At 62.7% G+C, this 57,355-nt stretch carries 50 protein-coding genes, 3 tRNA genes and 1 pseudogene (2 of these 54 running past the window's edge); 28 read left to right on the forward strand and 26 right to left on the reverse strand.

The genetic code is table 11. From position 1 onward, the window contains the following. From tolA to AACG97_RS21480, 12 genes are all read right to left on the reverse strand, one after another. Window positions 1-1,023, reverse strand: partial view of a cell envelope integrity protein TolA gene (tolA, locus tag AACG97_RS21425; RefSeq protein WP_047149754.1) — the 5' portion only. Its footprint begins 87 nt before the window's first position; 1,023 of the gene's 1,110 nt are visible here — the first part of the coding sequence; it begins with the start codon at window positions 1,021-1,023; the stop codon falls past the left edge of the window. Next, on the reverse strand, window positions 1,023-1,475 hold the full coding sequence (tolR, locus tag AACG97_RS21430) for a protein TolR (protein WP_003254760.1): 453 nt from the start codon (window positions 1,473-1,475) through the stop codon (window positions 1,023-1,025). The genes tolA and tolR overlap by 1 nt, the downstream gene beginning before the upstream one ends. A 14-nt stretch (window positions 1,476-1,489) precedes the next feature. After that, complete coding sequence (gene tolQ / locus AACG97_RS21435; RefSeq protein WP_009684054.1) at window positions 1,490-2,185, reverse strand: protein TolQ; 696 nt, start codon at window positions 2,183-2,185, stop codon at window positions 1,490-1,492. Between the two features lie 2 nt (window positions 2,186-2,187). Continuing rightward, entirely contained in the window at window positions 2,188-2,640 is a 453-nt protein-coding gene (gene ybgC, locus AACG97_RS21440) for a tol-pal system-associated acyl-CoA thioesterase (protein WP_009684053.1), read from the reverse strand. Window positions 2,641-2,765: 125 nt separating this feature from the next. Then, window positions 2,766-3,812: a Holliday junction branch migration DNA helicase RuvB gene (gene ruvB / locus AACG97_RS21445; protein ID WP_009684052.1), complete on the reverse strand. Its 1,047-nt coding sequence runs from the start codon at window positions 3,810-3,812 to the stop codon at window positions 2,766-2,768. Continuing rightward, window positions 3,809-4,426, reverse strand: coding sequence for a Holliday junction branch migration protein RuvA (gene ruvA / locus AACG97_RS21450; protein WP_009684051.1), 618 nt, complete (start codon window positions 4,424-4,426; stop codon window positions 3,809-3,811). The genes ruvB and ruvA overlap by 4 nt, the downstream gene beginning before the upstream one ends. Window positions 4,427-4,535: 109 nt before the next feature. After that, a complete protein-coding gene (gene ruvC / locus AACG97_RS21455; protein ID WP_009684050.1) occupies window positions 4,536-5,060 on the reverse strand; it encodes a crossover junction endodeoxyribonuclease RuvC in 525 nt (174 codons plus the stop codon). 188 nt (window positions 5,061-5,248) lie between these two features. After that, complete coding sequence (locus AACG97_RS21460) at window positions 5,249-5,995, reverse strand: YebC/PmpR family DNA-binding transcriptional regulator (protein ID WP_009684049.1); 747 nt, start codon at window positions 5,993-5,995, stop codon at window positions 5,249-5,251. Window positions 5,996-6,108: 113 nt separating this feature from the next. After that, entirely contained in the window at window positions 6,109-7,884 is a 1,776-nt protein-coding gene (aspS, locus tag AACG97_RS21465) for an aspartate--tRNA ligase (RefSeq protein WP_029888030.1), read from the reverse strand. A 93-nt stretch (window positions 7,885-7,977) separates the two neighbouring features. Further along, complete coding sequence (locus tag AACG97_RS21470) at window positions 7,978-8,199, reverse strand: FmdB family zinc ribbon protein (RefSeq protein WP_009684047.1); 222 nt, start codon at window positions 8,197-8,199, stop codon at window positions 7,978-7,980. 92 nt (window positions 8,200-8,291) lie between these two features. Beyond that, a complete protein-coding gene (locus tag AACG97_RS21475) occupies window positions 8,292-8,621 on the reverse strand; it encodes a ribbon-helix-helix domain-containing protein (RefSeq protein ID WP_009684046.1) in 330 nt (109 codons plus the stop codon). Window positions 8,622-8,918: 297 nt separating this feature from the next. Beyond that, a complete protein-coding gene (locus tag AACG97_RS21480; RefSeq protein WP_009684045.1) occupies window positions 8,919-9,392 on the reverse strand; it encodes a Dps family protein in 474 nt (157 codons plus the stop codon). A 281-nt stretch (window positions 9,393-9,673) separates the two neighbouring features. Between AACG97_RS21480 and AACG97_RS21485 the strand changes: the two genes are divergently transcribed. Next, window positions 9,674-10,267 carry a cold-shock protein gene (locus AACG97_RS21485; protein WP_009684044.1) on the forward strand — a complete coding sequence of 198 codons (594 nt, stop codon included), beginning with the start codon at window positions 9,674-9,676 and terminating at the stop codon, window positions 10,265-10,267. Between the two features lie 88 nt (window positions 10,268-10,355). Here AACG97_RS21485 and AACG97_RS21490 read toward each other — a convergent pair whose 3' ends face one another. Further along, entirely contained in the window at window positions 10,356-10,562 is a 207-nt protein-coding gene (locus tag AACG97_RS21490) for a SlyX family protein (protein ID WP_009684043.1), read from the reverse strand. 1 nt (window position 10,563) lies between these two features. After that, window positions 10,564-10,983, reverse strand: coding sequence for an HIT family protein (locus tag AACG97_RS21495; RefSeq protein ID WP_009684042.1), 420 nt, complete (start codon window positions 10,981-10,983; stop codon window positions 10,564-10,566). A gap of 690 nt (window positions 10,984-11,673) precedes the next feature. Here AACG97_RS21495 and AACG97_RS21500 point away from each other — a divergent pair. The 3 genes from AACG97_RS21500 to AACG97_RS21510 all read left to right on the forward strand — a co-directional run bounded on the left by AACG97_RS21500 (window position 11,674) and on the right by AACG97_RS21510 (window position 15,806). Continuing rightward, window positions 11,674-12,957 (forward strand): OprD family porin, encoded by a 1,284-nt coding sequence (locus tag AACG97_RS21500; RefSeq protein ID WP_009684041.1) that lies wholly within the window; start codon window positions 11,674-11,676, stop codon window positions 12,955-12,957. A gap of 159 nt (window positions 12,958-13,116) precedes the next feature. After that, window positions 13,117-14,832: a proline--tRNA ligase gene (locus tag AACG97_RS21505; RefSeq protein WP_009684040.1), complete on the forward strand. Its 1,716-nt coding sequence runs from the start codon at window positions 13,117-13,119 to the stop codon at window positions 14,830-14,832. A gap of 20 nt (window positions 14,833-14,852) precedes the next feature. Continuing rightward, entirely contained in the window at window positions 14,853-15,806 is a 954-nt protein-coding gene (locus AACG97_RS21510) for a hypothetical protein (protein ID WP_009684039.1), read from the forward strand. 135 nt (window positions 15,807-15,941) lie between these two features. Here AACG97_RS21510 and dinB read toward each other — a convergent pair whose 3' ends face one another. After that, the gene (gene dinB / locus AACG97_RS21515) at window positions 15,942-17,000 is read right to left on the reverse strand and encodes a DNA polymerase IV (RefSeq protein WP_161892868.1); all 1,059 of its coding nucleotides are present in this window, start codon (window positions 16,998-17,000) and stop codon (window positions 15,942-15,944) included. Window positions 17,001-17,221: 221 nt separating this feature from the next. Between dinB and AACG97_RS21520 the strand changes: the two genes are divergently transcribed. From AACG97_RS21520 to AACG97_RS21540, 5 genes are all read left to right on the forward strand, one after another. Next, window positions 17,222-17,298, forward strand: a tRNA-Met gene (locus AACG97_RS21520). 135 nt (window positions 17,299-17,433) lie between these two features. Further along, window positions 17,434-17,510, forward strand: a tRNA-Met gene (locus tag AACG97_RS21525). Between the two features lie 121 nt (window positions 17,511-17,631). Then, window positions 17,632-17,708 (forward strand) — tRNA-Met (locus tag AACG97_RS21530). A gap of 253 nt (window positions 17,709-17,961) precedes the next feature. Continuing rightward, window positions 17,962-20,604, forward strand: a complete 2,643-nt coding sequence (mprF, locus tag AACG97_RS21535; RefSeq protein WP_054881230.1) for a bifunctional lysylphosphatidylglycerol flippase/synthetase MprF — start codon at window positions 17,962-17,964, stop codon at window positions 20,602-20,604. Then, window positions 20,604-21,896: a virulence factor family protein gene (locus AACG97_RS21540; protein ID WP_009684693.1), complete on the forward strand. Its 1,293-nt coding sequence runs from the start codon at window positions 20,604-20,606 to the stop codon at window positions 21,894-21,896. Before mprF ends, AACG97_RS21540 begins: the two co-directional genes overlap by 1 nt. A 471-nt stretch (window positions 21,897-22,367) precedes the next feature. Here AACG97_RS21540 and AACG97_RS21545 read toward each other — a convergent pair whose 3' ends face one another. Next, a complete protein-coding gene (locus tag AACG97_RS21545) occupies window positions 22,368-24,278 on the reverse strand; it encodes a potassium transporter Kup (RefSeq protein WP_009682553.1) in 1,911 nt (636 codons plus the stop codon). Window positions 24,279-24,513: 235 nt separating this feature from the next. Here AACG97_RS21545 and rimO point away from each other — a divergent pair, with 235 nt between their 5' ends. From rimO to AACG97_RS21575, 6 genes and pseudogenes are all read left to right on the forward strand, one after another. Then, window positions 24,514-25,845 carry a 30S ribosomal protein S12 methylthiotransferase RimO gene (rimO, locus tag AACG97_RS21550; RefSeq protein ID WP_009682554.1) on the forward strand — a complete coding sequence of 444 codons (1,332 nt, stop codon included), beginning with the start codon at window positions 24,514-24,516 and terminating at the stop codon, window positions 25,843-25,845. 156 nt (window positions 25,846-26,001) lie between these two features. Next, the gene (locus AACG97_RS21555) at window positions 26,002-26,469 is read left to right on the forward strand and encodes a GNAT family N-acetyltransferase (protein WP_009682555.1); all 468 of its coding nucleotides are present in this window, start codon (window positions 26,002-26,004) and stop codon (window positions 26,467-26,469) included. A 108-nt stretch (window positions 26,470-26,577) separates the two neighbouring features. Continuing rightward, on the forward strand, window positions 26,578-27,288 hold the full coding sequence (locus AACG97_RS21560; RefSeq protein ID WP_009682556.1) for an rRNA pseudouridine synthase: 711 nt from the start codon (window positions 26,578-26,580) through the stop codon (window positions 27,286-27,288). 49 nt (window positions 27,289-27,337) lie between these two features. Further along, the gene (locus tag AACG97_RS21565) at window positions 27,338-27,799 is read left to right on the forward strand and encodes a YehS family protein (protein WP_009682557.1); all 462 of its coding nucleotides are present in this window, start codon (window positions 27,338-27,340) and stop codon (window positions 27,797-27,799) included. A 6-nt stretch (window positions 27,800-27,805) separates the two neighbouring features. Further along, window positions 27,806-28,498 (forward strand): tRNA (N6-threonylcarbamoyladenosine(37)-N6)-methyltransferase TrmO, encoded by a 693-nt coding sequence (gene tsaA, locus AACG97_RS21570; RefSeq protein WP_009682558.1) that lies wholly within the window; start codon window positions 27,806-27,808, stop codon window positions 28,496-28,498. 127 nt (window positions 28,499-28,625) lie between these two features. Further along, window positions 28,626-28,748 (forward strand): annotated as a pseudogene (locus AACG97_RS21575) (tRNA (N6-threonylcarbamoyladenosine(37)-N6)-methyltransferase TrmO); the annotation flags it as partial. 227 nt (window positions 28,749-28,975) lie between these two features. Here AACG97_RS21575 and AACG97_RS21580 read toward each other — a convergent pair. The 4 genes from AACG97_RS21580 to AACG97_RS21595 form a co-directional block, all read right to left on the reverse strand. Continuing rightward, entirely contained in the window at window positions 28,976-30,298 is a 1,323-nt protein-coding gene (locus AACG97_RS21580; RefSeq protein ID WP_009682559.1) for a dicarboxylate/amino acid:cation symporter, read from the reverse strand. 297 nt (window positions 30,299-30,595) lie between these two features. Then, a complete protein-coding gene (locus AACG97_RS21585; RefSeq protein WP_009682560.1) occupies window positions 30,596-31,942 on the reverse strand; it encodes an ATP-binding protein in 1,347 nt (448 codons plus the stop codon). Then, window positions 31,939-32,616 carry a response regulator gene (locus tag AACG97_RS21590; protein ID WP_009682561.1) on the reverse strand — a complete coding sequence of 226 codons (678 nt, stop codon included), beginning with the start codon at window positions 32,614-32,616 and terminating at the stop codon, window positions 31,939-31,941. The genes AACG97_RS21585 and AACG97_RS21590 overlap by 4 nt, the downstream gene beginning before the upstream one ends. 149 nt (window positions 32,617-32,765) lie before the next feature. Next, complete coding sequence (locus AACG97_RS21595) at window positions 32,766-33,371, reverse strand: outer membrane protein (protein WP_054881146.1); 606 nt, start codon at window positions 33,369-33,371, stop codon at window positions 32,766-32,768. A 129-nt stretch (window positions 33,372-33,500) separates the two neighbouring features. On the opposite strand from AACG97_RS21595, the gene AACG97_RS21600 reads away from it, so the two are divergent. Further along, window positions 33,501-34,292 carry a dienelactone hydrolase family protein gene (locus tag AACG97_RS21600; RefSeq protein ID WP_009682563.1) on the forward strand — a complete coding sequence of 264 codons (792 nt, stop codon included), beginning with the start codon at window positions 33,501-33,503 and terminating at the stop codon, window positions 34,290-34,292. A gap of 157 nt (window positions 34,293-34,449) precedes the next feature. After that, complete coding sequence (locus tag AACG97_RS21605; RefSeq protein WP_009682564.1) at window positions 34,450-35,151, forward strand: 4'-phosphopantetheinyl transferase family protein; 702 nt, start codon at window positions 34,450-34,452, stop codon at window positions 35,149-35,151. A gap of 3 nt (window positions 35,152-35,154) precedes the next feature. Here the strand turns inward: AACG97_RS21605 and AACG97_RS21610 are convergent, their stop codons facing one another. After that, a complete protein-coding gene (locus AACG97_RS21610) occupies window positions 35,155-36,762 on the reverse strand; it encodes an ATP-binding protein (RefSeq protein ID WP_047150011.1) in 1,608 nt (535 codons plus the stop codon). Further along, on the reverse strand, window positions 36,759-37,457 hold the full coding sequence (locus AACG97_RS21615) for a response regulator (RefSeq protein WP_009682568.1): 699 nt from the start codon (window positions 37,455-37,457) through the stop codon (window positions 36,759-36,761). Before AACG97_RS21615 ends, AACG97_RS21610 begins: the two co-directional genes overlap by 4 nt. A 747-nt stretch (window positions 37,458-38,204) precedes the next feature. Between AACG97_RS21615 and AACG97_RS21620 the strand changes: the two genes are divergently transcribed. The 3 genes from AACG97_RS21620 to AACG97_RS21630 all read left to right on the forward strand — a co-directional run bounded on the left by AACG97_RS21620 (window position 38,205) and on the right by AACG97_RS21630 (window position 43,605). Next, a complete protein-coding gene (locus tag AACG97_RS21620) occupies window positions 38,205-41,084 on the forward strand; it encodes a ribonucleoside-diphosphate reductase subunit alpha (RefSeq protein ID WP_009682569.1) in 2,880 nt (959 codons plus the stop codon). Between the two features lie 648 nt (window positions 41,085-41,732). After that, window positions 41,733-42,983 (forward strand): ribonucleotide-diphosphate reductase subunit beta, encoded by a 1,251-nt coding sequence (locus AACG97_RS21625; protein WP_009682570.1) that lies wholly within the window; start codon window positions 41,733-41,735, stop codon window positions 42,981-42,983. Between the two features lie 307 nt (window positions 42,984-43,290). Continuing rightward, on the forward strand, window positions 43,291-43,605 hold the full coding sequence (locus AACG97_RS21630) for a BRO-N domain-containing protein (RefSeq protein ID WP_232555047.1): 315 nt from the start codon (window positions 43,291-43,293) through the stop codon (window positions 43,603-43,605). A gap of 352 nt (window positions 43,606-43,957) precedes the next feature. Here the strand turns inward: AACG97_RS21630 and AACG97_RS21635 are convergent, their stop codons facing one another. Together AACG97_RS21635 and AACG97_RS21640 are read right to left on the reverse strand one after the other, a co-directional pair. After that, window positions 43,958-44,800, reverse strand: coding sequence for a hypothetical protein (locus AACG97_RS21635; RefSeq protein WP_009682572.1), 843 nt, complete (start codon window positions 44,798-44,800; stop codon window positions 43,958-43,960). A gap of 217 nt (window positions 44,801-45,017) precedes the next feature. Further along, the gene (locus tag AACG97_RS21640) at window positions 45,018-47,399 is read right to left on the reverse strand and encodes a glucose/quinate/shikimate family membrane-bound PQQ-dependent dehydrogenase (RefSeq protein WP_033690332.1); all 2,382 of its coding nucleotides are present in this window, start codon (window positions 47,397-47,399) and stop codon (window positions 45,018-45,020) included. A gap of 311 nt (window positions 47,400-47,710) precedes the next feature. Here AACG97_RS21640 and AACG97_RS21645 point away from each other — a divergent pair, with 311 nt between their 5' ends. The 8 genes from AACG97_RS21645 to AACG97_RS21680 all read left to right on the forward strand — a co-directional run bounded on the left by AACG97_RS21645 (window position 47,711) and on the right by AACG97_RS21680 (window position 55,823). Further along, on the forward strand, window positions 47,711-48,955 hold the full coding sequence (locus AACG97_RS21645) for an OprD family porin (protein WP_009682574.1): 1,245 nt from the start codon (window positions 47,711-47,713) through the stop codon (window positions 48,953-48,955). A 249-nt stretch (window positions 48,956-49,204) separates the two neighbouring features. Continuing rightward, window positions 49,205-50,011 carry an NAD-dependent epimerase/dehydratase family protein gene (locus tag AACG97_RS21650; protein WP_009682575.1) on the forward strand — a complete coding sequence of 269 codons (807 nt, stop codon included), beginning with the start codon at window positions 49,205-49,207 and terminating at the stop codon, window positions 50,009-50,011. 24 nt (window positions 50,012-50,035) lie between these two features. Next, window positions 50,036-50,917: a glucurono-1,5-lactonase gene (locus tag AACG97_RS21655; protein ID WP_047150012.1), complete on the forward strand. Its 882-nt coding sequence runs from the start codon at window positions 50,036-50,038 to the stop codon at window positions 50,915-50,917. A gap of 67 nt (window positions 50,918-50,984) precedes the next feature. Next, window positions 50,985-51,956: a TRAP transporter substrate-binding protein gene (locus AACG97_RS21660; protein ID WP_009682577.1), complete on the forward strand. Its 972-nt coding sequence runs from the start codon at window positions 50,985-50,987 to the stop codon at window positions 51,954-51,956. Between the two features lie 64 nt (window positions 51,957-52,020). Continuing rightward, a complete protein-coding gene (locus AACG97_RS21665) occupies window positions 52,021-52,548 on the forward strand; it encodes a TRAP transporter small permease (RefSeq protein WP_009682578.1) in 528 nt (175 codons plus the stop codon). Next, on the forward strand, window positions 52,549-53,829 hold the full coding sequence (locus tag AACG97_RS21670; RefSeq protein WP_009682579.1) for a TRAP transporter large permease: 1,281 nt from the start codon (window positions 52,549-52,551) through the stop codon (window positions 53,827-53,829). Between the two features lie 175 nt (window positions 53,830-54,004). Then, complete coding sequence (locus tag AACG97_RS21675) at window positions 54,005-54,928, forward strand: EamA family transporter (protein WP_047150013.1); 924 nt, start codon at window positions 54,005-54,007, stop codon at window positions 54,926-54,928. A gap of 25 nt (window positions 54,929-54,953) precedes the next feature. Beyond that, window positions 54,954-55,823: an aldose 1-epimerase gene (locus tag AACG97_RS21680; RefSeq protein ID WP_047150014.1), complete on the forward strand. Its 870-nt coding sequence runs from the start codon at window positions 54,954-54,956 to the stop codon at window positions 55,821-55,823. Window positions 55,824-55,844: 21 nt separating this feature from the next. On the opposite strand, the gene AACG97_RS21685 is transcribed toward AACG97_RS21680, so the two are convergent. Both AACG97_RS21685 and AACG97_RS21690 read right to left on the reverse strand, forming a co-directional pair. Further along, window positions 55,845-56,741, reverse strand: a complete 897-nt coding sequence (locus AACG97_RS21685; RefSeq protein WP_009682584.1) for a LysR family transcriptional regulator — start codon at window positions 56,739-56,741, stop codon at window positions 55,845-55,847. Window positions 56,742-56,824: 83 nt separating this feature from the next. Beyond that, window positions 56,825-57,355 carry the 3' portion of a pyridoxamine 5'-phosphate oxidase family protein gene (locus AACG97_RS21690; RefSeq protein ID WP_009682585.1) on the reverse strand. Its footprint extends 1,506 nt past the window's final position, so the window shows 531 of its 2,037 coding nt (coding positions 1,507-2,037); the start codon falls outside the window, past its right edge — the gene reads right to left on this strand; its stop codon occupies window positions 56,825-56,827.

Here is a 57,355-nt window from a genome sequence, read left to right on the forward strand (position 1 = left end):
CAAACGACCAATGTTCTTGACCGCAGCCACCGCCGAACTGTCGAACGGGCCGTCACCACTGGAACGGACCACGCTGACACTGGTAACGGTACCGTCCGGCAACATGCTTACCTGCAGGGTCACCGTCATGCCCTTGCGCGCGGAAGGCGGACGCGCCCAACCCTCGGCCGCGCGCATGCGGATCAGGTCGTCGAAATCGCCGGCCACCTGGTCACCTTGCTCGTCAGCCAGGGCCTGCTGCCGCTCGGTGGTATCGGACAACAGCTCGGCCAGGGCCTGGGCTTTCTTGTCTTCTGCCGCCTTGCGAGCCGCTTCCTGTGCCTTTTTCTTCTGGGCGTCTGCAGCGGCCTTCTTCTTGGCCTCTTCAGCTGCCTTTTTCTTCGCGTCCTCGGCCGCCGCTTTCTTCTTGGCGTCCTCGGCTGCTTTCTTCTTGGCCTCTTCGGCTGCCTTTTTCTTGGCGTCCTCGGCGGCTTGTTTCTTCGCCTCTTCAGCGGCCGCTTTCTTGGCCTCTTCTTCGGCTTTTTTCTTCGCTTCGTCCTCGGCCTTCTTCTTGGCGATGTCAGCCTGTTGCTTCTCGGCGGCTTTCTTCGCCTCCTCGGCCTTCTTGGCTTCGGCGGCTTGCTTGGCCTTGGCGGCTTCGGCGGCCTTGGCCGCGTCCTCGGCTTTTTTCGCTTCGGCGGCTTCGCGAGCCTCTTCGGCCTTTTGAGCGGCGTCGGCTTTCTTTTGTTCCGCAGCCTTGATGGCCTCCTGCTCGACCTTCTTCTGCTCCAGCTGCTCGACTTCAGTCTGACGCGACGCGGTTTTCTTCGCTTCCCCGGCAATCTTCTGGTTGGTCTGGGTGGTCGCCTGGCTCTTGGACTTGAGCTGGTACAGGGTAGCCTGGACGATTGGCTTGGAAGGCGGCAGCTCAGGCGTCATGGCAAAACTGACGAACAGCAAGCCGAACACCAGCACATGCAGACCGATGGCCCAGACACTGGGCCAGAAGTAGCTTTCCGAGGCGGATGGCTCTCGCTGTTGCATCAGGGCGCCTCGGTAATCAGGCCAACGTTACCGACACCGGCCTTCTGCAACCCGCCCATGGCACCCATGACCGCGCCATAGTCGACCGCCTTGTCACCCCGAATGAATACCTGGGTCTGCTTGCCCTGGTCACGGCCGGCGGCAATGATCTTGGTCACGGCATCGGTCATGGCCGGCAGGGTCATGGCCTTGTCCATCTGCTTGTCGGTATCGACTTCGCTGCCGAGGTTCCAGTAATAGGTCTTGTCGGCCTTGATGGAGATGGTGAGGATCTGGACGTTGTTGTCCTGCGGCAAGGCTTCGCTGGAAACCTTGGGCAGGTCTACCTTCACGCCCTGGTTGAGCATGGGCGCCGTCACCATGAAGATGACCAGCAGCACCAGCATCACATCGATGTAGGGCACCACGTTCATCTCGGCGACGGGCTTGCGTTTGTGGCGAACTCGGGCCATGGGCTTCTACCTGATTACTCTTCGCTGGTGTGCACTTTACGGTGCAGGATCGCCTGGAACTCGTCGGCGAAGGTGTAGTAACGGCCGATCAGCACTTCGCTGCGCGCGGCAAAACGGTTGTAGGCAATGACCGCCGGAATTGCCGCGAACAGGCCGATGGCCGTAGCCACCAGGGCTTCGGCGATACCCGGGGCAACGGTGGCCAGGGTCGCTTGCTGGGCGCTGGCCAGGCCGCGGAAGGAGTTCATGATGCCCCATACGGTACCGAACAGGCCGATGTACGGGCTGGTGGAACCGACGGTGGCCAGGAACGGCAGGCTCTGCTCGAGCTTTTCTTCTTCGCGCGAGATGGCCACGCGCATGGCACGGCCCACGCCTTCCATGACAGCATCCGGGTCTACACCCGGCTGCTGGCGCAGGCGCGAGAACTCTTTGAAGCCGGCACGGAATACTTGCTCCACGCCGGAATCCGGGTCTGGGTTGCTGCCTGCCTGACGGTACAGCTTGGACAGGTCGATGCCCGACCAGAAGCGCTCTTCGAAGGCATCCAGCGCACGACGACCGGCGCGCAGCATGGCGCTGCGCTGGAAGATCATGATCCATGAGGTGACCGAGGCGGCCACCAGGGTCAGCATTACCAGCTGAACCACCACGCTGGCATTGCTGACCAGACTCCACATGGAGGTATGGTCGACGACGTTAGCTTCCACGCTTATTCTCCTGCGTTCGATTGATTACCCGAGCCGTCCGCCGCAAAAGCGTCGCGCAGCTGGGGGGGTATGGCTCGGGGTTTGAAAGTGTCAGCACGCACTGCGGCCACCAGGAACTGCCCCTCGCAGAGCAGCGTTTCATCGTTTTCGCGCCAAACCTGCTGGACGAAACGCAGGCTGGCGCGATTGAGTTCAAGTACTTGCGCGGTGACCCGCAGTTGGTCGTCCAGCCGCGCCGGCGCGTGGTAGCGCGCTTCGCTGGAATGGACCACGAACAGCAGATTGTCTTCGGCCAGTTGCGACTGGGAGAACCCCAGGTGCCGCAGGCGTTCGGTGCGCGCGCGCTCCATGAATTTCAGGTAGTTGACGTAATACACCACGCCACCGGCATCGGTATCCTCGTAATAGACGCGACAACGGTGTACGAACGGTTCCAGGCCATTTTGCGCGCGCATACTCTAGTGCTTACTCCTCGGCTTGCCAATCCGCTGTGGCAACTGTTTTTTCGTCATTAATGTCTTATTGCCAGCAACCATTCGGCGTGCCTGCGGTAGGACCACGAAAAGTCGGTTTCGATCTGTCATTCATCGCCCGGCTCCGAATAATTTGCGCCCTCCCCCAGGCGCCCTGGAATATTCAGGCCGAAGTGCAGGTAGGCATGCCGTGTGACGACGCGGCCACGCGGCGTGCGCATGATGTAACCCTGCTGAATCAGGTAGGGCTCGAGTACGTCTTCGATGGTATGGCGCTCTTCGCTGATGGCCGCCGCCAGGTTGTCGACGCCCACCGGGCCACCATCGAACTTCTCGATCATGGTCAGCAACAGGCGACGGTCGGAATGATCAAAACCGCGCTCGTCGACGTCCAGCAGGTTCAACGCCATGTCAGCCACGGCCTTGGTGATCTGGCCCTTGCCGCGCACCTCGGCGTAGTCACGCACGCGGCGCAGCAGGCGGTTGGCGATTCGTGGCGTGCCACGGGCACGGCGGGCAATTTCGTAGGCACCCAGGTCCTCGATGGCCAGGCCAAGAATATTGGCCGAGCGGCTGACGATGGTGGCCAGGTCCTTGTCGCTATAGAACTCCAGGCGCTGGACGATGCCGAAGCGGTCACGTAGCGGGTTGGTGAGCATCCCGGCACGGGTAGTTGCACCGACGAGGGTGAACGGCGGCAGGTCGAGCTTGATCGAACGGGCCGCTGGCCCTTCGCCGATCATGATGTCGAGCTGGAAGTCTTCCATGGCCGGGTACAGCACCTCTTCGACAACCGGCGACAACCGGTGGATCTCGTCGATGAACAGCACGTCGTGCGGTTCGAGGTTGGTCAGCATGGCCGCCAGATCGCCCGGGCGCTCCAGAATCGGCCCAGAGGTGCTCTTCACCGAAACGCCCATTTCATGGGCGATGATGTTGGCCAGGGTGGTCTTGCCCAAGCCTGGGGGGCCGAAGATCAGCGTGTGGTCGAGCGACTCGCTGCGCCCGCGAGCAGCCTGGATGAACAACGACATCTGCTCGCGCACCACCGGCTGACCGATGTACTCGCTCAGGATCAGCGGCCGGATCGCACGGTCCTGGACTTCTTCACGGTCGCGGCCACTGGCGGCGATCAGGCGGTCGGCTTCGATCACTTGGCAATCATCCCTTTCAGGCTGCGGCGGATCAGTTCTTCACTGCTCAAGCCGGCCTTGTCCTTGATCGCGGCAATCGCCTTGCTGGCTTCCTGCGGCTTGTAGCCCAGCGAGACCAGGGCACTGATTGCATCGGCCTCGGCGCTTGATGCGCTGGCGGCCGGCAACGGCCCATCCGACACCAGGGTAAACATGGCCGGCGAGGTTTCCCAGGCCTTGAAGCGGTCCTTGAGTTCGACCAGCAGGCGTTCGGCGGTTTTCTTGCCGACCCCCGGCACGCGTACCAGGGCCGAAGTATCCTGGGCCTGCACGCAACGTACCAGCTCGTCGACCTCCAGCCCGGACATCAACGCCAGGGCCAGCTTGGGCCCTACGCCGTTCAGGCGGATCAACTCGCGGAACAGCTCGCGCTCGCGCTTTTCGGCAAAACCATAGAGCAGGTGGGCGTCTTCGCGCACCACCAGATGGGTATGCACAGTGACGGTTTCGCCCACTTTGGGCAGACGGTACAGCGTGGTCATGGGCACTTCGAGCTCGTAGCCCACGCCATTGACGTCGATAATCAGGTGCGGCGGCTGTTTTTCCGCCAGGGTGCCGCGCAAACGTCCAATCACGTTCCGATCCTTCCTCTCGGGGAGCCGGTCAACGACCGCTCAACCCTATCAGCAAATGCGGCGGGTGAATGCTTCACCCGGACAAATTTTGTATCTGCGCATGAAGCGCTCAAAGACGCAAGCGCCCGCCACGTCGGCGTGCGGTGGCCAGGCCATGGGGCACCAGGCTGGAACGGGTATGGGCATGGCACAGGGCAATGGCCAGCGCATCGGAGGCATCGATCTGCGGCTTTTGCGTCAGTTTCAGCAGGTGCATGACCATCATCATCACCTGTTCCTTATTGGCCCCACCGGTGCCGGCCACGGCTTGCTTGACCTGAGTGGCGCTGTATTCAGCGATTTCCAGGCCGGCTTCGGCAGCGGCAACGATAGCAGCGCCGCGCGCCTGGCCGAGCTTCAGCGCCGAGTCGGCGTTGCGGGCCATGAACACCCGCTCGATGCCCATGGTTACCGGGCCGTGCTGGGTGATGATTTCACTGACACCACGAAAAACGATCTGCAGCCGCTCGTGCAGCTCGCCGCTGCCGGTGCGGATACAACCCGACGCCACGTAATCGCAACCACGGGCGGTCTGGCGGACGACGCCGTAGCCGGTGATTCGCGAGCCGGGGTCGATACCTAGAATCAGAGTCATAGTGCCTGTCGTAAAAAACTAACGTTGCAAGACCATAGGGGCCGCTGCGCGGCCCATCGCCGGCAAGCCAGCTCCCACAGGTACAGCACAAGCTTCAAGAAAAGCGCGGTACCTGTGGGAGCTGGCTTGCCGGCGATGGGCTGCACAGCAGCCCCAATAGCAGCCTTGACTCGGCGAGTCTGCAGACCTTAGCCGAGGTTTTCCATGATCTCGTCGGAAATCTGGGCGTTGGAGTAGACGTTCTGCACGTCATCCAGGTCTTCGAGCATGTCGATCAGCTTGAGCACCTTCTCGGCACCCTCGTGGTCAAGTTCGGCACTGGTGGTCGGCTGCATCACGATTTCCGCGTCAGCGGCCTTGAAGCCGGCCTCTTCGAGGGCGGTACGCACGGCATAGAAACTGTTGAACGAGGTGAATACCTCGAACGAACCGTCCTCGTTGGCTACCACGTCGTCGGCATCGGCCTCCATCGCCGCTTCCATCAACGCGTCTTCGTCCACGCCCGGCGCAAAGCTGAGCTGCCCCTTGCGCTCGAACAGGTAGGCCACCGAGCCATCGGTACCGAGGTTGCCGCCACACTTGGTAAAGGCATGGCGCACGGCGGCGGCGGTACGGTTGCGGTTGTCGGTCATGGCTTCGACCATGATCGCCACGCCACCCGGGCCGTAACCTTCGTAGCTGAGCTCTTCGACGTTGTCGCTTTCGTTGGTGCCCGCACCACGGGCCACGGCGCGGTCGATGATGTCGCGGCTCATGTTGGCGCCCAGGGCCTTGTCCAGCGCCAGGCGCAGGCGCGGGTTGGATGCCGGATCAGGGCCGCCCTGCTTGGCAGCAACCGTCAGTTCGCGGATCCACTTGGTGAAGACCTTGCCTCTCTTGGCATCCTGGCGCTCTTTGCGGTGCTTGATGTTCGCCCACTTGGAATGACCAGCCATAACGACTCCGTTTTCCTTGAATCACAAACAGCCCCGCCCCATGACGGGGCGGGACGGGAAAATGCCTGCGCCGAAACGCAAAGGCGCATCCATGTGGATGCGCCCGGGACTGCTTATTCGACCTTGGTCTGTTCACGCAGTCGGATGTGCAGCTCGCGCAGGGCCTTGGCGTCGACCAGGCCAGGGGCCTGGGTCATGACACACGCGGCGCTCTGGGTTTTCGGGAAGGCAATCACTTCACGAATCGACTGGGCGCCAGTCATCAGCATGACCAAGCGGTCCAGGCCGAAGGCCAGGCCACCGTGAGGCGGTGCACCGAACTTCAGGGCGTCGAGCAGGAAGCCGAATTTCTCTTCCTGTTCTTCGGCTTCGATACCCAGCAGGCGGAACACGGCCTGCTGCATCTCTTTGCGATGGATACGGATCGAACCGCCACCCAGCTCGGTACCGTTCAGCACCATGTCGTAGGCACGCGACAGCGCGGTAGCCGGGTTGGCCTCGAGCTCTTGCGGGGTGCACTTCGGCGCGGTGAACGGGTGGTGCAGCGCGGTGAAGCTGCCGTCTTCGTTCTCTTCGAACATCGGGAAGTCGACGACCCACATCGGTGCCCACTCGCATGTCAGCAGCTCGAAGTCGTGGCCCAGGCGGATACGCAGCGCGCCCAGCGCTTCGCTGACCACCTTGAACTTGTCGGCACCGAAGAACACGATGTCGCCGTCTACGGCGCCAACGCGATCGAGGATGGTGTTGAGGTTGGCCTCGGGGATGTTCTTGACGATCGGCGACTGCAGGCCTTCGACACCCTTGGCGCGCTCGTTGACCTTGATGTAGGCCAGGCCCTTGGCACCGTAGATGCCGACGAACTTGGTGTACTCGTCGATCTTGCTGCGCGGCATGCTGGCGCCGCCTGGCAGGCGCAGGGCGGTTACACGGCACTTCGGATCGTTGGCCGGGCCGGCGAACACCTTGAAGTCGACATCCTTGAGCTGGTCGGCAACGTCAACCAGTTCCAGCGGGTTACGCAGGTCTGGCTTGTCGGAACCGTAGCGGCGCATGGCTTCTTCGAAGGTCATGTGCGGGAATTCGCCGAATTCCAGGTCGAGCACTTCCTTGAACAGCTTGCGGATCATGCTTTCGGTCAGGCCCATGATCTCGTTTTCATCGAGGAAGCTGGTCTCGATGTCGATCTGGGTGAATTCCGGCTGGCGGTCGGCACGCAGGTCTTCGTCACGGAAGCACTTGGCGATCTGGTAGTAACGGTCGAAGCCGGCCACCATCAGCAACTGCTTGAACAGCTGTGGCGACTGCGGCAGGGCGAAGAAGCTACCGGCGTGGGTACGGCTAGGCACCAGGTAGTCGCGCGCGCCTTCCGGGGTTGCACGGGTGAGGATTGGGGTTTCGACGTCGAGGAAGCCATTTTCGTCAAGGAAGCGACGGATGCTGCTGGTGATGCGCGAGCGCAGGCGCAGCTTGTCGGCCATTTCCGGGCGACGCAGGTCGATGAAGCGGTAGCGCAGGCGGGTTTCTTCGCCGACGTCGGAGTACTCGTTCAGCGGGAACGGTGGCGTTTCTGCTTCGTTGAGCACGGTCAGCTGGTAGCCGAGGATTTCGATGGCACCGGACGCCATGTTGGCATTCACTGCACCCTCAGGGCGCTTGCGAACCTTACCGGTCAGTTGCACGACGTATTCGCTGCGCACGCGGTCGGCAGCGGCGAAAGTTTCGGCGCGATCCGGGTCGAACACGACCTGGGCCATGCCTTCGCGGTCACGGATGTCGAGGAAGATCACCCCGCCGTGGTCGCGGCGCCGATGGACCCAGCCGCAAAGGGTGACTTCCTGGCCGTCCAGGCTCTCGTTCAGTTGGCCGCAATAATGGCTGCGCATCATGATGGTGGTTTCGCTTCTCGTGATTCGTGTATTCGGTGGAGGCCTTGGCCGCCCGGAGGGCTAATACTGCAAGACCCGGTCACAGCATTCAACTCAGTCGGCCTTGTCGCCGCCTGCCAGATTCTTTTTCGCCCCGGTCTTGAAGTCGGTTTCGTACCAACCATTACCGCTCAGGCGGAAGCCTGGGACCGACAGCAGCTTCTTCAGCGCTGGCGCCTGGCAGGCCGGGCAATCGGTCAGCGGCGCGGCGCTGATCTTCTGCAGCACTTCCATACGGTGCTCGCAGGATCCACATTGATAGTCATACAAGGGCATGGGTGTCTCTCGTCAACCAAAACGCTGGCTGCGGGGGCAGCAAAAAGCGGGATTATATATGGTTAGCAAGCACTGCGCAGCCCGCCAGGCGATCAGCGCGCACTTGGCGGGTTCTGCAGCCACGCCACGCAGATGACCCGGATCAGGCCGCTGAAGTTGCGCACGCCACCCTGGCGCAGGTGGATCTCGCGGTCAACGTAGGACAGCACCGCGCTGACCGAGCAACGGTTGGCGGCGGCAATGCGCTCGAGGATCTGCCAGTAGACGGCCTCCAGGCGCAGGCACGTGGAAAAGCCGTTGAGGCGCACGGAGCGCGACACCGGCTGGATCTGCAACATGTCGAAATCCGCCTTGAACGGATCGATGCACGGTTTCCCCGGCCAACGCCCCTGGCCATTTACACGCTTGCTCGCTTGCATCATGCGCCACACTTCCTCGTCACAGGTACCAGGTGGCCTATGAAGCGCTGATGGGCGCGGTTAAAGCAGCGGCAAAGTGTTCCTGCACAAACACTGATTGTCATGCACGACGCGGCCCCTGTGGGAGCGGGCGAGCCCGCGAACACCGGCGTAGCCGGTGCCAGCCACCGCGCTGGATTCTTCGCGGGCACGCCCGCTCCCACAGGGTCCGCATCGTGCTTATGAATCGAGTTCTCTGCGCGACAGCGCAGCCCGTAGGGCTGTGTTATCTCCCACAGGGTTATGTGACAGCCTGGGTAATTATTTGCCGTCGAGCAAAACCCGCAGCATCCACGCGGTCTTCTCGTGCACCTGCATGCGCTGGGTCAGCAGGTCGGCTGTCGGCTCGTCACTGACCTTGTCGACTACCGGGAAAATACTGCGCGCAGTGCGCACCACAGCCTCCTGCCCTTGCACCAACTGGCGGATCATCTCTTCCGCAGCGGGTACCCCTTCCTCCTCCTTGATGGACGAGTGCCGGGCATAGAATGCGTACGACCCCGGCGCCGGGAAACCCAGGGCCCGGATGCGCTCGGCGATGGAATCCACCGCCAGTGCCAATTCGTTGTACTGCTCTTCGAACATCAGGTGCAGGGTGCGGAACGACGGCCCTGTGACGTTCCAGTGAAAGTTATGGGTTTTCAGATACAGCACGTAGGTATCCGACAACAAGCGGGACAGCCCATCAACGATGGATTTGCGATCTTCTTCACTGATACCGATATCGATTGCCATGAAGTTCCCCTTTGCATAAGGCTTGAGACTCAAGCGGGCGACGACCACTGTAGCAATACTTGGCGCCTGTCGCATGTGACATGGCGCAACACATCGCCCGCCGGGCGGCCTGCGGTTTGAGTAGCCTGCGGCTTTACTGTTAAATAGGCAGCGTGCCACCCGTGCGGACTGTTATTGCCGGGTGCATAGGCTGGCCTGCCACGTGTTTGCGCTCTACACATCATGCGCACCGTGCTGCCCGCTCTTCCTGTGATCGGCCTTATCAACTGTGAGCCAACCCCATGTTCAAGATCGTCCATCTGGTGACGGGCGTGGCAGCTTTGCTGCTATCGCTCATACCCAGCCTGAAAACCGAAGCAACCCCCTTCCTCCTGCAACCCGACGCGGTCTACCTGGCACTGCTTGGCCTGCTCAACCTGGTCCTGGCGCCAGTCGTGCCCCTGTATTACCGAGGCGCGCGCCAGCAACTGCAGCACCTGGCCTGCGCCTTGCTGGTAGTTGCCGTGGTGCTACAGACCCTGACACTGCTGGCCCGCCCGGAAATGGGCAACCTGGCAGCACTGGTCTGCGCCACGCTGGCCGTCGCCCTGCACCTGGCCGTGGGCTTTGCGCGCAGCCCGCGCAAGCCACGCAACAGCCAGCACACCGCCCCAGATACCGGTAACCGCGATACCGGCACCGTGAAGTGGTTCAATACGTCCAAAGGCTTTGGCTTCATTTCCCGTGATTCGGGTGATGATATCTTCGTGCACTTTCGCGCCATTCGCGGGGAGGGTCACCGCATCCTCGTCGAAGGCCAGCGCGTGGAATTCTCGGTGATGCACCGCGACAAAGGCCTGCAGGCCGAGGATGTGGTGGCCGTGACCCGCCGCTGATACCGCCAGCCCCAGCACGAATGCCCCCACAGGCCTGACTACCGCCCTGTGGGGGCCCCTGCACCCGATCAGAACAGTGATCAGCGCATCAATAATGCGGCGGCGGCGCCTCGTCCCCTTCGCTACCGAATTGCCCCACCATCTCTTCATGACGCTTTATCAGCTCGGTCACCTGCAGCTGCAGGCGCTCGATCACCTTCGCCTGCTCTACCACCACATCATTCAATGCCTGGAGGGTGTCATCCTGGAACGCCTGGCGGGTTTCCAGTTCGATCATGCGCATTTCCAGTGACATGTCAGGCCTCCTGATAACCGGCCAGCCCCAGGTCGCGCACACGCTGGCGTACCGCCTGCAGTTCGGCATCGGTATAGGCCACTGGCGGGCACTTGCCCCAGACCGGGGCGGGCCAGGCAGCGTCGTCACGGCGGCGCACGATCACATGCATGTGCAACTGGCTTACCACATTGCCCAAGGTTGCCACGTTCATCTTGTCGGCGCCGTAGCTGGCCTTCAACGCTTCTGCCAACAGGGTGGTCTCCTGCCACAGTTGCTGCTGCTCGTGCACATCCAAATCGAACAACTCACTCACCTCAGCACGCTTGGGCACCAGGATGAACCACGGGTAATTGGCATCCTTGCTCAGCAGCAGCTGGCACAGCGCAAACTCACCCAGCACCAGGGAATCCTGCTGCAGACGCGAATCGAGGACGAACACGGCATATCTCCTTAAGACAAAACGACCCGCATGGCGCGGAAAACATGGGTGGCAAGAATACCCTGCACAATCCCGGTAACACAGCGCTACTTTTCGCACCAAAATGAGGCCATCTACCCACCCCTCCCGCACCTGCCACCCCACAAACGACTCTGGATGAACAAATGGCGGTAACACATTGACTTTTATGAGCGCGCTTTAAATTTTAATGATTCTCGAACTCAACAATAGCAAAACGGCGCTCGACCCCGTGTTTACGGCACTTTCCGACCCTCGGTAGGGGGTTTTGTGAAAATTTCATGAACTGTTGCGAATTTTGAGCACGCTTGTTGCATTCCTTTCACGCCAAGTCGGCACGGCATCTGCAATGGCAGGTGTACGCGACAAATAACAACAGCGGCATTGGTTACCAGGGAGTTTCTTCAGCTGGCGTCGGTAGTTACCGATTCATGGCGGCTAAAGAAGCAGCGCTGGGGTTATACGGCCCTAAATTGGGGCGTGATTTGCGACATGGAAATACCTGAGCGCGACATGGTGGAAAAGTTCCGTAAAGAGTCTCTATCGCCGTATCGCCAAGAACAGTCAGCGTGCTATACATTTTCGCCGACATAACAAGAAAGAGCTGCTCCATATAACTAAAACACTTGGACGCAGCGGTACTCTTCCTAAAAACCAAAGGAGCAAATCACGATGCGCGTGATGAAGTGGAGCATGATCGCCCTGGCCGTTACGGCAGGGACCTCGCAGTTGGCAATGGCCTCCGCACAAGATGAGTCCAAAGGTTTCATCGAAGACAGCAAGCTGAACGTCAAGACCCGCATGCTGTATTTCAGCCGTGACTTCCGCAACAACGCGCCTGGCAGCCAGAGCCGCGTGGAAGAAACCGGCCTTGGCTTCCTGGGCACCTTCGAATCCGGCTTCACCCAAGGCACCGTAGGCTTCGGCGTCGACGCCATCGGCATGCTCGGCCTGAAGCTGGACAGCGGCCGCGGCCGCGCCGGCACCGGCCTGTTCCCGACTGGCTCGGACGGTCGCTCGCAAGATGATTACTCGGAAGCGGGCGGCGCTGTGAAAATGCGCATCTCCAACACCGTACTGAAGTGGGGCGACCAGTTCACCGCACTGCCAGTATTCGCAACCGACGACAGCCGCTTGCTGCCAGAAGTTGCCGAAGGTGGCCTGATCACCAGCAACGAAATCGACGGCCTGACCCTGCACGCTGGTCACTTCACTGCGCTGAACGCCCAGGCCCAGACTTACCACGACAGCCTGCGGCTGACCGAGGCCAATGTCTTTGGTGGCACCTATGCCCTCTCCGACAACCTCAGCACCAGCGTTTACTACTCGCGTGTCGAAGACCACTTCCGCAAGTGGTACGGCAATATCAACTGGGCGCTGCCGATCAGCGACAAGCAAGGCCTGGTGTTCGACTTCAACATCTATGACACCAAGTCCATCGGCAACAACCTGACCGGTGCATTCGTCAGCAAGTCCGACGGCAGCAACGAACTGGACAACATCGCAGCCAGCCTGTCGGCCGCGTACAACGTCGGCGCCCACACCTTCACCCTGGCCTACCAGAAGGTCACCGGTGACGGCGACTACGCCTACGGTGTAGACGGTGGCGGCACGGTCTTCCTGGCCAACTCCGTGGCCCGTTCCGACTTCAACGCCGAAGACGAAAAATCCTGGCAGGCTCGCTACGACCTGAACTTCGCTGAATTCGGCGTACCCGGCCTGACCTTCATGACCCGCTATGTACGTGGTACCGGTGCAACCACCCGCACCACCGACAGCGGCAAGGAATGGGAACGCGACATCGACGTCAAGTACGTGATGCAGAGCGGCCCGGCCAAGGACCTGAGCTTCCGCGTCCGTCAAGCCACCTACCGTTCGGCCGATGGCGTTTACTACGGTTCGCCTTCGATCGACGAACTGCGCCTGATCGTGGAGTACCCGCTGAGCATCCTGTAAGCCTGGCTTGCAGTGCCCCGCACCTGAAAAGCCCGGCGACCTCGCCGGGCTTTTTCTTGGCTGACAAGCGTCACGCCCTGGGGCATCCTGTACGCCTTCGTTTCACCCCCGTACAATGCGGGGCTATTTCAACGTCTTAGGCAATCGACACGGCTAACCATGCGCACCAGTCAATATTTGCTCGCCACCCAGAAAGAAACCCCTGCCGATGCAGTGGTCATCAGCCATCAGCTCATGCTGCGTGCCGGCATGATCCGCAAACTGGCCTCCGGCCTGTACACCTGGCTGCCGATGGGCCTGCGGGTAATGCGCAAGGTCGAGGCCGTGGTACGTGAGGAAATGAACGCCGCCGGTGCCCTCGAAGTGCTGATGCCAAGCATCCAGCCCGCCGAGCTGTGGCAGGAGTCCGGCCGCTGGGAACAATACGGCCCGGAACTGCTGCGCCTCAAAGACCGCCATCAGCGTGACTTCTGTGTCGGCCCAACCCACGAAGAAGTGATCACCGACCTGGCCCGTAACGAGCTGTCCAGCTATAAACAGCTGCCGCTCAACATGTACCAGATCCAGACCAAATTCCGCGATGAAATCCGCCCGCGCTTCGGCCTCATGCGTGGCCGCGAGTTCATCATGAAAGACGCCTACTCGTTCCATGCCGACCAGGCTTCCTTGCAGGAAACCTATGACCGCATGCACCAGGCCTACAGCAACATATTCACGCGCCTGGGCCTGGACTTTCGCCCTGTGCAGGCCGACACCGGCTCGATCGGCGGCAGCTACTCGCATGAATTCCACGTACTGGCCGAGTCTGGCGAAGACGACGTGATCTTCAGCGACAGCTCCGACTACGCCGCCAACATCGAAAAGGCCGAGGCCATCCCACGGGAAACCGTGCGCCCTGCGCCTACTGAAGAGCTGCGCCTGGTCGATACGCCAAACGCCAAGACCATTGCCCAGCTGGTGGAAAACTTCGGCCTGCCGATCGAGAAAACCGTCAAGACCCTGATCGTGCGCGGCGCCGAAGAGGGCAAGCTGGTGGCCCTGATCGTTCGTGGCGACCACGAGCTGAACGAAATCAAGGCCACCAAGCTGGAGCAGGTTGCCGACCCGCTGGTAATGGCCACCGAAGCCGAACTGCGCGAGGCGATCGGTGCCGGCGCCGGCTCGCTGGGCCCACTGAACCTGCCGCTGGAATGCATCATCGACCGCTCGGTGGCGCTGATGAGCGACTTCGGTATTGGTGCCAACATCGATGACAAGCACTATTTCGGCGTGAACTGGGAGCGCGACCTGCCAGTGCCACAGGTAGCCGACCTGCGCAATGTGGTTGAAGGCGACCCGAGCCCGGACGGCCAAGGCACCCTGATCATCAAGCGTGGCATCGAAGTCGGGCATATCTTCCAGCTGGGCACCAAGTACAGCGAGGCGCTGAAGTGCCAGGTGCTGGGCGAGAACGGCAAGCCGGTCGTGCTGTCGATGGGTTGCTACGGCATCGGTGTATCGCGCGTGGTGGCAGCCGCCATCGAGCAGAGCTACGACGACAAAGGCATCATCTGGAACGACGCCCTGGCCCCGTTCCAGATCGCCCTGGTACCGCTGCGCTACGAAACCGAAGCGGTTCGCGAGGCAACCGACAAGCTGTACGCCGAACTGACCGCCGCCGGCTTTGAAGTACTGCTGGACGACCGTGACAAGAAGACCAGCCCCGGCATCAAGTTCGCCGACATGGAGCTGATCGGCATCCCGCACCGCATCGTGGTCAGCGATCGCGGCCTGGCCGAAGGCAACCTGGAGTACAAGCACCGCACCGAGCAGGACGCCCAGCCGTTGCCGCTCAATGAAGTGCTGACCTTCCTGCAGGCCCGCGTTCGCCGCTGATAACCAATGCACGAGTAATCATGTTCAAGCGAAGTACCTTTACCCGGGGGGGCGCTGCACTGTGCGGCGCCCTGCTCGTCAGCGGCTGCGCCAACCAGATGTCCCAGCGCAGCGACCATGAGGAGCGCGTGGAGCGCAAGCTGCTCGCCCACACCCTGCAGATCGATGTCGGCGAGCCGAAGGTGATGGAACTGCCGCAACGGCGTGTGCGCGTGCATGAGCAAAAGCGTTTCGAAGTGACCGAGTTCGAAGTCACCCGCCGCTATGATCGCTACACGCCTTACCAGCCCTGGCGGGAGATCTACGAGATCCCGCTGGGTGCGGTGGCCGTTGTGGCGGGGGTTGGCGCCAACGTGGTCAATGTCTTCGCTTTGGGCAACCTGCCGCAAAGCATGACCCACGACTGGCTCAGCTATGGAGTGGACGGCCTCAACCCGTTCATGAACGTAGCGTCCAATGGCCGCGCCCAGCAGAACCTCGCCGGGATCAGCGAAGTGCAGAAAAGCCAGCGTGAAGAATCCACCAGCATGCCGTGGAGCGAACGCTTGGTCGAGGTCAAGGCTGGCAAAATGACTCACGAGCTGACCACCGACCGTAGCGGCGTACTGCGCCTGAACCTGCTGGACAGCCCGTTTTCGGAGCAGAACCTCAACCACGTCGGCACCCTGCACCTGCAAGTGCTCGACGAGGACAACGGGGTCCGTGGCGACGCCAGCCTGCTGGTCAGCGCCACCCTGCGCAACAAGCTCCATGAGGCCCATGAGCTGATCTTCGATGACCTCGAAGATGACGATGTCAGCCAGTGGGTACACCGGGTCAAGCGCCTGTCCGAGCTGGGCCTTGAAGAAGAAGCCAGCGAAATGGAACAGAGCCTGATCGAGCTGACCCGCAACGACCCGGAGCTGCAGCAGGAGTTTCTGCAGTCGCTGACCAAGGCTACCGGGCGATTGGTGGCTGACCCGGGGGCGCAATAACCCGGCCTCTAGCGCGATTACCCTGTAGGAGCGGCCTTGCGTCGCGATGGGCTGCGCAGCAGCCCCAGGCATTCGGCATTGCTGCTTGAATTGCCGGGGCTGCTGCGCCGACCACCGCGGCGCAAGGCCGCTTCTTTATATAGGCGCAAACAGCTCCAGCTGTTCATGCGCCCCGCGCAGATCGCGCAACCTTACCCCTACCCCCAACAAACGCACCGGCTTGCCACCGCGGGCGAACGCCTGCCCCAGCAATTGCCGGTAACTTTCCAGGTCCCTGCCCGCCCCGGCCTGTTCCAGCGTGGTTTGGCTGAAGTCATGGAACTTGACCTTGACGAAGGGTTTCTCTGGCCGGTAACTGCTGTCCATGCGGGCGATGCGTTCGTTCAGGCTTTCCAGCAGCTCCGGCAAACGCGCCAGGCAACTGGCCAAGTCCGGCAGGTCGGTGTCGTAGGTATTTTCCACGCTGACCGACTGGCGCCGGCTATCGTTGTGCACCGCACGCTCGTCAATACCTCGCGCCAGCCCCCACAACCGCTCACCGAAACTGCCGAACTCGCGCACCAGCGCCAGGCGCGACCAGTCACGCAGTTGCAGGCAGGTTTCGATACCCAGGCGCGTCAGTTTGTCTGCCGTGACTTTGCCCACGCCGTGCAGCCTGGCCACTGGCAAGGCCGCAACGAATGCCTCGACCTCATCGGGGGTAATCACGAACAGCCCGTTGGGCTTGCGCCAGTCGCTGGCGATCTTGGCCAGGAACTTGTTTGGCGCCACCCCCGCCGACACGGTGATATGCAGGGTACGCGCGACTCGCCGGCGAATATCCTCGGCAATACGGGTAGCGCTGCCCGAATACCATTGGCTGTCGCTGACATCCAGGTAGGCCTCGTCCAACGACAAGGGCTCGATCAGCTCGGTGTAGTCACGAAAGATGGCATGAATTTCCCGCGAGGCTTCGCGATAGGCCTCGAAACGCGGCTTGACGATCAACAAGTCCGGGCACAGTTTCAGCGCGTGGCGCGATGCCATGGCCGAGCGCACACCGTAGGCACGCGCTTCATAATTACAGGTGGCGATCACGCCACGGCGCTCTGCCGAGCCGCCCACTGCCATGGGCCGCCCGGCCAGGCGCGGGTCGTCACGCATCTCGATCGCGGCATAGAAGCAATCGCAGTCAACGTGGATGATCTTGCGCAAAGACATGGATGACCGTCAGCACTGTAAATTCATACAGATAGTATCGCATGGGGCCGCCCGTTCAACAGCTGACCCGCATGCCCACGCGATAATCGGCCTGAAAGGCCCGCCGCGCCTGAGCCGCATGCAGGTGTGATGCGCTAAGGGTTTGAACAAAAAAGGTTTTTTCAAAACAATTGCTTGACACCAGCGCGCAAATCCGTAAAATTCGATCTCACAGGCGCGGGATGGAGCAGCCTGGTAGCTCGTCGGGCTCATAACCCGAAGGTCGTCGGTTCAAATCCGGCTCCCGCAACCAGTTTCGAGAAAAGGCCACTGTTCACGCAGTGGCCTTTTTCTTTGCCCATGAAAAAGCGATTTTTCAAAAAGTCTCGGTAAATCAAAAAGTAGCGCTTGACACACACGCTGCAAACTGTAGAATTCGCCCCACTGACGCGGGATGGAGCAGCCTGGTAGCTCGTCGGGCTCATAACCCGAAGGTCGTCGGTTCAAATCCGGCTCCCGCAACCAGATTCAAGATAAGGCCACTGTTAACACAGTGGCCTTTTTCTTTGCGCTTGAAAAAGGTCTGGAGCCGGAGCGTGAAAACACTTGACACCAGACCGGCAAACTGTAGAATGCGCACCTCTGACGCGGGATGGAGCAGCCTGGTAGCTCGTCGGGCTCATAACCCGAAGGTCGTCGGTTCAAATCCGGCTCCCGCAACCATATTCGTCAGAACAAACCCCGCCTGTGTAACAGCAGCGCGGGGTTTGTTGCGTTTGTCTCCTGCCACTCGTATGACCGGGTCTACCGACCCAACCTGCGGTGTTGAGGGCTCATCCTCAGGATGAACTATCTTTAACGCTGCCGGACGACTGCAAGTCATGTTGTCCGGAGTAATATCCGGATACGTTTTCCAAAGGGACTTTCACTTGGCCGCACCTCTCCTCCACCTCGCGCTGCTAGCCCGGGGCAATTCATGACTACGCACAACCCCGAACCCCAGGTACCGCTCGCCACGGTGCTGCCAGGTGCGGTACAGCGCCTGCCGTTGCTCGAACGCCTGAGCCGCTACCGCCAGCCCATCGGCCTTGCGGTGACCCTGCTGCTGTTCACCATGGCCCTGATCGCTTGCCGCCACTTGCTCAGCGAGCTGGACATCTACGCCTTGCACGACGCCATGCTCAGTGTGCCGGCGCAGTCGTTGCTGGGCGCTTTTGTCGCGACGGTGGTCGGCTTCGTGATCCTGCTGGGCTATGAGTGGTCGGCCAGCCGCTATGCCGGGGTGAAGCTGCCGGCACCTACCCTGGTGCTGGGTGGTTTCAGTGCGTTCGCCATCGGCAACGCCATCGGCCTGTCGATGCTCTCGGGCGGCTCGGTGCGCTACCGCTTGTACGCCCGCCATGGGCTGGGCGCTGGCGAGGTCGCACGCATGACCGTTTTTGCCAGCCTGTCGCTGGGCTGCGCGCTTCCGCCCCTGGCCGCCCTGGCGACCTTGAGCGATCTGCGGGCTGCATCCAGCGCACTTGGCCTGGCCCAGGGCCTGCTGGCAGGCATCGCCAGTGCGGTGCTGGTCGCCTCTGCCCTGCTGGTCATCGGCTTGTACCGTCGGCGCCTTGCCGAACAGCCACTGGCCAATAACCTGCTGGTGCAACTGGGGCGCCGCACCTTGCGCCTGCCGGATGCCCGCCTGACTGCCCTGCAACTGCTGATCACTGCACTGGATGTGGCAGCTGCCGCTACCGTGCTGTACCTGCTGCTGCCCGAAGCGCCCCCGTTCGGCGCGTTCGTGCTGGTGTATCTGCTGGCCTTGGCGGCAGGTGTGCTCAGCCATGTACCGGGCGGGGTCGGGGTGTTCGAGGCGATTCTGCTGGCGGCCTTTGCCAACCAGCTGGGTGCGGCGCCGCTGGCTGCCGCATTGCTGCTGTACCGGTTGATCTACGTAGTGGTGCCGCTGCTGCTGGCCTGCGTGTTGCTGTTGGCGAACGAAGCCCGGCGCCTGCTGTTCGCCCAGCAGGCCATGAAGGCCGCCTCGGGCCTGGCTGCGCCTATCCTGTCGATCCTGGTGTTCCTGTCCGGTGTGGTGTTGCTGTTCTCCGGCGCCACCCCGGAAATCGACACGCGCCTGGAGCACATGGGCTTTCTGGTGCCACACCGGCTGATCGATGCATCGCACTTCGGCGCCAGCCTGATCGGCGTGCTGTGCCTGCTGCTGGCCCAAGGCCTGCGTCGGCGCCTGTCGGCCGCCTGGATGCTGACAATCGTATTGTTGCTGGTCGGTGCCCTGCTGTCGTTGCTCAAAGGCTTCGACTGGGAAGAGGCCAGCCTGCTGACCTTTACTGCCACCTTGCTCGCCGTGTTCCGGCGCTCGTTCTACCGCCCCAGCCGGTTGATGGAGCTGCCGTTCTCGCCGGTATTTCTGGTCGCAAGTGCCTGTGTTGTCGGGGCCTCGGTGTGGCTGCTGCTGTTCGCCTACCAGGATGTGCCCTACAGCCATCAGCTGTGGTGGCAGTTTACCCTCGACGCCGACGCCCCCCGCGGCCTGCGCGCCGCCATGGGCAGCGCCTTGCTGTTGGCGGCCCTGGCACTGACCTGGCTGCTGCGCACCGCACCACCGGTGATCCACCTGCCTGACGAAGAAGAACTGCAGCGTGCCAACCGCATTCTGCTGGCTTCCGACCAGCCTGACGGCGGCCTGGCACTCACCGGCGACAAGGCCTTGCTGTTCCACCCACGGGACAATGCATTCCTCATGTACGCCCGGCGCGGCCGTAGCCTGGTGGCACTGTACGACCCGATCGGCCCGGCCCAGGAACGGGCCGAGATGATCTGGCAGTTCCGCGACCTGTGCGACCTGCACCATGCGCGGCCGGTGTTCTACCAGGTACGCGCGGAAAATCTGCCGTTTTACATGGACATTGGCCTGACCGCGCTGAAACTGGGTGAAGAGGCCCGGGTCGACTTGCGCCGCTTCGACCTCGAAGCCAAGGGCAAGGAAATGAAGGACCTGCGTTATACCTGGAACCGCGGCGGACGCGATGGCCTGAGCCTGGAAATCCACGAGCCTGGCCAAGCCCCACTGGCAGAACTGAAGGAAATCTCCGATGCCTGGCTCGGCGGCAAGAACGTACGCGAGAAAGGCTTCTCGCTGGGGCGCTTCAGCCCGGACTACTTGCAGCACTTCCGGATTGCCCTGATTCGCTTCCAGGGCCGCCCGGTGGCCTTTGCCAACCTGCTGGAAACCCACAGCCACGAACTGGCCAGCCTGGACCTGATGCGCGCCCACCCCGAGGCCCCCAAGCTGACCATGGAGTACATGATGATCGGCTTGATCTTGCACTATAAAAGCCGTGACTACGGGCGCTTCAGCCTGGGTATGGTGCCGCTCTCCGGCCTGCAGCCACGGCGTGGCGCGCCATTGACCCAGCGCCTGGGCTCACTGGTGTTCCGCCGTGGTGAGCAGCTTTACAACTTCCAGGGGCTCCGGCGCTTCAAGGACAAGTTCCAACCGGACTGGGAACCCCGCTACATGGCCGTGCCAGCCGGGCTCGACCCGCTGGTGGCACTGGCCGACACTGCCGCCCTCATTGCTGGCGGCCTGACTGGATTGGTGAAACGTTGATGACCCGACGCTATTGGCTGTACCTGCTGGTTCCCCTGTTGCTGGCTGCCCTGGGTGGCGGGCTGGCGTTCTGGCTGTGGACGCGCCCTGCCCCAGAGGCGCACCTGGAACAAATGAGCATCAATGACACCCCCATTACCCGGGTGACGCCAGGCGTGCACCCCAAAGTCAGCGTGGCCATCGGCGTGCCTCAGGACCAGGCGCTGAGCGACAAGCAACTGCTGGACCTGGCCCAGGCTGGCGAAGCGCAGCTGGTGCAGGTGATCCTGCCACCGAACGATTGCAGCAAGCAGCAACAGGCGCTGGACCAGGCCCTGAAGCAATTGCCGGCAAAACCCGACGTGGTCGCCGGTATCGGACCTGGTGCCGCCCAGGCCTGGCGCTGGCTGGCCGGGCAGAGCGATGACAAGGCCCGCGCCATTTCCGTAGGCTTTGCCCTTGAGCAGCCCGGCTGCCAGGCGCCGTTGCCCAAATCGGCGGTGCATGGCCACTGGAGCGTGGCCTGGAACGACAACCCGGACGACGCCAGCGCCGCCTTCGTGCGTGACCAGGCCAATGCCGAAACCAGCATCAGCGATTACGACATCCACCTGCCGCAGGTGCTCAAGGCGCAACTGACCCAGGCCTTGCTCGGCCGCGATGGCAACGCGCTGCCAGTCCCGGTCGTCGAGGTGCCGGCCGGGCAAACCACCGATACCGTCACCCTGTTCCTTTCCGGCGACGGCGGCTGGCGCGACCTGGACCGCGACGTCGCCGGCGAAATGGCCAAGCTGGGCTACCCGGTGGTGGGCATCGACACACTGCGCTATTACTGGCAGCACAAAACCCCCGAGCAAAGCGCTGCCGACCTGTCCGAACTGATGCAGCACTATCGCCAGAAATGGGGCACCAAGCGCTTCGTGCTTGCCGGCTATTCATTCGGTGCCGACGTACTGCCGGCGATCTACAACCGCCTGCCGGCCGAAGACCAGCAGCGTATCGACGCCGTGGTGCTGCTGGCCTTTGCCCGCAGTGGCAGTTTCGAAATCGAAGTCGAGGGCTGGCTAGGCAAGGAAGGCCAGGAAGCGCCAACCGGGCCGGAAATGGCCAAGCTGCCTGCCTCCAAGGTGGTGTGTGTGTATGGCGTCGAGGAAGCTGACGAAAGCGGCTGCACCGATGGCACGGCTGTTGGCGAGCGCATGAAACTGCCCGGCGGCCACCACTTCGACGAGAACTACCCGGCGCTGGCCAAGCGCTTGATTGGTGAGATCGAGACGCGCCAAGGCAAGGCAAGCGTGGCTGAGCAGAACTGACAAAAATCGGCGCCGCTTTGCGGCCCATCGCTGGCAAGCCAGGCTCCCACAGGGATCGCCTTAGGGCTGACAGGTGTTTGCCACAAGGTATGGCAGCGCCTGTTAGAGCGAGCGCCGCCCGCGCGGCGCAATCGCGAGCTGCGCTCGCTCCTACGTTTGTTTCGGGCCAATTATTTTTGTGGGATTCGCGCGCGAACGCCTTGGTGCATGCCTCAATATCGCGCCGTACAAACAAGGCGGCCGCGCGCGCCTGTCACAGGCGTTACTGGCCCGAAACAAACGTAGGAGCGAGCGCAGCTCGCGATTGCGCCGCGCGGGCGGCGCTCGATCTCACAGGCGCTGAAGATGCTCCGGCTACCCTTGCCAGGAACCATAGAATCTCCCACAGGGACCGCGCCATGTTGAATATCAGCGCAGTACTTGTGGGAGCCTGGCTTGCCAGCGATGGGCTGCAAAGCAGCCCCTTGCCAATCAGATCTCGACCTGGGTCCCCAGCTCGATCACCCGGTTCAGCGGCAGGTTGAAGAAGCGCAGGTTGCCGTTGGCATTCTTCAGCAGGAAGGCGAACAGGTTGCCACGCCAGCGCGACATCCCCTCGAGCCGTGAGGCGATCACCGTCTCACGGCTGAGGAAGTACGTGGTGCGCATAGGGGTGAAGTCCAGGCCATCCAGATGGCACAGTTTCAACGCCGCCGGTACGTCCGGCTCGTCCATGAAGCCAAAATGCAGCAGCACGCGGAAGAAGCCGTCACCATAGGCTTCCACTTCGAAGCGCTCGTGCTCCGGCACCCGCGGCCGGTCCTCGCTGACCACCGTCAACAACACCACCTGGCTATGCAGCACCTGGTTGTGCAGCATGTTGTGCAGTAGCGCATGCGGCACGGCATCGGAACGCGCGGTCAGGAACACCGCCGTGCCTTCGACCCGGTGCGGTGGCTGAATGCGGATACTGCTGATGAACAACGGCAGCGGCAATGCCCCTTCGTCGATGCGCTCGACCAAGATCTGCTTGCCACGTTTCCAGGTGCTCATCAGCAGGTACAGCACGCCCCCGGCCAGCACCGGGAAAGCGCCACCCTGGACAATTTTCGGCACGTTGGCGGCAAAGAACAGCCCGTCGACCAGCAGGAAACCGACCAGAATCGGCACCGCCAGCAGCGGCGGCCACTTCCACAGCAGCAGCATCACCGCCGACACCAGGATCGTGGTCATCAGCATGGTCCCGGTTACCGCAACACCGTAGGCTGCCGCCAGCGCCCCGGAGGACTCGAAACCGATCACCAGCAGTACCACACCCACCATCAGGGTCCAGTTCACCGCACCGATATAGATCTGCCCTTGCTCGTCGCTGGAGGTGTGCTGGATCTGCATGCGCGGGATATAACCCAGCTGGATGGCCTGGCGGGTCAAGGAGAAGGCCCCGGAAATCACTGCCTGCGAGGCGATCACCGTGGCCAGGGTGGCCAGGCCGACCAACGGCAACAACGCCCAGCCCGGTGCCAGCAGGTAGAACGGGTTACGGGCCGCATCCGGATCCTGCAGCAGGAGCGCGCCCTGGCCAAAATAGTTGAGCACCAGCGCCGGCAGCACCAGGATGAACCAGGCACGGGCGATAGGCTTGCGGCCAAAATGGCCCATGTCGGCATACAATGCCTCGGCACCGGTCAGCGCCAGCACCACCGCCCCCAGAATGGCCACGCCCATCCCCGGGTGCACCACGAAGAAGTTGACCGCCCAGCCGGGGTTGAAGGCCTTGAGCACTTCCGGGCTTTGCGAAATGCCGTGCACGCCCAGTGCACCGAGCACCACGAACCAGGTGACCATGATCGGGCCGAACAGCTTGCCGATCTTCTCGGTACCGTGCTTCTGCACCAGGAACAGGGCCACCAGCACCACCAGCGAAATCGGCACCACCCAGTGGTCGATACCGTCGAACGCCAGGCCCATGCCCTCTACCGCCGACAGCACCGACACCGCCGGGGTGATCATGCTGTCACCATAGAACAGCGAAGCGCCGATCAGGCCACAGATCACCATCAGTGTGCGCAGCCGCGGGTAGGCCGCCGTAGCCCGCCGCGCCAGCGCAGTCAGGGCCATGGTGCCGCCCTCGCCCTGGTTGTCGGCGCGCAGGATGAACATCACGTACTTGAACGACACCACCCACAGCAGCGACCAGAGGATCAGCGACAGGATCCCCAGTACGCCGTCATGGTTGACCGGCACCCCATAACCACCGGTAAAGACTTCCTTCAGGGTATACAGCGGGCTGGTGCCGATATCGCCATAAACCACCCCGACCGCTGCCACGAGCAGGCCCAGCGACCGCGTCGCACCCTGCTTACCCTCGTGCCCGCCCTCAGCGTGACTGCTTGCCTGAACCATCGACCACTCCCGCAGACGGCCATTACGGCCTTTCAGTATTCACTCTGCGACCAAGCACTCACTGCAGCTTGGCGCAACGGCGCGAAGCATAGCGCAGCGTTCGTCGTATTTCTGCTGGTCAAGCGTCCCTGCGCTCGCTAGAATTGCGCACTTTTTGATCAGAGGCGCCAAAAGCGCCCGTCAAGATCGCCCCCGATTCCGGCCGGGCGACCTGCATTCAATACCGAGGTTAGTCATGTCCACCACGCCCGCCACCCCCAAGGTAGGTTTCGTAAGCCTGGGTTGCCCCAAAGCCCTGGTCGATTCCGAGCGCATCCTGACCCAGCTGCGCATGGAAGGCTATGAAGTCGTGCCCACCTACGAGGATGCCGACGTGGTGGTGGTCAACACCTGCGGCTTCATCGACAGTGCCAAGGCCGAATCGCTGGAAGTCATCGGCGAAGCGATCAAGGAAAACGGCAAGGTCATCGTGACCGGCTGCATGGGCGTTGAAGAAGGCAACATCCGTGACGTGCACCCAAGCGTGCTGTCGGTCACAGGCCCGCAACAGTACGAGCAGGTGGTCAACGCCGTGCACGAAGTGGTGCCACCCCGCCAGGACCACAACCCGCTGATCGACCTGGTACCGCCACAAGGGGTCAAGTTGACCCCGCGCCACTACGCCTACCTGAAAATTTCCGAAGGCTGCAACCACAGCTGCAGCTTCTGCATCATCCCGTCGATGCGCGGCAAGCTGGTCAGCCGCCCGGTGGGCGAAGTGCTGAGCGAGGCCGAGCGCCTGGTGAAGGCCGGGGTCAAGGAGATCCTGGTGATTTCCCAGGACACCAGCGCCTATGGCGTTGACGTCAAGTACAAGACCGACTTCTGGAACGGCCGCCCGGTCAAGACCCGCATGCTTGAACTGTGCGAAGCACTGAGCAGCCTGGGTGCCTGGGTGCGCCTGCACTACGTGTACCCTTACCCGAATGTCGACGATGTGATCCCGTTGATGGCGGCCGGCAAGATCCTGCCGTACCTGGACATTCCGTTCCAGCATGCCAGCCCGAAAGTGCTCAAGTCGATGAAGCGCCCGGCTTTCGAAGACCGTACCCTGGCACGCATCAAGCAGTGGCGCGAACAGTGCCCCGAACTGGTGATCCGTTCCACCTTCATCGTCGGCTTCCCCGGCGAAACCGAAGAAGACTTCCAGTACCTGCTGGACTGGCTAACCGAAGCCCAGCTCGACCGCGTGGGCTGCTTCCAGTACTCGCCGGTGGAAGGCGCCCCGGCCAACGACCTGGGCCTGGATGAAGTGCCGGACGACATCAAGCAGGACCGTTGGGACCGTTTCATGGCCCACCAGCAGGCCATCAGCGCTGCCCGCCTGCAACTGCGCATCGGCAAGGAGATCGAAGTGCTGATCGACGAAGTCGAGGCGCAAGGTTCGGTAGGCCGCAGCTTCTTCGATGCCCCGGAAATCGACGGCAGCGTGTTCATCGATGGCGACCATGGCTTCAAGCCAGGCGACAAGGTTCGTTGCCGGGTGGTAGACGCCGACGAATACGACATGTGGGCCGAGCCGGTCTGACACCCACGCAGTACGCTGCGCACCATCGCCGGCCAGCAGCTCCTTTACCAGGGAGCTGCCCGGCCGATGATGGGCCGCGCAGGCGCACCGGCAATCCTTGGGCCTGTTGCGCTTTTAGCATCTATCGTTTCCTCAGCCCCAGAGGAACGTACCCCGATGCGCCAGCCATTGTCCCTGCAAACCCCGCACCTTAGCGACTACCCCGAACTGGCCCAGGTCTGGGAAGACTCGGTGCGCGCGACCCACGATTTTCTACCCGATGCCTATGTCCGGCTGCTGCGTGAGCATGTGTTGTACCGCTACCTCGACGCCGTGATGCTGGTCTGCTGCAAGAACCGCCAGCGTATCTGCGGGTTCGCCGGGGTCGCCAGCAGCCGGGTGGATATGCTCTTCGTTGCCCCGGCCTACCGTGGCCAGGGCGTGGGCAGGCGCTTGCTGCGCTACGCCATCAACGAACTCAATGCCGAAACCCTGGACGTCAACGAGCAGAACCTGCAAGCCCTGGGCTTCTACCTGCATGAAGGTTTCGAGGTGGTCGGCCGCTCCCCTACCGACGGCCTTGGCCAACCCTACCCCCTGCTGCATATGCGCCTGCGGGGCACAGGCCAGTGCAGCGGCGACTGAATATGCCGCAGCAGGTCGCCGAAATGGCGTAATTGACACAGATTCCCATCATCAACCGCGTAGGGGCAGGTACAATGGTCACCTTTCCCTGCCTCTGCGAATTGCGCCATGTCCGAACCCGTCCGCCTGTCCAAACGCCTCATCGAGCAGCTTGGCTGCTCTCGCCGCGAGGCCGAGCTGTACATTGAAGGAGGCTGGGTCACGGTCGATGGCGTGGTGGTCGAGCAGCCGCAGTTCAAGGTCGGGCAACAGCGCGTCGAGCTGTTGCCTGGCGCCCGCGCCGAGCCCCTGGAGCCGGTGACCCTGCTGCTGAACCAGCCTGCCGACATGGACAGCGAAAGCGCCCGCGCTAGCATCAACATGGGCAGCCTCAGCGAAACCCACCGCGAGGGCGTGCGTGCGCTGCACGGGCACTTTGCCCGGCAGGCTTGCGTCGCCCCACTGGAGCGCGGCGCCAGTGGCCTGCAAGTGTTCACCCAGGACTGGCGGGTGACCCGCAAGATCGAAGCCGACCTGCGCCGCCTGGAGCAGGAATTCATCGTTGAAGTGCGCGGCCAGACCACGCCCCAGGCACTGGAGCGCCTGGCCCGCGGTGCTATGCGCAATGACCGTGAGCTACCCAAGGCCAAGGCCAGCTGGCAGAACGAGACCCACTTGCGCATGGCCCTGAAAAACCCGCAGCCCGGGCAGATCGCCGAATTGTGCGCTTACCTGCGCTTGGAGCTGGTCGGCATGCGGCGCATTCGCCTGGGTGGCGTGTCGATGGGCAAGTTGCCGCTGGGCCAATGGCGCTATGTGGCCGCTACCGAACGTTTCTAAGTAATAGGCCGCGCTGGAACGCGCGGCACCTGAACAGGATTCAGCAGCAATGAACCACAACGACGTCCTGCGCAGCCTGCGCTACATGCTCAAGGTGAACGACGCCAAGATGGCCGAGATCATCGGCCTCTCCGGCCTCGAAGTGCACCCGCTGGTGCTCGCCACCTACCTGAAGAAAGAAGACGAAGCAGGCTTTGTGCGTTGCCCTGAGCGGGTGATGGCGCACTTCCTCGACGGCCTGGTGTTCTACCGTCGCGGCAAGGATGACAGCCGCCCGGCGCAACCGATCGAGCTGCCGGTGACCAACAACCTGATCCTCAAGAAGCTGCGGGTGGCTTTCGAACTCAAGGAGGACGACTTGCACGCGATCCTCAAGTCCGTGAACTTCCCGGTCAGCAAGCCGGAATTGAGTGCACTGTTCCGCAAAGCTGGCCACGACAACTACCGGCCGTGCGGCGACCAGTTGCTGCGCAACTTCCTCAAGGGCCTGACTTTGCGCGTGCGCGGCTGAGTGACCATGCAGCACACCGTTGCCCCGGTCGGTATCGTCCGTTCATGCTTCAAGGAAAAGTTTGCCATTCCGCGCCAACCGCAGCTGGCTCCCGCCGCCCGCGGGGTGCTGGAGCTGCTGCCGCCGTTCGACCAGGGTGAGGCAGTCGAAGGCCTGGAGCAGGTCAGCCATGTCTGGCTGCTGTTCCTGTTCCACCAGGCGCTGGAAGACAAGCCACGCCTGAAGGTGCGGCCACCGCGCCTGGGTGGCAACAAGAGCATGGGCGTGTTCGCGACCCGCGCCACCCATCGGCCCAATGGCATCGGCCAGTCGGTGGTGCGCCTGGAGGGGGTTGAACCGGGGCGGCTGCTGCTGTCCGGGATCGACCTGTTGGACGGCACGCCGGTGCTGGACATCAAGCCCTACGTGCCTTACGCCGACAGCATTGCATGCGCCAGCAACCAGATGGCCAGCGCTGCGCCTGCAGCCATTGCCGTGCACTGGGCCGACAGCGCATTGGCGCAGGCCCGCGAGCATGCATTGCGGCTGGGTGAGCCGCTGGTGGCGCTGATCGAACAATGCCTGGCCCAGGACCCACGCCCGGCCTACCAGGTACCTGCACCGGAACGGGTGTACGGGGTTAGGTTCTGGGATGTGCAGGTGCGCTGGCATTACCCGCAGCCGGAGGCGATCCGGGTGTTGGAGGTGGTGCTGGCCTGACCCCGATTCAGGCTTGTTCGCTGGCCATTGTAGGAGCGGCCTTGCGTCGCGATGGGGCGCGTAGCGGCCCCGGGGCTTTAGCCATCCTGCAAGCTTGCCGGGGCTGCTACGCAGCCCTTTCGCGACGCAAGGCCGCTCCCACAAGGACCGTGCAGGCATAAAAAAGGCGACCCGAGGTCGCCTGGCGCTGATCGAACAGTGCCTGGCCCAGGACCCACGCCCGGCCTACCAGGTGCCTGCACCGGAACGGGTGTTGGAGGTGGTGCTGGCCTGACCCCGATTCAGGCTTGTTCGCTGTCCATTGTAGGAGCGGCCTTGCGTCGCGATGGGGCGCGTAGCGGCCCCGGGGCTTTAGCCATCCTGCAAGCTTGCCGGGGCTGCTACGCAGCCCTTTCGCGACGCAAGGCCGCTCCTACAAGGACCGTGCAGGCATGAAAAAGGCGACCCGAGGTCGCCTTTTTGCATTTCAAGCCGCTATCAACGAGCCGGGCCTTCAGCCACACCCAGGTCGTCGGTTGGGCGGGTATCAACCAGCGGTGCACCGCCGGACGCCAGCTCCGAGGCCAGCTTGTCGTTGTCCATTTCCTTGACCCACTTGGCCACGACCACGGTGGCAACGGCGTTGCCGACCAGATTGGTCAGGGCGCGGGCTTCGGACATGAAGCGGTCGATACCGAGGATCAGCGCCAGGCCGGCAACCGGCAGGTGGCCCACCGCCGACAGGGTGGCAGCCAGCACGATGAAGCCCGACCCGGTGACGCCGGCAGCACCCTTGGAAGCCACCAGCAGCACCAACAGCAAGGTGATCTGGTGGGTGATGTCCATGGTGGTGTCGGTGGCCTGGGCAATGAATACCGCTGCCATGGTCAGGTAGATCGAGGTGCCGTCGAGGTTGAACGAGTAACCGGTCGGGATCACCAGGCCAACCACGGACTTCTTGGCACCCAGGCGTTCCATCTTGGCCAGCATGCGCGGCAGGGCCGATTCCGACGAGGAGGTGCCCAGCACGATCAGCAGCTCTTCACGGATGTAGCGGATCAGTTTCAGCACGCTGAAGCCGTGGGCGCGGCAGATACCACCCAGCACCACCAGCACGAACAACAGGCAGGTGATGTAGAAGCAGGCCATCAGGTAGCCCAGTTGCACCAGCGAACCCACGCCGTACTGGCCGATGGTGAAGGCCATGGCACCGAAGGCGCCAAGCGGTGCCAGCTTCATGATCATGTTGATGATGTTGAACATGACATGGGCGAAGCGGTCGATCATGTCCAGCAGCGGCTTGCCGTAGCTGCCCAGGCGGTGCAGGGCGAAGCCGAACAGGACCGAGAACATCAGCACTTGCAGGATATCGCCGTTGGCGAATGCACCGACCACCGTGTTGGGGATGACGTTGAGCAGGAACCCGACCGTGGTCTGCTGCGCACCGGCGGCGGCATAGGCAGCCACACTGCTGGCGTTCAGGGTGCTGACGTCGATGTGCATGCCAGCGCCTGGCTTGACCACGTTGACGACGATGAGGCCAATGATCAAGGCGATGGTGGAGACGATTTCAAAGTACAGCAGCGCGTAGCCGCCAGTCTTGCCGACCGACTTCATGCTCTGCATGCCGGCGATGCCGCTGACCACGGTACAGAAGATGATCGGGGCGATGACCATCTTGATCAGTTTGACGAAACCGTCACCGAAGGGTTTGAGCGCGACGCCCGTTTCCGGGTAGAAGTGGCCGAGCAGGATGCCGATGGTGATGGCGACCAACACCTGGACATACAGGGATTTGTACAGCGGCTGACGTGTCGTCATGGCTAATTTTCCTCAAGTGTGCCGGCTCACCCTTCCCAGGGTGATGGGGCACCTGAATCGCTAACCCTCCTGCACCTGGAGGGATTTGTCGTTGTGTTCGAGCTGCCTGGGCAGGCCTCTGCGTAGATCAATAGCAAGGGTGGTGCCAAAGTGCCCAGCAAGGGTGCAAATACCTTGTTTAGCAAGGATTAATGCCCAACGACGGGGCGATAAAAGTGAGGAAAGCTGGCGGATTTCCGCCCGGTGGCGGGTTTTGTACAGGCATATTGGCGGGAATCCGCCCACCCGGGCCGTGAATCAATCGAGGTTGAAGGTAATCCTGAACGCGGCCCCACCCAGTGGGGAGTCCCCCAGGCTGAGCACGGCGTCATAGCTGTCGACGATATCCTTGACCACCGCCAGGCCGATGCCCTGCCCCGGGTGCTGACTGTCCAGCCGCTCACCGCGCTCGAGGATGCGTTCGCGCTGGTCGACCGGTACGCCCGGCCCGTCGTCTTCGATGCACAAGGTCAGGCGCCCTGGCACTTGCTCGAGGCTTACGCGCACCTGGCCAAGGCTCAGCCGATAGGCGTTTTCCAGCAGGTTGCCGAGCATCTCCAGCAAGGCGCCCTGCTCCATCGGCACCTGGGCCGCCCCGGGTAACACCCGTTGCACCTCCACGCGTTTGTCCCGGTATACCTTGGCCAACGTGCTGCACAGGCTGTCGAGCACAGGCCGTAGCGGCACACTGTGGCGCACCAGGCCGCTCTTGCGCAGGCTGGCGCGCTGCAGCTGGTAGTCGATCTGCTGGCTCATGCGTTCGATCTGGCTTTGCAGCACCCGCGCCTGTTCGCGTTCGCCACTGCGCTGCTGCAGGCTTTCGCCCACCCCCTGCAACACCGCCAGCGGGGTTTTCAGGCTGTGTGCCAGGTCGTCCAGCGAATCCCGGTAGCGCGTACGCTGCTCGCGTTCACTGCGCAGCAAACGGTTGAGCGAGCGGGTCAGGCGCAGCAGCTCGCGGGGGTGCTCGCCGCTCAGGCCATCGCGCGCCCCTGCTTCCACCTCATCCAGTTCGTGGCTGAGCCGGCGCAGCGAGCGCAAGCCCCAGGTCAAGCCGGCCCACAGCAACACCAGCAGCGCCAGCAAGGCGGCGCCGAAGCCCAGGTAGAGCTTTTCGCGCAGGCCGTCGAGGGTGGCCTTGTACTCGCTCACCGGCTGCAGGGCGACAATGCTGTAGGCTGCGCTCTGGCCACCCAGCAGCTTGATCTCGACGTCGTAGACAAAGAACTCTTCACCGTCGGCCTGGTGGATGCGGGCAAATTCGTTGCCGCGCCCGTCATAGCGCGGCCGGTAGTTGATGTGCCGGTCGGCGGTGGCGCGGGACTGCCAGACCAGCTGGCCATCGCGGTCGAAGATATACCCGAGCAGGCCGGTGTACGGCAGGTTGTAACGCTCGTCCGGCAGCAGTTCAGGCATCTGCAACTGGCCGCCTTCGATGCGCGCGGCCGATATCAGCGTGGTTACGTCCGAGGCCAGGCGCTGCTCGATCGACTCCTGCAGGGCCAGGCTGAACGCCTTCTGCAACGCGGGCAGCAACCCCAGCATGAACAGCAGCGCCAGCACGGCGGCGGCCAGCATCAGGCGCACGCGCAGGGAACGAATCATCGGCAGCGCTCGGTGAACAGGTAGCCCAGGCCACGTACGGTATCGATGGGTTTGAACCCCTGCTCGCCTTCCAGCTTGCGGCGCAGGCGGCCGATCAGCACTTCGATGACATTCGGGTCACGCTCCTCATCGCCTGGGTACAGTTGCTCCATCAGGCGGTCCTTGGCCACCACTTGCTGATGATGGCGCATGAGGTATTCGAGGATGCGGTACTCATAAGCCGTGAGCGCCAACGGCTGCGCATCGAGGCTGGCCTGCTTGCGGTTGAGGTCGAGCACCAGTGGGCCGGCAGCGATGGTCGACTGGGTGAAGCCGCTGGAGCGGCGCAGCAGCGCATTCAGGCGGGCTTCGAGCTCTTCGAACTGGAAGGGTTTGACCAGGTAGTCGTCGGCGCCTGCGGCCAGGCCTTCGACCTTGTCCTGCCAGTTTCCACGGGCCGTGAGGATGAGGATGGGGAAGGTCTTGTCCTGGCTGCGCAGGCGCGTGATCAGCTCCAGGCCACTGATACCGGGCAAGCCCAGGTCGATGATGGCCAGGTCGAAGTGGTATTGCCCGGCCTGGTACAGCGCCTCCTCGGCATCGGCGACCGCCTCGACCACGTGGCCGCTTTCGCCCAGGCGGGTGTAGAGGTGATGGCGAAGCAGGGCTTCGTCCTCGACCACCAGCAGTTTCATATGCAGCTCCTTTTCATCTATTGCCTGTACCGGCCTCTTCGCGGCTAAAGCCGCTCTCACAGGGAGCACACAGGTTTGCTGGACTGTGCGATCCCTGTGGCAGCGGCTTTAGCCGCGAAGAGGCCGGTACAGGATAACCCGGCAGGCCGTCAGAACTTGTAGGAGGCCGCCAGGTAAGTCTGCGCACTGCTGCTCAGGCGCAGGGTGCCATCCTTCGGCCCGCCATGCGCGCCGACCTCGGTTGCCGCATTGGTGCGCAGATAGCGGTAGCCCAGCTCGACCGAAGCCTTGTCGGTGATGTCCTGGATCACACCGGCCTGCAGCCCGTAGGCATAACCGTAGTCGGTATCGCGGCGGGCGCCTGGCGAGTCCTGGGTGAGCTTGGTCATGCCCAGGCTGCCACCGCCAAACAGTTTGGTGGTATCGCCCACCGGCAGGAACAGGTCATAACTGCCCAGCAGGTTTTCCTGACGCAGTTTCAGGCCGCTGTGGTCGCCCGAGACGTTGTCATAGGTCATGTAGTAACGGCCTTGGTCGTTGATCTTGCCCACACGCACACCCCAGGTGTCATCCTTGCCGATGATGCCGTCGGTGTTGAGGTTGTCGGTGTTGCGCTGCAACAGGCCGGACTTGCGAACCTTGTCGCTGGTCTGGCCGTAGGTGAGGCTGGCGAAGTTGTCATCGGCAGCCTGAGCGGTGGTGAGGCCAGCGGCGCAGACGGCCATGGCGGCAAGCAGGGTATTGAAGGTTTTCATGGCAGGTTACTCCAGTTGGGTGCGTTGTTTCGGTCTGGAAGCTAGAGTAAGCAGGGCACCCTGAACCGCGACTGAACCCTGACTGAACCTCGGCTGAACGACCCGATTGCCGAACAAGGAGTAGTACCCATGCGTGTCCTGCTGGCCCTGACCCTGATGTGCAGCGCTGCCCTTGCCCAAGCGGCAGTACAAACCCGCGAAATTCCTTACCAGGACGCCGACGGCAACCGCCTGGTCGGCTACTACGCATACGACGACGCCGTCGAGGGCAAGCGCCCCGGCATTGTGGTGGTGCATGAATGGTGGGGGCTGAACGATTATGCCAAGCGCCGCGCCCGTGACCTGGCAGCGCTGGGCTATAACGCCCTGGCCATCGACATGTATGGCGATGGCAAGCACACCCAGCACCCGCAGGATGCCCAGGCGTTCATGACGGCCGCCCTGAAAGACCCTGCCGCTGCGGCCAGGCGTTTCGATGCAGGCCTGGAGCTGCTGAAACTGCAACCGAACACCAACAAGCACGAGCTGGGTGCGGTCGGCTACTGCTTCGGCGGCAAGGTGGTGCTGGATGCTGCACGCCGTGGGGAGAAACTCGACGGCGTAGTGAGCTTCCATGGCGCACTGGCTACCGCTACCCCGGCCAAACCGGGCGTGGTACGCGCGGCTATCCTGGTCGAGCACGGCGCGGCCGACAGCATGGTCACACCGCAACAGGTCAAGGACTTCAAGGCCGAGATGGATGCGGCCAAGGTGAACTATCAGTTCGTCAGCATCGAAGGGGCCAAGCACGGTTTCACCAATCCGGATGCAGACCGCTTGAGCCATGGCGAGCATGGCGGGCCGGACATTGGCTATAACAAGGCCGCGGATGAAAGCTCCTGGGCGGATATGCAGGCGTTTTTCAAGAAGGTATTCAAATAGCGATTGTACGGCCCGCTTTGCGGCCCATTGTCGGCAAGCCAGCTTCCCCAGGCACTGCATAGATCTTCGGGCCTGCAGGCTTGCCGGCGATGGGCTGCACGGCAGCCTTGGCTATTGCATCTCCCACACCGTCGCCGCGGCTGGCACAATAGCCGCCATGAATACGCTCCCCGCCTGCTGCGCCCCACTTCAGTACCACTGGCCCCTGCCACGCCCATTACCCGGTGCGGTGCTGGTCAGTTGCGCCTTCGAACCCGCCCAGCTAGGGGCCGACGACTTCCAGCGCGCGGGGGTAGTGCCAAGCGCCAGCCTGCTGCGCTCGGTGCCCAAGCGCCAGGCCGAGTACCTGGCCGGCCGTGCATGCGCACGGGCCGCGCTGCAGCGCCTGGACGGTCGCAACTACGTGCCTGGCACCCATGAAGACCGCTCGCCCATCTGGCCCGCCGGCATTCATGGCTCGATCACCCATGGCCAAGGCTGGGCCGCCGCTGTGGTCGCTGGCGCCCACAGCTGCCAGGGCCTGGGCCTGGATCAGGAAGCCCTGCTCGATGACGAACGCGCCGAGCGCTTGATGGGCGAAATTCTCACCCCGGCCGAGCTGGAGCGCCTGGACCGCGCTCAGCTTGGGCTGACGGTCACCCTGACCTTCTCGCTGAAGGAAAGCCTGTTCAAGACCCTCTACCCCCTCACCCGCCAGCGTTTCTACTTCGAGCACGCCGAAGTGCTCGACTGGTCTGGCGAGGGGCTGGCGCGCCTGCGCCTGCTCACCGACCTGTCGCCACAGTGGCAACGCGGGGCAGAGCTGCACGGCCAGTTCAGCCTGCAAAACGGCCATCTGCTTAGCCTGGTGAGCGTCTGACGCCTACAGCGGTGCCTGCTGGCGCGGCCAGTTCAGGCTGAAGCAAGCGCCCCCCAACGTCGCACTGCGCCCTACCGTGGCTCGCCCGGCATGCCAGTAGATGATCCGCCGCACAATCGAAAGGCCCAGGCCATGCCCGCCCGAGGCGCGGGTGCGGCTGTCGTCCAGGCGGGTGAACGGCGTGAAAATGCGGTCCCATACCCCCTCAGGGATCCCTGGGCCATCGTCTTCCACATCGATGCGGCAGCGTTGCTGCCCCAGCTGGTAGCTCAGGCGTACCTGCGACTCGGCGTGGCGCATGGCATTGCCGACCAGGTTCTGCAGCGCCCGGTGCAGGTAGCGCGGCTCAGCCTCGACCCAGGCGCCATCGGCATCGGCCCCCTGGCACTCACCCCGCTCGACGCGCACATCGGCACGCAGCGGCGCCAACTCGTCGATCACCCGGTCGAGCAAGACATCGATGTCGATCCGCTGGAACTGCAAGGCCGGCGCGCCTTGCTCCAGGCGCGCGTAAGTGAGCATTTCGTCGACCAGCCTGTCGAGGTCCTGGATGTCGCCGTCCATGCCAGCCAGGTGCTTGGCGCGCGCCTGCTCGGTGCTGGCACTTTCGATCATCTCCAGGCCAAAGCGCAGGCGCGCCACCGGCGTGCGCAACTCGTGGGATACCGCGCGCACCAGCTCACGCTGCATGGTCAGCGAACGCTGCAAGTGCTCGGCCATGCCATTGAATGCGGCGGCCAGGCGCCCTACCGAGTCGGTGTCGCCAGCCGGTACGCGTGTGTCCAGGCTGCCTTGGGCGATGCGTGTGGCGGCAACTTCCAGGCCCGACACGCGGCGCTCCAACTGGCGGACCAGCAAGTAGACCACCAGACCGATCAGGCACAGGCCCAGAAACGCGATCAGGACCAGCAACTGCGGCGGATACGGGTTGAGCTGGTACAGCGGGCCGATCTCCAGCACCCAGGGCGAGCCGGTCAACCCGGCGAACACCCGGATCGAATCGCCATCCTTGCCCAGCGCCATCACCGTGTCGCCCTCCTCGACCCTGTGCCGCTGGTCATCGTCCAGGCTGACGCGCTCGATCCGTTGCAATGCAACGCCAAAGCCGAAGCCTTTTTCCTGCGTCAGCTGGGCCAGGCGCTGCTGTTGTTCGGTGACCGGGTAGCGCACCAGCTCATCGGCCAGCAGATAAAGCGTCGCGCGTGCCAACTGCTCGCTGATCTGGTTGATCTGCGCCACCAGCATCAGGTCTTCCTGGCCAACCTTGCGCAGCACCTGTGCCGCATGCGGGCCGGTTTTTTCCACCACCACCAGGCCACGGGCCAGGCGCGCCCGCTGGCTGCCATCAAGCCGGCGGGCGCTCATCGGCTGCAGCGCCAGTGGCACGCCGAGCAGGCGCTCCCAAATCAACAGCGAGCGCTTGCGTTCGGTTGCGTTCTGCACCGCCAGGTTGTCCGCCATCAGGCTGAAGGTGCCTTGCGCCAGGCGCTCACGGTGCTGGGCGGCGCGCACCTCGTTGACCAGGTGCAGGCTGAGCACGCCCAGCAGCGCCACCAGTACCAGCACCGCCAGCATACCGCCATAGATGCGCAGGAATATCGAATTGTTCATGGCGCCTCGCCGACGAACAGGTAGCCCTTGCTGCGCAGGGTCTTGATCAGCCGCGGCTGCAGCGGGTCATCGCCGATCTTGGGGCGGATCCTGGAAATGCGGATGTCGATGGAACGGTCCTGGCCGTCGTAGCCAACACCACGCAGCGCAGTGAAGATCTGTTCGCGGCTAAGCACCCGCCCGGCATTGCTGGCCAGCAGCCAGAGCAAGTCGAATTCGGCGCCGGTCAGTTCGATCAGTTGCTCACCGAGGCGCGCCTCGCGCAGCCGGTTGTCGATGTGCAGGGCACCGAACGCCAGGTCCTGGCGCTTGCTGTCCAGGGCTTCGCTACGGCGCAGCAAGGCCTGTATGCGCGCCAACAGCAGACGCGGGCGCACCGGCTTGCAGACATAGTCGTCGGCGCCCAGGTCCAACCCGTGGATCTGGTCGAGTTCGTCGCTGCGTGCGGTGAGCATCAGGATCGGCCCAGGGTACTGGTTGCGCGCCCGGCGGCAGATGCTCAAGCCGTCCTCGCCCGGCAGCATCAGGTCGAGAATGACCAGATCAGGTTGGCTGTCGACGATCCGACGCACGGCACGCGCGCCATCGCCCTCGACCGCGACCTCGAAGCCGTTGGCCTGCAGGTACTCGGCGGTCAGCTCGGCCAGGCGCGGGTCGTCCTCGACGATCAGAATGCGGGGTTGGGTCTGGTCCATGGCTTTGGCCTTTTTATTCTCTGGATCGCAATCTTGGCCTTTGAGCGTATGACTGTAGATCTTTGCTGTCCATGAAATCGAGCGGGGCCCGCACGGTGCTCGATCTGACAGGCAGCAACCCGCTACAGCCACGCACCTGCCCCCCTTGGCTCGAGCGTTTTTTGTGGTAGGGTGCGCGCCCGCAAAAACTGCGACGGGGCGGCGAACGGCCGAAAAATACTGCAAACCACTTGGCACAAGGCCTACAGCGAATACTCACCTTTCACCCACAAAGTACCCACACGTTATCCACAGACGCTCGCCTTGCAAACCCCCCAATACCGCATTATCTTGTATCCCGATCGCAGCGAACCACTAGATATAGGGGTTCGTGCAAAATCACACACAAAAGTCAACCCGCTAGATCAAACGATCTTCGGGTTGGAACTTCAAGTGATTTCAGCAGCCAAACCGCTCCTGCGGAGGCGACCGAGGCAAGCCCACCCAGGGCCTTGTTCGGGCATGGGTGTTGCAGGCCAGCCTGGCACTCATCAGCAACAGTTTTTGGGCCCAGCCCAGAACCTTTGACTTCGGCCAGGGAGCGGCAAGCCATTGCCCCTTATTCCTGAGTCTGTCCCGAAGTCGGTACGCCCGCGCGGGCGGGTGCGCATGCAGTGCGCATCCCCGTGAGGTTATCGAGCAAGTGGACGGAACGGTGGGCGCTCAAAAGGCGCCTGTACAATATAGAAACTGTGGAGACACCCACCCATGCAAACCGACACAACTCGCGAGAACCCGCAGGCCAAGGTGCCGCAGGCCGCCGATTCCCAGCAGGATCTGGCTGCTACCGCCCCTGGCCAACTGCGCGTGATCAAGCGTAACGGCACTGTCGTCCCGTACACCGACGACAAGATCACCGTTGCCATCACCAAGGCGTTCCTCGCAGTTGAAGGCGGCACCGCCGCCGCCTCGTCGCGCATCCACGACACTGTCGCGCGCCTGACCGAGCAGGTTACCGCCACGTTCAAGCGTCGCATGCCATCGGGTGGCACCATCCACATCGAAGAAATCCAGGACCAGGTCGAGCTGGCCCTGATGCGCGCCGGCGAGCAGAAAGTCGCCCGCGACTACGTGATCTACCGCGACCAGCGTGCCAAGGAGCGTGCGACCCGCGCCAACAGCGACGCCGTGGTCGAGCCACACCCGAGCATCCGCATTACCCTGGCCGACGGCAGCCTGGCACCACTGGACATGGCCCGCCTGAACACCATCATCAGCGAAGCCTGCGAAGGCCTGGCCGAAGTCGATGGCGACCTGATCCAGCGCGAAACCCTGAAGAACCTTTACGACGGCGTAGCCATCAAGGACGTCAACACCGCCCTGGTGATGACTGCCCGTACCCTGGTAGAGCGCGAGCCGAACTACTCGTTCGTCACTGCCCGCCTGCTGATGGACACCCTGCGCGCCGAAGGCCTGGGCTTCCTGAACGTCGCCGAAAGCGCCACCCACCACGAAATGGCCGACCTGTACGCCAAGGCGCTGCCGGCCTATGTCGAGAAAGGCGTCGAATTCGAGCTGCTGGACCCTGCCCTGAAAGGCTACGACCTGGAGCGTCTGGGCAAGGCCATCGACCACGAGCGCGACCAGCAGTTCACCTACCTGGGCCTGCAAACCCTGTACGACCGCTACTTCATCCACAAGGATGGCGTGCGCTTCGAGCTGCCCCAGGTGTTCTTCATGCGTGTGGCCATGGGCCTGGCGCTGGAAGAGAAAGACAAGGAAGCCCGTGCGATCGAGTTCTACAACCTGTTGTCGTCGTTCGACTACATGGCCTCGACCCCGACCCTGTTCAACGCCGGTACCCTGCGCCCGCAGCTGTCCAGCTGCTACCTGACCACCGTGCCGGACGACCTGTCGGGCATCTACCACGCGATCCACGACAACGCCATGCTGTCGAAATTCGCCGGTGGCCTGGGCAACGACTGGACCCCGGTCCGTGCACTGGGCTCGTACATCAAGGGCACCAATGGCAAGTCCCAGGGCGTGGTGCCGTTCCTGAAAGTGGTCAACGACACGGCCGTTGCCGTGAACCAAGGTGGCAAGCGCAAAGGCGCCGTGTGTGCCTACCTGGAAACCTGGCACCTGGACATCGAAGAATTCATCGAGCTGCGCAAGAACACCGGTGATGACCGCCGTCGTACCCACGACATGAACACCGCCAACTGGATCCCTGACCTGTTCATGAAGCGTGTCTTCGATGACGGCAAGTGGACCCTGTTCTCGCCATCGGAAGTGCCCGACCTGCACGACCTGACCGGCAAGGCCTTCGAAGAGCGCTACGAGTACTACGAAGCCCTGACCGAGTACAACAAGATCAAGGTGTTCAAGACCATCCAAGCCAAAGACCTGTGGCGCAAGATGCTGTCGATGCTGTTCGAGACCGGCCACCCATGGCTGACCTTCAAGGACCCGTGCAACCTGCGTTCGCCGCAGCAGCACGTGGGCGTGGTCCACAGCTCGAACCTGTGCACCGAGATCACCCTGAACACCAACAAGGACGAGATCGCGGTCTGCAACCTGGGCTCGATCAACCTGCCGAACCACATCAATGATGGCAAGCTGGACACCGCCAAGCTGCAACGCACCGTGAACACCGCCGTGCGCATGCTCGACAACGTGATCGACATCAACTACTACTCGGTGCCGCAAGCGCGTAACTCGAACTTCAAGCACCGCCCGGTCGGCCTGGGCATCATGGGCTTCCAGGATGCGCTGTACCTGCAGCACATCCCGTACGGCTCCGACGCGGCCGTCGAGTTCGCCGACAAGTCGATGGAAGCGGTCAGCTACTTCGCCATCCAGGCTTCGTGCGACCTGGCCGACGAGCGTGGCGCCTACGAGACCTTCCAGGGCTCGCTGTGGTCCAAGGGCATCCTGCCACTGGATTCGCAACAGATCCTGATCGAGGCCCGTGGCCAGAAGTACATCGACGTCAACCTGGAAGAGTCGCTGGACTGGGCCCCGGTGCGCGAGCGCGTCAAAAAAGGTATCCGTAACTCGAACATCATGGCCATCGCGCCAACTGCAACCATTGCCAACATCACCGGCGTGTCGCAGTCGATCGAGCCGACCTACCAGAACCTGTACGTGAAATCCAACCTGTCGGGCGAGTTCACCGTGATCAACCCGTACCTGGTGCGCGACCTGAAAGCCCGCGGCCTGTGGGACTCGGTCATGATCAACGACCTGAAGTACTACGACGGTTCGGTGCAGCAGATCGAGCGTATTCCGCAAGAGCTCAAAGACCTGTACGCCACCGCGTTCGAAGTCGAAACCAAGTGGATTGTCGATGCGGCCTCGCGTCGTCAGAAGTGGATCGACCAGGCGCAATCGCTGAACCTGTACATTGCCGGCGCCTCGGGCAAGAAGCTGGACGTGACCTACCGCATGGCCTGGTACCGTGGCCTGAAAACCACCTACTACCTCCGTGCCCTGGCCGCGACCAGCACCGAGAAGTCGACCATCAACACCGGCAAGCTCAACGCCGTTTCCAGCGGTGGCGACAGCGCCCCGGTTCAGGCAGCCGGCCCAGCGCCAGTGCCGAAGGCCTGCGCGATCGACGAGCCAGACTGCGAAGCCTGCCAGTAAGGCCTGAATGCCGCACGGGGTGCCCTTGGGTGCCCCGCGCGGCATTTTTGTATCTGCACCCCGGAGAAACCTTGCCCTTGCCCGGCGCTCACGCGGCTCGGCAAAAGAACAGGACTTCTCACAAAACGCGGTCACTGTGGGAGCGGCCTTGTGTCGCGATTGGGGTGCGAAGCGCCCCCAAGATTGCAGCTTCGCGGCATGATTCGCGGGGCCGCTTTGCGGCCCGTTCGCGACACAAGGCCGCTCCCACAAAAATCACGCCAACACCACATAATGTGCCTTAAAAATAAAAAGCCACAACATGTAGTGCCATCCGCGTTTTGCCGCTACACTCCCTTCCCATAGCAAGCCACACAAACCCGGTGAACGGACGCACGCATTTCCGGTCGAAAAAGTTACCCTCGCCCGCAAGAGACGCGCCCCGATCCAAGGCGAAATCCGATATACTTCGCCCCCTCTGAAAAGAGCACCATTCAATTGTCCTGGCCCCTCCCCGAGGCCTGGCCAGGTACAAGCCAGAACACATTCAGATGTAAACGAGAGTCAGCCTCTCGAGCTGTCCATTCGCCGTTACGGCCTTGCGTCAGGCATCACATTCTTTAAATCCAAGCGGTTGCCCCAGGGCAACCCTCAAGCAGGAGCCAAACCATGCTGAGCTGGGACGAATTCGACAAAGAAGACGGCGAAGTAGCCGCCAAAGGCAACAACCCTGCGCAGACCGCTGCCGCCGCCACCCTCGACAAGCTCGACAGCGCCGGCGGTGCCGCCGCCCTGGAAGCCCGTGCGGCCACCGCTGCTGACTCCGACGCGGTCAAACGTGCCAAGGCAGCCCTCGACGCCCTCGACGTTGCCGAAGGCCTGGCCGAACTGGAAGGCTCCTCGGCCCGTGTTGCCGTTGACGAAAAGCGCATGATCAACTGCCGCGCCGACCTGAACCAGCTGGTACCGTTCAAGTACGACTGGGCCTGGCAGAAGTACCTGGACGGCTGCGCCAACCACTGGATGCCGCAAGAGGTCAACATGACCGCCGACATCGCCCTGTGGAAGAGCCAGGACGGCCTGACCGAAGACGAGCGCCGCATCGTCATGCGCAACCTGGGCTTCTTCTCCACCGCCGACTCGCTGGTTGCCAACAACTTGGCCCTGGCCGTGTACCGCCTGATCACCAACCCCGAGTGCCGCCAGTACATTCTGCGCCAGGCCTTCGAAGAGGCGATCCACACCCACGCCTACCAGTACTGCATCGAGTCGCTGGGCATGGATGAAGGCGAGATCTTCAACATGTACCACGAGATCCCGTCGGTCGCGAAGAAAGCCGCCTGGGGCCTGAAGTACACCCGCGCCATTTCCGACCCGGAGTTCAACACCGGCACCGTCGAAACCGACAAGGAGCTGCTGCGCAACCTGATCGCCTACTACTGCGTACTGGAAGGCATCTTCTTCTACTGCGGCTTCACCCAGATCCTGTCCATGGGCCGCCGCAACAAGATGACCGGCGTTGCCGAGCAGTTCCAGTACATCCTGCGTGACGAGTCGATGCACCTGAACTTCGGTATCGACGTGATCAACCAGATCAAGATCGAGAACCCGCACCTGTGGGATGCGGCGATGAAGGAAGAAGCGACCCAGATGATCCTGCAAGGGACCCAGCTGGAGATCGAATACGCCCGCGACACCATGCCACGCGGCGTACTGGGCATGAACGCAGCGATGATGGAGGACTACCTCAAGTTCATCGCCAACCGTCGTTTGACCCAGATTGGTCTGAAGGAAGAGTACCCGGGGACTACCAACCCGTTCCCGTGGATGAGCGAGATCATGGACTTGAAGAAGGAGAAGAACTTCTTTGAGACGCGGGTGATTGAGTATCAGACTGGTGGGGCGTTGAGCTGGGATTGATCGTCCGGGCTGAGCATCGAGAAGGCTGCCGAATGGCAGCCTTTTTTGTTGGCGCAGGAATTGCCGAACAGGAAGCATCCTACAAGCTTCGCGATTGTCACTTTGAAAGCGTCGCGATAACGTTTCATGGCGCTTAAGAACGCTCACGCAGCGGAACCCCGTTCCCGTTAGCAACGGCTCTCCAACATCAGGATGGCCAAACATCGACAGTCTCAATACACCGACCGTCTTCACCCGCCACAACCGCCCTCTTCACACGCTCTGGCTCGAATCCGAAGCCTGGTTTTGCGCCCACGAACTCGGCCGACTGAGCGGGCACTTCTTCGACGAACATTGCATGCGCAAGCTCGACCCGGACCAGTACCGCACGGTGCAGTTGCTGCGCTATGGCAAGTACCAGGAAACCACCATGGTCAGCGAGTCCGGAGCCTATACATTACTGGCGCATCACCATGTGCCGGAGAACCGGCATTTGCGCTGGTGGCTGACGCATGAGGTGGTGGCGGTGCTACGTGATGGGCAGGTGGATCGGGGGAAGCGGATACGCCCAGGCTTGGGCGGATGTGCTGGCCTGGCGGGCGAACGGCGACGTTGTTGTATTGGCAGAGTGAGCCATGGGTGAGGATGCGGGATATGCCGGTGGTGATGGCGGCTGAAAGTGATGAGGTAACGCCGCTGCTGAAGCGCAGTATCAATTGGAAGGAATGTGCTCAGCGGGCTCTCAGGTTGCATGGGGTGTAGCTGACCTGTGGCGGAACTGTGGGAGCGGGCTTGCCCGCGAACACCGGCGAAGCCGGTGCCAGACACCGCGTCGCTTGCTTCGCGGGCACGCCCGCTCCCACAGGGCATTGCGTATTGCCAAAGCCTGGCTAATCCTGGAATGCAATCATCGATGGCAAGACCAGCTCCTACAGGTATCACGAAAGTCTTCAGCAAACGGGGATCCTGTGGGAGCGGTTCGTCGATGGATTGCATCAGGCTTCAGGCGTTGCTAAGGCCGACTCGGCTTCAAGCAGGTTGTGCAACGTATTGAGGAACAGGTCAAAGCTGATGATGCCGGTCGATACGGTCGACAGCACGGTCTGGCCGTTTTCGTCCTTGATCACCACCAGTTCGGTCCACTGGCTGAGGTCAACATTGCGCAGGCTGCTCAACGCGACCTTGCGGCCATCCACGTCGAGCGCTTCACGAGTGATGGTCAGCGGTTTGGTGGTGACATTGAAGAAGTCGCCGCTCATGCGCTTGCCCCAAACCTGGGACGTTTCGAGGTAGTTGAACTGCACCGCCCCGCCGCTTTGCAGGGTGGCGAATACTGCTGGCAGGCGTTCGTTCAGGTACAGCTCGCGTACCTGCTCAAGAAACACATAAAGCTTTTGCAGGTGTGGGTTGACCCGGCGAAACGGCTCACTGGCGTTACGGCGATAAGCGAGGTTGTTGATCAGGCCGGCAATGGCAGTCTGCCCAGAAGCGAATAGGTAAAAGTCGCCCATCTCGCTGAAGGGCACGTAATCGCGCTGGTTGCCGATGATCTGGCAGATGCCTTTCTCATAAACCTCATAACGGGCAGCGCGCAGTTTCTTCTGCCACAGCGCCAGGGCGAACATCACCCCACCGAGCACCGCCAGCAAGGCGATGGTGGAATAGAACAGGCTTTGCGGGCCGTTGAAGTTCTGGCCGCTGGTAGCACTCAGGTAGCCGACGAAAGCGGCCAGGCCCAGGAAGACACTGCCCAGGATAAGCATGCAGACGATCAGCGCCTTGCCATAACCATAACTGCCGAGCAGCTTGCCGGCGGACGTGACTGGGGTGGGTTGCATGGTGAAGCCTCCTTACTTGGGGAAATGGACGTCATGTCATTGTTGGCGCTCAGACACCAGTTGTAGCTTTTAGTTCTGGGCCCAACGCGCTTCAGGTAGTGCTTCAGCCCAAGCTCTGCCGACAGGGGTGGGGGACGTGCTGGCCGTCAACAAAGCCCGTGAAACCAAGCGCCGGCCGCGCGGTGCTCGATCTCACAGGCCTTGAACCTGCCGCCGCTTACTCCGGCAGGGCAAACGCCATCACATAGTCCCCTTGCCGGGTACCCAACGAGCCATGCCCGCCGGCCATCACCAGCACGTACTGGCGACCATCCTTGCCGGTGTAGGTCATCGGCGTGGTCTGAGCACCTGCCGGCAGGCGCCCTTCCCAAAGCACCTTGCCATCGCGCACGTCATAAGCACGCAGGTACTGGTCGAGGGTGCCGCTGAGGAACGCCAGGCCGCTGGCGGTGGTGAAGCTTCCGCCCAGGCTCGGCACGCCCATGGTCAGTGGGATCGGAATGGGCGAGCTGTCACGTACGGTGCCGTTCTTGTGCTTCCAGATCACCTTGTGGGTGGTCAGGTCCACTGCGGCCACATAGCCCCAGGCCGGTGCCTGGCAAGGCAGCCCCAGCGGCGACAGGAAAGCGCCCATGATCACCCCATAAGGCGCGCCCTTGTTGGCCTGGATGCCCTCGGTCTCACTCTTGCGCGCCGGCTGCCCGGCGATTTTCGAGGCTGGCACCAACTGCGACTTGAAGGCCATGTAGCTGGGGTTGACGAAGGCGATCTGGCGCTCCGGGTCGACCGAAATGCCACCCCAGTCGAACACCCCGAAGTTGCCTGGGTAGACCAGCGAGCCCTGCAGCGATGGCGGGGTGTAGATGCCGTCATAGCGCAGCGAACGGAAGTCGATGCGGCACAGCATCTGGTCGAACGGCGTTACCCCCCACATGTCTCGCTCACGCAGGGTGGGCGGCATGAAATTGAGCTCGGACATCGGCTGGGTCGGTGCGGTGTGATCACCTTCCACGGCGCCTTGCGGTACCGGGGTTTCGTGGATGGGCACCAGCGGCTGACCGTTGCTGCGGTCCAGCACGTAGATGCTGCCCTGCTTGGTCGATGCCATTACCGCAGGCTTGATGCCTTCGGCGGTCTTGATGTCGACCAGGCTCGGCTGGCCACCGACATCCATGTCCCACAAGTCGTGATGGGTGAACTGGTAGTTCCAGCGCACCTTGCCAGTGGCGATGTCCAGGGCCACCAGGCCGGCACTGAATTTCTCCGCCTCTGGCGTGCGGTTGCCGCCCCACTGGTCGGGCATCTGGTTGCCCATGGGCAGGTACAGCAGGCCGAGCTTCTCATCGGCGCTGATCACCGACCACACGTTTGGAGAGTTGCGGGTGTAGAACTGGCCGTCACTGATCGGCGCGGTGGCGTCGGGGTTGCCGCTGTCCCAGTTCCACACCAGCTGGCCGGTGATCGCATCATAGGCGCGGACGACGCCGGACGGCTCGTCGGTGGAAACGTTATCGGTGACATGACCGCCAAGTATCACCAGGCCGCCGGCCACGGTGGGTGGCGAAGTGGAGTAATAGCCACCGGGGGCGAAGCTGCCGATGTTGCGGGTAAGGTCGATCTGGCCGTTGTCGCCAAAGCCGGCGCACTGTTGGCCGGTATCGGCATCCAGCGCGATCAGGCGGGTGTCGGCGGTGGGTACGTAGATGCGCTTGGCGCAGGCCCGCCCTTGCACGGGGCTCGCTTGCGAGCTGGCCGTGTCGAAATAGGCCACGCCGCGGCAGGTCATGTGTGCCCAGCCTTTGAAGTTGGCCGCATTCTGCGTGCTGAGCTTGGGATCGAAACGCCAGATCTCCTTGCCGCTGTCGGGGTCCAGGGCAATCACCTGGCTATGCGGGGTGCATACGTAGAGCTTGCCGTTGACTTTCAGCGGGGTGTTTTCCGCCGTGGTCTCGCCCGGGTCGTTTGGCCCGGGGATATCACCGGTGCGGTAGGTCCAGGCCAGCTTGAGCTTGCCCACATTCTGCGGGGTGATCTGCTTGAGTGGCGAGTAACGGTCGCCAAACTCGGTACGCCCGTAGGACTGCCAGTCACCGTCAGGCATTGCCGGTGCCGTGCTGGTGGTGCCTGCCGTGTCACGGTCCAGGCGGCCGACCACGGTGTCGGGCTGGGTGAACTGGCTGGCCAGCGCCATCAGGCCCGCGGCCGCCACGCCCACACTCAATACCCCTGTACCGAGGGGATAAGGCTGGCCCTGCGTCAATGGCCTGCGTAGCCAAGGCAATAACAACACCAGGCCAAGGACGAACCAGAGGGCCAGCCGGGGGACCAGTTGCCACCAGTCCAGGCCCACCTCGACCAACGACCAGAGCGAACTCAGCAACAGCACGACGCCATAAACGCTCAATGCCTCACGTCGGCCAGCCAGCAACAAGGCTGCGGTAATCGCCAAGCCAATGCCGGCCAGCAGGTAATACAGCGAACCGCCAAGGGTTGCCAGTTTGATGCCGCCGGCCAGCAAGGCCAGGCCCATCAGCAAAAAAACCACGCCTAGCGATCTGGGCAGCAAGCGTGAAGGGTGTGAAGCACGGGTGGTGCTCATCGGTGAAATCTCCGTTTCCATAGGTCTGAATCGATAAGACATTCAGCAACGAAGAATAGTATTACTAAATAATTCTGCGACAAACTGACGCACCCGAGGCAGTGCGTTGCGACAAATGCAACAATTCGCGGGCAGTCGTAGTATGACCAGTTGTTATTGCGAGCCCGAACTAGAGCCTGCGCTTGAGCGCTCACCGCTGAAAGTAGCTGAATGCTGGCGGCCAACGCCGTTGACAGCGGGTTTTTCACTTGTTAAAAAAGCCGCAGTTGTACGACAACACATAACAAAAACAACATCAGCGGAAGCAACCCATGTCGAAAATCTGCCACACCACCCTCCCCTATGCGCTGCTTGGCGCCAGCCTGCTCAGCTGCCTGCCGGGCACCAGCCTTGCCCAAGGTTTCATCGAAGACAGCAAAGCCGTGCTGGGCCTGCGCAACTTCTATATCAACCGCAACTTCACCAACCCCGCCAACCCGCAAGGCAAAGCCGAAGAATGGACCCAGAGCGTGATCCTCGATGCCCGTTCCGGCTTCACCGAGGGCCCGGTGGGTTTTGGCGTGGACGTGCTGGGGCTGTGGTCGGTGAAGCTCGATGGCGGGGGCGGCACCTATGGCACCGGGCTGCTGCCACGCCACGACGATGGGCGGCCGGCGGATGACTTTGGCCGGCTTGCCGTGGCGGGCAAGGCGCGCATTTCGAAAACCGAGCTGAAGATCGGCGAATGGATGCCGGTACTGCCAATTCTGCGCGCGGACGACGGGCGTTCACTGCCGCAAACATTGCGTGGCGGGCAGGTCACGTCCAACGAGATTGGCGGGCTGACCTTGTACGGCGGCCAGTTCCGCGCCAACAGCCCGCGCAACGACGCCAGCATGGAGGACATGAGCTACGGCGGCGCGGTGTCGGACCGCTTCAACTTCGTCGGGGGCGAGTACAGGTTCAACCAGGAGCGCACCCTGGTGGGGCTGTGGAATGCGGTGCTCAAGGACGTCTACCAGCAGCAATACCTGCAGCTGAGCCACAGCCAGCCGCTCGGCGACTGGACCCTGGGCGCCAACCTGGGCTATTTCCAGGGCGATGACGACGGTTCCAGGCGCGCTGGCGAGCTGGACAACAAGACGTACTCGGGGATGTTCTCCGCCAAATACGGCGGCAGCACCTTCTGGGTCGGGCTGCAGAAGGTCGATGGCGATACCTGGATGCGGGTCAATGGCACCAGTGGCGGAACCCTGGCCAATGACAGCTACAACGCCAGCTTCGACAACGCCAACGAACGCTCATGGCAGGTGCGCCATGACTTCAACTTCGTCACCGTCGGCGTACCGGGGCTGACCTTGATGAACCGCTACATCAGCGGCCGCGAAGTGCACAGCGGGGTGGTGACGGATGGCAAGGAATGGGTCCGTGAGACTGAACTGGCATATGTGATACAGAGCGGAGCGTTCAAGGATTTGAGTGTGAAATGGCGCAATTCGTCGATTCGGCGGGACTACAGCAATAACGAGTTCGATGAGAACCGGTTGATTTTCAACTACCCGTTGTCATTGCTGTAAGGGTTTACGCAGACCTTTGGAGGGACGGCCTTGTGTCGCGTAAGGAGGCGAAACGGCCCTGGCAAATCATGCCGCTAAGGTGCCGTCCTGGGGGCGCTTCGCACCCCTTTCGCGACACAAGGCCGCTCCTACAGGGCACGCGCATGACATCGGGCTGACATTGAGTTGTCATTGACAACACTGAATCGCACCGCCAATAATAACAGAAGTCATACGACAACCTACAACAATTAACAATAAGAGCCGGTCATGACCACTACCCCCCTCAAACGCCTGCTGCTCACCGGAGCCGCAGGCGGCCTGGGCAAGGTCCTTCGCGAACGCCTGCAAGGCTGCGCCGAGGTCCTGCGCCTTTCCGACATCAACCCCATGGCCCCAGCCGCTGGCCCACACGAAGAAGTGGTCACCTGCGACCTGGCCGACAAGGCAGCCGTGCATGCCCTGGTCGAAGGCGTCGATGCCATCGTGCACTTCGGCGGGGTGTCTACCGAGCATTCGTTCGAAGAGATTCTCGGCCCCAATATCTGCGGCGTGTTCCATGTCTACGAGGCGGCACGCAAGCATGGGGTGCAACGGGTGGTCTTCGCCAGCTCCAACCATACCATCGGCTTCTACCGCCAGAACGAGCGCATCGACGCGCATGCCCCGCGCCGCCCCGACAGCTACTACGGGCTGTCCAAGTGCTATGGCGAAGATGTCGCCAGCTTCTATTTCGATCGTTACGGCATCGAAACCGTCAGCATCCGCATCGGCTCTTCGTTCCCCCGGCCACAGAACCCGCGCATGCTCTGCACCTGGCTGAGTTACGACGACCTGGTGCAGCTGATCGAGCGCGGCCTGTTCACGCCGAACGTCGGCCACACCATTGTCTACGGTGCCTCGGCCAACCGCACCGTATGGTGGGACAACCGCCATGCCGCACACCTGGGCTACGTGCCCAAGGACAGCTCGGAGCCCTTCCGCGCAGCGGTGGAAGCCGAGCCGGCGCCTGCCGCCGATGACCCGAGCATGGTCTATCAGGGCGGCGCATTTGCCGTGGCCGGACCGTTCAACTGACCGCACGCGCCAGGAGGCACGGCCATGCACTGTGAACTGATCGTCGACGCCCGCAACGGCACCGGGGAAAGCCCCGTGTGGCACCCTGGCGAGCAGGCCTTGTACTGGGTCGACATACCCGCGCGCCAGTTGCACCGCTGGCAGCCGGTGGATAATACGCACCAGGTCTGGCAGGGCGACCAGATGCTGGCCTGTATCGCCCGCAGTGGCGACGGCTGGGTGGCCGGCATGGAAAGCGGCATCTTCCAGATTCAAACCAAGGCCGACGGCAGCCTGGCCAGCCGTGTGCTCAGCGGGGTGGCGCATGCGCAGCCGGGCATGCGCTTCAACGATGGCCGCTGCGACCGCCAAGGGCGTTTCTGGGCCGGCAGCATGCTGCTGGACATGCAGCAAGGCGCCCACGTAGGGGCACTGTACCGGCATGACCGCGAGGGCCATTTGCACCTGCAGCAAGCGGGCATGATCGTGCCCAACGGCCTGGCTTTCAGCCCCGACGGCACGCGCATGTACCTGTCCGATTCGCACCCCAGCGTGCAGAAGATCTGGGCCTTCGACTACGACACCGACACGGGCACACCCCACAACCCGCGGCTGTTCGTGGATATGCGCAATTACCCCGGCCGCCCCGACGGTGCCGCCATCGACCAGGATGGCTGCTATTGGATATGCGGCAATGACGCCGGGCAGATCCACCGGTTCACCCCTGACGGGCGCCTTGACCGCTCGCTCAGCGTACCGGTGAAGAAGCCGGCGATGTGCGCCTTCGGTGGCGCCAACTTCGACACCCTATACGTCACCTCGATCCGCCCGGCGGGGCTCGACCTTGGCGACCAGCCGCTGGCGGGCGGGGTATTTGCCCTCAACCCAGGCACCAAGGGCCTGGAGGAGCCAGCCTGGCGGGGCTGAGCCCCGCGACGCGCACCACACCCTTTGCACGCCCGAAACCAGATAATAAAAACCACGGAGTTTCATCATGACGTTCAAACGCAAGCTGCTTCTTGCCGTACTCCCCTTCGCCTGCAGCGTGGCCATGCCCGTTTCGGCGCTGGACATCAAGTTCGCGGAAATTCACCCCGCCGGCTACCCCACGGTGGTGGCCGAGCAGAACATGGGCAAGAAACTGGAACAGGCCAGCAATGGCGACATCACCTTCAAGATGTTTGCCGGCGGTGTGCTGGGCTCGGAGAAGGAAGTGATCGAACAGGCGCAGATCGGCGCCGTGCAGATGACCCGCGTCAGCCTGGGGATCGTCGGCCCGGTGGTGCCGGATGTGAACGTGTTCAACATGCCGTTCGTGTTCCGCGATCACGACCACATGCGCAAGGTCATCGATGGCGAGATCGGCCAGGAAATCCTCGACAAGATCACCAACTCCGACTTTAACCTGGTGGCCCTGGCCTGGATGGATGGCGGCTCGCGCAGCCTCTACACGAAAAAGCCGGTGCGCAGCCTGGAAGACCTGAAGGGCATGAAGATTCGCGTGCAGGGCAACCCGCTGTTCATCGACATGATGAACGCCATGGGCGGCAACGGCATCGCCATGGACACCGGGGAGATCTTCAGCGCGCTGCAGACCGGCGTAATCGACGGCGCCGAAAACAACCCACCGACCCTGCTCGAACATAACCACTACCAGAGTGCCAAGTACTTCACCCTGACCAACCACCTGATCCTGCCCGAGCCGGTGGTGATGTCCAAGACCACCTGGAACAAGCTCACCCCCGAACAGCAAGCGCTGGTGAAAAAGGTAGCGCGTGAGGCGCAGATGGAAGAGCGGGTGCTGTGGGATGCGAAAACGGCCAGCAGCGAAGAGAAGCTCAAGGCCGCCGGTGTCGAGTTCATCACCGTCGACAAGAAACCCTTCTACGACGCGACCGCACCGGTGCGGGAAAAATACGGCGCGCAATACGCCGACCTGATGAAACGTATCGACGCGGTGCAGTAAGCGCGACCTTTCCTACCGACCTCGGCAGGGCCGCGTCAGCCGCCCTGCCGCTTTGGTGATGCCCATGAAAAACCTCTTTCTGCGTGCCAACGACACGTTGTACCGCGCCTGTATCTGGGTCGCCGGCCTGTCGATCCTGAGCATGTCGCTGATCATCCCGTGGGGCATCTTCGCCCGCTATGTACTCGGCACCGGGGCCAGCTGGCCAGAGCCGGTGGCCATCTTGCTGATGGTGGTGTTCACCTTCGTTGGCGCCGCCGCCAGCTACCGCGCCGGGGCGCACATGGCGGTGGCGATGATCACCGACCGCCTGCCGCCGCTGCAGCGCCGGCTGGTGGCCCTGCTGGTGCAGGTGCTGATGGTCCTGGTGTGCCTGTTCATGACCGGGTACGGCACCCAGCTGTGCATCACCACCTGGAACCAGTTTCTGGCCTCCCTGCCCAGTGTACGCGTGGGCATGACCTATGCGCCGATCCCAATCGGTGGCGTGCTGACCTTGGTGTTTGTGCTGGAAAAACTCCTGCTGGGCGACCAGAGCCACCGCAAGGTGGTGCGCTTCGACCAACTGGAAGAAAACGAAGGAGCGGCGTAAATGGATGCGTTCATTCTGTTGGGCAGTTTTATCGCGCTCATCCTGCTGGGCATGCCCGTGGCCTATGCCTTGGGCCTTTCGGCGCTGATCGGCGCCTGGTGGATCGACATCCCGTTGCAGGCAATGATGATCCAGGTGGCCAGCGGGGTTAACAAATTCTCGCTGCTGGCCATTCCGTTCTTCGTGCTGGCCGGGGCCATCATGGCCGAAGGCGGCATGTCACGGCGGCTGGTGGCTTTTGCGGGGGTGCTGGTGGGTTTCGTGCGCGGCGGCCTTTCGCTGGTCAACATCATGGCCTCGACGTTCTTTGGTGCAATTTCAGGCTCGTCGGTGGCAGACACCGCCTCGGTGGGCTCGGTGCTGATCCCGGAGATGGAGCGCAAAGGCTACCCGCGCGAGTTCTCTACCGCCGTGACGGTGAGCGGATCGGTACAGGCGCTGCTGACCCCGCCCAGCCACAACTCGGTGTTGTACTCGCTGGCGGCGGGCGGCACGGTCTCGATCGCCTCGCTGTTCATGGCCGGGGTGATGCCAGGGTTGCTGCTGAGCGCGGTGATGATGGGCCTGTGCCTGCTGTTCGCCAAGAAGCGCAACTACCCCAAGGGTGAGGTCATCCCGCTGCGCCAAGCGCTGAAGATTGCCGGTGAGGCACTGTGGGGCCTGATGGCCATGGTGATCATCCTGGGCGGTATCCTCTCGGGCGTGTTCACTGCGACCGAGTCGGCAGCCGTGGCGGTCGTCTGGTCATTCTTTGTGACCATGTTCATCTACCGTGACTACAAGTGGCGCGACCTGCCCAAGCTGATGCACCGCACGGTGCGCACCATCTCGATCGTGATGATATTGATCGGCTTCGCGGCCAGCTTTGGCTACGTGATGACACTGATGCAGATCCCGTCGAAGATCACCACGGCGTTCCTCACCCTGTCGGACAACCGCTATGTGATCCTGATGTGCATCAACTTCATGTTGCTGCTGTTGGGCACGGTGATGGACATGGCGCCGCTGATTCTGATCCTTACGCCGATCCTGTTGCCGGTGATCACCGGCATCGGCGTGGACCCGGTGCATTTCGGCATGATCATGCTGGTGAACCTGGGGATCGGCCTGATCACACCGCCGGTGGGCGCCGTGTTGTTCGTCGGCTCGGCGGTGGGCAAGGTGAGTATCGAATCGACGGTCAAGGCGCTGCTGCCGTTCTACCTGGCACTGTTCCTGGTGCTGATGGCGGTGACCTACATTCCGGCCATTTCGCTGTGGCTGCCTAGCGTGGTGCTGTAACCGCACCTCAGCCTGTAGGAGCGGCCTTGTGTCGCGATGGGCCGCAAAGCGGCCCCAGGTTTTCGGCGTTGTTGCGAATATTGCTGGGGCCGCCTTGCGGCCCATCGCGACACAAGGCCGCTCCTACAACGACTGCGATAGGGCTGGAAAATCTACCTGCAAACGGATCCTGCACATGGCTGTCCCCTCCTCTGCTCCCCCGCTGTTTCCGCGCCAGCTGGCCATCGCCCTGCTGGCCCTGCTTGCCTGCTCATTCGCCGGTAACCATATCGCCGCACGCATCGCCTTCGATGACGGCACCGGTGTGCTGCTGGCCATACTCTGCCGTTCCGGCATTACCTTCCTGGTGCTGGCCGGCGTGCTGCTGTGGCAACGTCAGGCGCTGGCGCTGCCCGCTGGCACCCGCCGCTGGCAACTGCTGCTTGGCCTGCTGATCGCCACCCAGAGCCTGTGCCTGTATTCGGCGGTGGCGCGCATCCCGGTGGCCCTGGCCTTGCTGGTGGGCAATACCTTCCCGATGCTGCTGGCGCTGCTGACCTGGGCGCTGGGCGGTGCGCGCCCCACTGGCCGCACCGTGCTGTTCATGGGCTTGATCCTATGCGGCCTGGTGCTGGCGCTGGATGTGCCGGCACGCCTGGCCGACAGCGGTGCGGGCAACCCGCACTGGGCGCTGGGGGTCAGCCTGGCCTTCGGCGCCGCTTGTGCCTTTGCTTGCGCGTTGTGGATCACCGACCACAAGCTGGCTAGCGTGCGGGGCCCGGTGCGCAGCCTGCTGACCCTGCTGATCGTGTTCTCCAGCATGCTGCTCGCGGGCGCCAGCGGGGTGATGCCGGCCGGTTTGTCGCTGCCGGGCAGCAGCAGTGGCTGGGTGGCGCTGGCCAGCCTGGTACTGCTGTATGGGCTGGCGTTTAGCTTGCTGTTCGTCTGCGTGCCCAGGCTGAACATGGCGCAAAACGCCCCGGTGATGAACGTCGAACCCATCGCCACTTTACTGCTGGGTTGGGCCCTGCTCGACCAGCAACTGGGCCCGCTGCAATTGCTCGGCGGCGCCGTAGTGGTATGCGGCATCGTGCTGCTGACTTACCGGCGGGCCAATTGATCGCTCTGCTCGAGAGGAACCTTGCATGGCTGTGACCACACTGCACCTGCAGGACCGCCTGACCCGCCTGAGCCTGGCGCCGGAATTGGGCGCCAGCCTGGTCAACTGGCAGGTCAAGGCAACGGGGCAGGCGCTGCTGCGCCATACCGACGCGGCTGCCTTGGCCAGCGCCGCGCCCAGGCGGCTGGCTTGCTACCCACTGGCGCCTTGGTCCAATCGGGTTGCCGAGGCTGGTTATGCCCGGCCGCAGGGCTGGCAGGCATTGGCGCCGAATACCGAGCACGACCCGTATCCCATTCATGGCAGCGCCTGGCAGCAGGCCTGGCACGTGGCGCATCACAGCCAACGGCGCGCACGGCTGACGCTGGACAGTGCCGAACCCTTCGCCTACCAGGCCACGCTGGATATACACCTGCATGAAGGCTGCCTGACCCTGGACCTGCATGTGACGCACCGGGATGATTCGGCCAACTGGTATGGGTTGGGCCTGCACCCTTATTTTCCGCGCTACCCGGATACCAGGCTGTCTGCGCCCGCGCGCCAGGTGTGGCTGGCCGAGGCTGGGCGCTTGCCGTCGTATCAGGCCACGGTGCCCGAGCCGTGGCGGTTCGAAGCACTGGGCCACCTGCCCGAGACGCTGGTCGACCACGCCTTCAGTGGCTGGCCGGGGCACTGTGTGATCGAACAGCCAGGGGCAGGCTACCGGCTGGCCTGTCGCGCCAGCGGGGCGGAGCACTTCTTGCTGTTCTGCCCGCCGGGGCAAGGCTTCTTCTGCTTCGAGCCGGTCAGCCACCCGGTCAACGCCCATCACCTGCCCGGCCGGCCGGGGCTGAGGCTGTTGCAACAGGGTGACACGATGAGCCTGGGGTTCAGCATGCAGTACCAAGCGTTGTAACGCGTTGTGGGCGCTACATGCTCACTCCAGTTGCTGGTCCCGCAGCGCCTGCGCCAGCATGTCGATGAAGGTTCTGACCTTGGCCGACCCGTACTTGCTCTCGCGGTGCAGTATGTGAATCGGCCAGGGTGCTTCCTCATACTCGGCCAGAATCACCTGCAACTGCCCGCTCGCCAGTTCATCAGCCACCTGGTATGACAATAAACGGGCAATCCCCAGGCCACCGCAGGCCGCAGCGATAGCCCCATCATTGCTGGTCACCGTCAGCCTCGGTTTCATGCGCACCAAAGTCGGCTCATCGGTCACGCCAAAGCGCCAGCCGGCTCGGGGGGACAGGTTGGTGGTACCGATCACCGCATGCCCGGCCAGGTCCGAGGGGTGCCTGGGCACACCGTGGCGCGCCAGGTAGTCGGGCGCAGCGCACAACATGCGCCGGACCTGACCGACCCGCAGGGCCTTCAACCCGGAGTCGGGCAACGGGCCGATGCGCACGGCCACATCCATGCCTTCCTCGACCAGGTTCACCACGCGGTCGAGAAAGTAGGCGGCCACGTCGACTTGCGGATACTGCTGCAGGTAGCGAACGATGCTGGGCATGACGAACTTCCTGCCGAACAGGATCGGTGCAGTCACCGCCAGGTCGCCCTTGGGTGTGGCATTGATGCCGGCCGCCGCTTCGTTGGCCTCGTGAATGCTGGCCAGGATATGCCGGGTGTCCTCCAGGTAGCGGCCGCCTGCCTCGGTCAGGCGCACGCTGCGGGTGGTACGCAGTAGCAGCTTGACCCCCAGCTGCTCCTCCAGGGCGCTGACGGCACGGGTGACGGCGGCCGGGGAGATGGCCAGGCGGCGGGCAGCAGCGGCGAAGCTTTCCAGCTCACCTACGGCGACGAATACCTTCATCAGGTGGATCTGGTCCATGCGAGCTCCTGGGGGCATGAGGTGCCGGGATTATTGTTCATCTGGGTATTTTCTGCTGCCTGCGAAGAGGCGGGGCTGGTGTATCAGATGTCCAGCACCAGGGCCTGCACGCCCTCCTGCACCTGCGCCGGCACGGCACAACAGATCAACACCGATCCCGCCTCCGGTAGCTCTGCCGGTGGATTCGGGTAATGCACCTGGCCACTCACCAGTCTGGTCTTGCAGGTACCACACGAGCCACCCCGGCAACTGAACTCCGGCGCCAGCCCGCGCGCCTCGGCCAGCTCCAGCAAGGTACCGCCGCCGGGTGCCCAGCGCGCCTCCTTGGCCGACGCCGAAAAGTACACCGGTACTGGCTCGCTGGCAGCGGGTGGCTGCTGCAAGGCGGGCTGGTCGGCGTGCGTGTGCCGGCGCAACGTCGACGGCCCAAACGCTTCTGCGTGAATCCGCGCATCCGGCACATGCACGCCGCGCAACCCTTCATACAAGTCCTGGGTAAAACTGCCCGGTCCGCACAGGTAGAACTCGTAGTCGTCCAGTGCCAGCGTCGCCTTGACCTGCCCGATGCCCAGGCGCCCGGCAAACTCGTAATCCCGCCCAAGCAGCGCATGGCT

The organism is Pseudomonas sp. Nvir (genome assembly GCF_963778085.1).
Taxonomy (GTDB): Bacteria; Pseudomonadota; Gammaproteobacteria; order Pseudomonadales; family Pseudomonadaceae; genus Aquipseudomonas; species Aquipseudomonas juntendi.

Bases quoted from the DNA above. Each gene is read 5' to 3' on its own strand.
- tolR (WP_003254760.1), bottom strand. From the start codon at position 1,475: ATGGCCCGAGTTCGCCACAAACGCAAGCCCGTCGCCGAGATGAACGTG.
- ybgC (WP_009684053.1), bottom strand. From the start codon at position 2,640: ATGCGCGCGCAAAATGGCCTGGAACCGTTCGTACACCGTTGTCGCGTC.
- ruvC (WP_009684050.1), bottom strand. From the start codon at position 5,060: ATGACTCTGATTCTAGGTATCGACCCCGGCTCGCGAATCACCGGCTAC.
- AACG97_RS21460 (WP_009684049.1), bottom strand. From the start codon at position 5,995: ATGGCTGGTCATTCCAAGTGGGCGAACATCAAGCACCGCAAAGAGCGC.
- aspS (WP_029888030.1), bottom strand. From the start codon at position 7,884: ATGATGCGCAGCCATTATTGCGGCCAACTGAACGAGAGCCTGGACGGC.
- AACG97_RS21470 (WP_009684047.1), bottom strand. From the start codon at position 8,199: ATGCCCTTGTATGACTATCAATGTGGATCCTGCGAGCACCGTATGGAA.
- AACG97_RS21475 (WP_009684046.1), bottom strand. From the start codon at position 8,621: ATGATGCAAGCGAGCAAGCGTGTAAATGGCCAGGGGCGTTGGCCGGGG.
- AACG97_RS21480 (WP_009684045.1), bottom strand. From the start codon at position 9,392: ATGGCAATCGATATCGGTATCAGTGAAGAAGATCGCAAATCCATCGTT.
- AACG97_RS21485 (WP_009684044.1), top strand. From the start codon at position 9,674: ATGTTCAAGATCGTCCATCTGGTGACGGGCGTGGCAGCTTTGCTGCTA.
- AACG97_RS21490 (WP_009684043.1), bottom strand. From the start codon at position 10,562: ATGTCACTGGAAATGCGCATGATCGAACTGGAAACCCGCCAGGCGTTC.
- AACG97_RS21500 (WP_009684041.1), top strand. From the start codon at position 11,674: ATGCGCGTGATGAAGTGGAGCATGATCGCCCTGGCCGTTACGGCAGGG.
- AACG97_RS21505 (WP_009684040.1), top strand. From the start codon at position 13,117: ATGCGCACCAGTCAATATTTGCTCGCCACCCAGAAAGAAACCCCTGCC.
- AACG97_RS21510 (WP_009684039.1), top strand. From the start codon at position 14,853: ATGTTCAAGCGAAGTACCTTTACCCGGGGGGGCGCTGCACTGTGCGGC.
- mprF (WP_054881230.1), top strand. From the start codon at position 17,962: ATGACTACGCACAACCCCGAACCCCAGGTACCGCTCGCCACGGTGCTG.
- AACG97_RS21540 (WP_009684693.1), top strand. From the start codon at position 20,604: ATGACCCGACGCTATTGGCTGTACCTGCTGGTTCCCCTGTTGCTGGCT.
- AACG97_RS21545 (WP_009682553.1), bottom strand. From the start codon at position 24,278: ATGGTTCAGGCAAGCAGTCACGCTGAGGGCGGGCACGAGGGTAAGCAG.
- rimO (WP_009682554.1), top strand. From the start codon at position 24,514: ATGTCCACCACGCCCGCCACCCCCAAGGTAGGTTTCGTAAGCCTGGGT.
- AACG97_RS21555 (WP_009682555.1), top strand. From the start codon at position 26,002: ATGCGCCAGCCATTGTCCCTGCAAACCCCGCACCTTAGCGACTACCCC.
- AACG97_RS21560 (WP_009682556.1), top strand. From the start codon at position 26,578: ATGTCCGAACCCGTCCGCCTGTCCAAACGCCTCATCGAGCAGCTTGGC.
- AACG97_RS21565 (WP_009682557.1), top strand. From the start codon at position 27,338: ATGAACCACAACGACGTCCTGCGCAGCCTGCGCTACATGCTCAAGGTG.
- tsaA (WP_009682558.1), top strand. From the start codon at position 27,806: ATGCAGCACACCGTTGCCCCGGTCGGTATCGTCCGTTCATGCTTCAAG.
- AACG97_RS21580 (WP_009682559.1), bottom strand. From the start codon at position 30,298: ATGACGACACGTCAGCCGCTGTACAAATCCCTGTATGTCCAGGTGTTG.
- AACG97_RS21585 (WP_009682560.1), bottom strand. From the start codon at position 31,942: ATGATTCGTTCCCTGCGCGTGCGCCTGATGCTGGCCGCCGCCGTGCTG.
- AACG97_RS21590 (WP_009682561.1), bottom strand. From the start codon at position 32,616: ATGAAACTGCTGGTGGTCGAGGACGAAGCCCTGCTTCGCCATCACCTC.
- AACG97_RS21595 (WP_054881146.1), bottom strand. From the start codon at position 33,371: ATGAAAACCTTCAATACCCTGCTTGCCGCCATGGCCGTCTGCGCCGCT.
- AACG97_RS21600 (WP_009682563.1), top strand. From the start codon at position 33,501: ATGCGTGTCCTGCTGGCCCTGACCCTGATGTGCAGCGCTGCCCTTGCC.
- AACG97_RS21605 (WP_009682564.1), top strand. From the start codon at position 34,450: ATGAATACGCTCCCCGCCTGCTGCGCCCCACTTCAGTACCACTGGCCC.
- AACG97_RS21610 (WP_047150011.1), bottom strand. From the start codon at position 36,762: ATGAACAATTCGATATTCCTGCGCATCTATGGCGGTATGCTGGCGGTG.
- AACG97_RS21615 (WP_009682568.1), bottom strand. From the start codon at position 37,457: ATGGACCAGACCCAACCCCGCATTCTGATCGTCGAGGACGACCCGCGC.
- AACG97_RS21620 (WP_009682569.1), top strand. From the start codon at position 38,205: ATGCAAACCGACACAACTCGCGAGAACCCGCAGGCCAAGGTGCCGCAG.
- AACG97_RS21625 (WP_009682570.1), top strand. From the start codon at position 41,733: ATGCTGAGCTGGGACGAATTCGACAAAGAAGACGGCGAAGTAGCCGCC.
- AACG97_RS21635 (WP_009682572.1), bottom strand. From the start codon at position 44,800: ATGCAACCCACCCCAGTCACGTCCGCCGGCAAGCTGCTCGGCAGTTAT.
- AACG97_RS21640 (WP_033690332.1), bottom strand. From the start codon at position 47,399: ATGAGCACCACCCGTGCTTCACACCCTTCACGCTTGCTGCCCAGATCG.
- AACG97_RS21645 (WP_009682574.1), top strand. From the start codon at position 47,711: ATGTCGAAAATCTGCCACACCACCCTCCCCTATGCGCTGCTTGGCGCC.
- AACG97_RS21650 (WP_009682575.1), top strand. From the start codon at position 49,205: ATGACCACTACCCCCCTCAAACGCCTGCTGCTCACCGGAGCCGCAGGC.
- AACG97_RS21655 (WP_047150012.1), top strand. From the start codon at position 50,036: ATGCACTGTGAACTGATCGTCGACGCCCGCAACGGCACCGGGGAAAGC.
- AACG97_RS21660 (WP_009682577.1), top strand. From the start codon at position 50,985: ATGACGTTCAAACGCAAGCTGCTTCTTGCCGTACTCCCCTTCGCCTGC.
- AACG97_RS21665 (WP_009682578.1), top strand. From the start codon at position 52,021: ATGAAAAACCTCTTTCTGCGTGCCAACGACACGTTGTACCGCGCCTGT.
- AACG97_RS21670 (WP_009682579.1), top strand. From the start codon at position 52,549: ATGGATGCGTTCATTCTGTTGGGCAGTTTTATCGCGCTCATCCTGCTG.
- AACG97_RS21675 (WP_047150013.1), top strand. From the start codon at position 54,005: ATGGCTGTCCCCTCCTCTGCTCCCCCGCTGTTTCCGCGCCAGCTGGCC.
- AACG97_RS21680 (WP_047150014.1), top strand. From the start codon at position 54,954: ATGGCTGTGACCACACTGCACCTGCAGGACCGCCTGACCCGCCTGAGC.
- AACG97_RS21685 (WP_009682584.1), bottom strand. From the start codon at position 56,741: ATGGACCAGATCCACCTGATGAAGGTATTCGTCGCCGTAGGTGAGCTG.